This is a genomic window from Floridaenema aerugineum BLCC-F46 (genome assembly GCF_041929345.1).
Lineage (GTDB): Bacteria > Cyanobacteriota > Cyanobacteriia > Cyanobacteriales > Aerosakkonemataceae > Floridanema > Floridanema aerugineum.
In genome coordinates this window covers 1-57671 of sequence record NZ_JBHFNQ010000161.1, presented here as the reverse complement: position 1 = coordinate 57671, position 57671 = coordinate 1, and the positions used below count along the sequence as shown (strand labels likewise).

Annotated in this window: 48 protein-coding genes and 1 pseudogene; 19 read left to right on the top strand and 30 right to left on the bottom strand. The window is 41.0% G+C overall.

The annotated features are described in order from the left end of the window. Nucleotides 1-196 precede the first annotated feature (196 nt). A complete protein-coding gene (locus ACE1CC_RS20790) occupies nt 197-394 on the top strand; it encodes a hypothetical protein (protein ID WP_413272343.1) in 198 nt (65 codons plus the stop codon). 42 nt (nt 395-436) lie between these two features. Beyond that, nucleotides 437-898 (top strand): hypothetical protein, encoded by a 462-nt coding sequence (locus ACE1CC_RS20785; protein ID WP_413272342.1) that lies wholly within the window; start codon nt 437-439, stop codon nt 896-898. Here ACE1CC_RS20785 and ACE1CC_RS20780 read toward each other — a convergent pair. Next, nucleotides 832-2124 carry a cyanophycinase gene (locus ACE1CC_RS20780; protein ID WP_413272341.1) on the bottom strand — a complete coding sequence of 431 codons (1293 nt, stop codon included), beginning with the start codon at nt 2122-2124 and terminating at the stop codon, nt 832-834. The genes ACE1CC_RS20785 and ACE1CC_RS20780 overlap by 67 nt on opposite strands. A gap of 68 nt (nt 2125-2192) precedes the next feature. Here ACE1CC_RS20780 and ACE1CC_RS20775 point away from each other — a divergent pair, with 68 nt between their 5' ends. From ACE1CC_RS20775 to ACE1CC_RS20760, 4 genes are all read left to right on the top strand, one after another. Continuing rightward, nucleotides 2193-2855, top strand: coding sequence for a lysophospholipid acyltransferase family protein (locus ACE1CC_RS20775; protein ID WP_413272340.1), 663 nt, complete (start codon nt 2193-2195; stop codon nt 2853-2855). Between the two features lie 151 nt (nt 2856-3006). Continuing rightward, complete coding sequence (locus tag ACE1CC_RS20770; RefSeq protein ID WP_413272339.1) at nt 3007-5472, top strand: GAF domain-containing sensor histidine kinase; 2466 nt, start codon at nt 3007-3009, stop codon at nt 5470-5472. Further along, nucleotides 5469-5915: a response regulator gene (locus ACE1CC_RS20765; RefSeq protein ID WP_413272338.1), complete on the top strand. Its 447-nt coding sequence runs from the start codon at nt 5469-5471 to the stop codon at nt 5913-5915. The genes ACE1CC_RS20770 and ACE1CC_RS20765 overlap by 4 nt, the downstream gene beginning before the upstream one ends. Nucleotides 5916-6008: 93 nt before the next feature. Beyond that, on the top strand, nt 6009-7139 hold the full coding sequence (locus tag ACE1CC_RS20760) for a hybrid sensor histidine kinase/response regulator (protein ID WP_413272337.1): 1131 nt from the start codon (nt 6009-6011) through the stop codon (nt 7137-7139). 246 nt (nt 7140-7385) lie between these two features. Here ACE1CC_RS20760 and ACE1CC_RS20755 read toward each other — a convergent pair whose 3' ends face one another. Further along, on the bottom strand, nt 7386-8567 hold the full coding sequence (locus ACE1CC_RS20755; RefSeq protein WP_413272336.1) for a TRC40/GET3/ArsA family transport-energizing ATPase: 1182 nt from the start codon (nt 8565-8567) through the stop codon (nt 7386-7388). Between the two features lie 140 nt (nt 8568-8707). Then, entirely contained in the window at nt 8708-9097 is a 390-nt protein-coding gene (locus tag ACE1CC_RS20750) for a DUF2358 domain-containing protein (RefSeq protein ID WP_413272335.1), read from the bottom strand. Nucleotides 9098-9248: 151 nt separating this feature from the next. On the opposite strand from ACE1CC_RS20750, the gene ACE1CC_RS20745 reads away from it, so the two are divergent. Beyond that, a complete protein-coding gene (locus ACE1CC_RS20745) occupies nt 9249-10319 on the top strand; it encodes an adenosine deaminase (protein WP_413272334.1) in 1071 nt (356 codons plus the stop codon). Nucleotides 10320-10489: 170 nt separating this feature from the next. Here the strand turns inward: ACE1CC_RS20745 and psb27 are convergent, their stop codons facing one another. The 5 genes from psb27 to pstS form a co-directional block, all read right to left on the bottom strand. Beyond that, nucleotides 10490-10885 (bottom strand): photosystem II protein Psb27, encoded by a 396-nt coding sequence (gene psb27, locus ACE1CC_RS20740; protein WP_413272333.1) that lies wholly within the window; start codon nt 10883-10885, stop codon nt 10490-10492. A gap of 355 nt (nt 10886-11240) precedes the next feature. Beyond that, the gene (gene pstB / locus ACE1CC_RS20735; protein WP_413272332.1) at nt 11241-12059 is read right to left on the bottom strand and encodes a phosphate ABC transporter ATP-binding protein PstB; all 819 of its coding nucleotides are present in this window, start codon (nt 12057-12059) and stop codon (nt 11241-11243) included. A 328-nt stretch (nt 12060-12387) separates the two neighbouring features. Beyond that, the gene (gene pstA / locus ACE1CC_RS20730) at nt 12388-13305 is read right to left on the bottom strand and encodes a phosphate ABC transporter permease PstA (RefSeq protein ID WP_413272331.1); all 918 of its coding nucleotides are present in this window, start codon (nt 13303-13305) and stop codon (nt 12388-12390) included. Between the two features lie 38 nt (nt 13306-13343). Further along, on the bottom strand, nt 13344-14300 hold the full coding sequence (gene pstC / locus ACE1CC_RS20725) for a phosphate ABC transporter permease subunit PstC (protein ID WP_413272330.1): 957 nt from the start codon (nt 14298-14300) through the stop codon (nt 13344-13346). Between the two features lie 154 nt (nt 14301-14454). Then, nucleotides 14455-15768 carry a phosphate ABC transporter substrate-binding protein PstS gene (gene pstS / locus ACE1CC_RS20720; protein ID WP_413272329.1) on the bottom strand — a complete coding sequence of 438 codons (1314 nt, stop codon included), beginning with the start codon at nt 15766-15768 and terminating at the stop codon, nt 14455-14457. A gap of 224 nt (nt 15769-15992) precedes the next feature. Here pstS and bioB point away from each other — a divergent pair, with 224 nt between their 5' ends. The 4 genes from bioB to ACE1CC_RS20700 all read left to right on the top strand — a co-directional run bounded on the left by bioB (nt 15993) and on the right by ACE1CC_RS20700 (nt 21063). Further along, on the top strand, nt 15993-17045 hold the full coding sequence (bioB, locus tag ACE1CC_RS20715; RefSeq protein ID WP_413272356.1) for a biotin synthase BioB: 1053 nt from the start codon (nt 15993-15995) through the stop codon (nt 17043-17045). A 70-nt stretch (nt 17046-17115) separates the two neighbouring features. Further along, the gene (locus tag ACE1CC_RS20710) at nt 17116-17703 is read left to right on the top strand and encodes a biotin transporter BioY (RefSeq protein WP_413272328.1); all 588 of its coding nucleotides are present in this window, start codon (nt 17116-17118) and stop codon (nt 17701-17703) included. 167 nt (nt 17704-17870) lie between these two features. Next, nucleotides 17871-18377, top strand: coding sequence for a signal peptidase II (gene lspA / locus ACE1CC_RS20705; RefSeq protein ID WP_413272327.1), 507 nt, complete (start codon nt 17871-17873; stop codon nt 18375-18377). A 421-nt stretch (nt 18378-18798) separates the two neighbouring features. Further along, nucleotides 18799-21063 carry a transglycosylase domain-containing protein gene (locus ACE1CC_RS20700; protein ID WP_413272326.1) on the top strand — a complete coding sequence of 755 codons (2265 nt, stop codon included), beginning with the start codon at nt 18799-18801 and terminating at the stop codon, nt 21061-21063. 77 nt (nt 21064-21140) lie between these two features. On the opposite strand, the gene ACE1CC_RS20695 is transcribed toward ACE1CC_RS20700, so the two are convergent. The 3 genes from ACE1CC_RS20695 to ACE1CC_RS20685 form a co-directional block, all read right to left on the bottom strand. Beyond that, nucleotides 21141-22943, bottom strand: coding sequence for a sensor histidine kinase (locus ACE1CC_RS20695; protein ID WP_413272325.1), 1803 nt, complete (start codon nt 22941-22943; stop codon nt 21141-21143). Between the two features lie 100 nt (nt 22944-23043). Then, nucleotides 23044-24618 carry a DUF4335 domain-containing protein gene (locus ACE1CC_RS20690; protein WP_413272324.1) on the bottom strand — a complete coding sequence of 525 codons (1575 nt, stop codon included), beginning with the start codon at nt 24616-24618 and terminating at the stop codon, nt 23044-23046. Nucleotides 24619-24835: 217 nt separating this feature from the next. Next, entirely contained in the window at nt 24836-25441 is a 606-nt protein-coding gene (locus ACE1CC_RS20685; RefSeq protein ID WP_413272323.1) for a DUF3038 domain-containing protein, read from the bottom strand. A gap of 323 nt (nt 25442-25764) precedes the next feature. Here ACE1CC_RS20685 and ftsH point away from each other — a divergent pair, with 323 nt between their 5' ends. Beyond that, nucleotides 25765-27675 (top strand): ATP-dependent zinc metalloprotease FtsH, encoded by a 1911-nt coding sequence (gene ftsH / locus ACE1CC_RS20680; RefSeq protein WP_413272322.1) that lies wholly within the window; start codon nt 25765-25767, stop codon nt 27673-27675. A gap of 366 nt (nt 27676-28041) precedes the next feature. On the opposite strand, the gene ACE1CC_RS20675 is transcribed toward ftsH, so the two are convergent. The 14 genes from ACE1CC_RS20675 to ACE1CC_RS20610 form a co-directional block, all read right to left on the bottom strand. After that, on the bottom strand, nt 28042-28875 hold the full coding sequence (locus ACE1CC_RS20675) for a Uma2 family endonuclease (RefSeq protein ID WP_413272321.1): 834 nt from the start codon (nt 28873-28875) through the stop codon (nt 28042-28044). A gap of 41 nt (nt 28876-28916) precedes the next feature. Further along, the gene (locus ACE1CC_RS20670) at nt 28917-29909 is read right to left on the bottom strand and encodes a glycerophosphodiester phosphodiesterase (RefSeq protein ID WP_413272320.1); all 993 of its coding nucleotides are present in this window, start codon (nt 29907-29909) and stop codon (nt 28917-28919) included. Between the two features lie 6 nt (nt 29910-29915). After that, complete coding sequence (locus ACE1CC_RS20665) at nt 29916-31649, bottom strand: serine/threonine protein kinase (protein WP_413272319.1); 1734 nt, start codon at nt 31647-31649, stop codon at nt 29916-29918. Between the two features lie 242 nt (nt 31650-31891). Beyond that, a complete protein-coding gene (locus ACE1CC_RS20660; RefSeq protein ID WP_413272318.1) occupies nt 31892-33499 on the bottom strand; it encodes a peptide ligase PGM1-related protein in 1608 nt (535 codons plus the stop codon). A 281-nt stretch (nt 33500-33780) separates the two neighbouring features. Next, entirely contained in the window at nt 33781-34341 is a 561-nt protein-coding gene (locus ACE1CC_RS20655) for a DUF421 domain-containing protein (protein ID WP_413272317.1), read from the bottom strand. A gap of 34 nt (nt 34342-34375) precedes the next feature. After that, nucleotides 34376-35767, bottom strand: coding sequence for an RNA-guided endonuclease InsQ/TnpB family protein (locus ACE1CC_RS20650; RefSeq protein ID WP_413272355.1), 1392 nt, complete (start codon nt 35765-35767; stop codon nt 34376-34378). A gap of 142 nt (nt 35768-35909) precedes the next feature. Further along, nucleotides 35910-37199, bottom strand: coding sequence for an aminopeptidase P N-terminal domain-containing protein (locus ACE1CC_RS20645; RefSeq protein ID WP_413272316.1), 1290 nt, complete (start codon nt 37197-37199; stop codon nt 35910-35912). 136 nt (nt 37200-37335) lie between these two features. Next, nucleotides 37336-38151, bottom strand: a complete 816-nt coding sequence (locus ACE1CC_RS20640) for an MBL fold metallo-hydrolase (protein ID WP_413272315.1) — start codon at nt 38149-38151, stop codon at nt 37336-37338. A 189-nt stretch (nt 38152-38340) separates the two neighbouring features. Then, nucleotides 38341-38928 carry an anthranilate synthase component II gene (locus tag ACE1CC_RS20635; RefSeq protein WP_413272314.1) on the bottom strand — a complete coding sequence of 196 codons (588 nt, stop codon included), beginning with the start codon at nt 38926-38928 and terminating at the stop codon, nt 38341-38343. Nucleotides 38929-39050: 122 nt separating this feature from the next. Continuing rightward, on the bottom strand, nt 39051-39545 hold the full coding sequence (locus tag ACE1CC_RS20630; protein ID WP_459563889.1) for a diacylglycerol kinase: 495 nt from the start codon (nt 39543-39545) through the stop codon (nt 39051-39053). A 210-nt stretch (nt 39546-39755) separates the two neighbouring features. Continuing rightward, nucleotides 39756-40247, bottom strand: coding sequence for an rRNA maturation RNase YbeY (gene ybeY / locus ACE1CC_RS20625; RefSeq protein WP_413272313.1), 492 nt, complete (start codon nt 40245-40247; stop codon nt 39756-39758). A 45-nt stretch (nt 40248-40292) separates the two neighbouring features. After that, complete coding sequence (locus ACE1CC_RS20620; RefSeq protein ID WP_413272312.1) at nt 40293-40508, bottom strand: DUF3285 domain-containing protein; 216 nt, start codon at nt 40506-40508, stop codon at nt 40293-40295. 325 nt (nt 40509-40833) lie between these two features. Then, nucleotides 40834-41959, bottom strand: a protein-coding gene (gene prfB / locus ACE1CC_RS20615; RefSeq protein ID WP_413272311.1) for a peptide chain release factor 2 whose coding sequence is annotated in 2 segments (ribosomal slippage) — nt 40834-41883 and nt 41885-41959 — 1125 coding nt in all. Because the reading frame shifts where the segments join, the coding sequence is not laid out codon by codon here. Nucleotides 41960-42154: 195 nt separating this feature from the next. After that, nucleotides 42155-42883, bottom strand: coding sequence for a Bax inhibitor-1/YccA family protein (locus tag ACE1CC_RS20610; protein WP_413272310.1), 729 nt, complete (start codon nt 42881-42883; stop codon nt 42155-42157). A 333-nt stretch (nt 42884-43216) separates the two neighbouring features. On the opposite strand from ACE1CC_RS20610, the gene ACE1CC_RS20605 reads away from it, so the two are divergent. Beyond that, nucleotides 43217-44002 carry an RNA polymerase sigma factor SigF gene (locus ACE1CC_RS20605; RefSeq protein ID WP_413265213.1) on the top strand — a complete coding sequence of 262 codons (786 nt, stop codon included), beginning with the start codon at nt 43217-43219 and terminating at the stop codon, nt 44000-44002. A gap of 38 nt (nt 44003-44040) precedes the next feature. On the opposite strand, the gene ACE1CC_RS20600 is transcribed toward ACE1CC_RS20605, so the two are convergent. The 5 genes from ACE1CC_RS20600 to bchD form a co-directional block, all read right to left on the bottom strand. After that, the gene (locus ACE1CC_RS20600) at nt 44041-45126 is read right to left on the bottom strand and encodes a coiled-coil domain-containing protein (RefSeq protein ID WP_413272309.1); all 1086 of its coding nucleotides are present in this window, start codon (nt 45124-45126) and stop codon (nt 44041-44043) included. A gap of 103 nt (nt 45127-45229) precedes the next feature. Continuing rightward, entirely contained in the window at nt 45230-46228 is a 999-nt protein-coding gene (locus ACE1CC_RS20595) for a coiled-coil domain-containing protein (RefSeq protein WP_413272308.1), read from the bottom strand. A 249-nt stretch (nt 46229-46477) separates the two neighbouring features. Further along, nucleotides 46478-47503: a DNA cytosine methyltransferase gene (locus tag ACE1CC_RS20590; protein ID WP_413272307.1), complete on the bottom strand. Its 1026-nt coding sequence runs from the start codon at nt 47501-47503 to the stop codon at nt 46478-46480. Then, a complete protein-coding gene (locus tag ACE1CC_RS20585; protein WP_413272306.1) occupies nt 47478-47978 on the bottom strand; it encodes a GNAT family N-acetyltransferase in 501 nt (166 codons plus the stop codon). The genes ACE1CC_RS20590 and ACE1CC_RS20585 overlap by 26 nt, the downstream gene beginning before the upstream one ends. A gap of 61 nt (nt 47979-48039) precedes the next feature. Beyond that, the gene (gene bchD / locus ACE1CC_RS20580) at nt 48040-50019 is read right to left on the bottom strand and encodes a magnesium chelatase ATPase subunit D (protein ID WP_413272305.1); all 1980 of its coding nucleotides are present in this window, start codon (nt 50017-50019) and stop codon (nt 48040-48042) included. Between the two features lie 393 nt (nt 50020-50412). Between bchD and ACE1CC_RS20575 the strand changes: the two genes are divergently transcribed. The 6 genes and pseudogenes from ACE1CC_RS20575 (at nt 50413) to ACE1CC_RS20550 (ending at nt 57657) form a co-directional block, all read left to right on the top strand. Further along, nucleotides 50413-51840 (top strand): sensor histidine kinase, encoded by a 1428-nt coding sequence (locus ACE1CC_RS20575; RefSeq protein WP_413272304.1) that lies wholly within the window; start codon nt 50413-50415, stop codon nt 51838-51840. Between the two features lie 316 nt (nt 51841-52156). Further along, nucleotides 52157-52741 carry a Uma2 family endonuclease gene (locus ACE1CC_RS20570; protein WP_413272303.1) on the top strand — a complete coding sequence of 195 codons (585 nt, stop codon included), beginning with the start codon at nt 52157-52159 and terminating at the stop codon, nt 52739-52741. A gap of 81 nt (nt 52742-52822) precedes the next feature. Beyond that, a pseudogene (locus ACE1CC_RS20565) lies at nt 52823-53062 on the top strand (putative dsRNA-binding protein); the annotation flags it as partial. Between the two features lie 303 nt (nt 53063-53365). Then, the gene (locus ACE1CC_RS20560; protein ID WP_413272302.1) at nt 53366-54034 is read left to right on the top strand and encodes a response regulator transcription factor; all 669 of its coding nucleotides are present in this window, start codon (nt 53366-53368) and stop codon (nt 54032-54034) included. A gap of 771 nt (nt 54035-54805) precedes the next feature. Further along, a complete protein-coding gene (locus ACE1CC_RS20555; protein WP_413272301.1) occupies nt 54806-57529 on the top strand; it encodes a cation-translocating P-type ATPase in 2724 nt (907 codons plus the stop codon). Next, nucleotides 57529-57657 carry a hypothetical protein gene (locus ACE1CC_RS20550; protein WP_413272300.1) on the top strand — a complete coding sequence of 43 codons (129 nt, stop codon included), beginning with the start codon at nt 57529-57531 and terminating at the stop codon, nt 57655-57657. The genes ACE1CC_RS20555 and ACE1CC_RS20550 overlap by 1 nt, the downstream gene beginning before the upstream one ends. Nucleotides 57658-57671 lie beyond the last annotated feature (14 nt).

The window sequence follows — 57671 nt, the reverse complement described above, 5'->3', positions numbered from 1 at the left end:
AAGTACGTTGTTGCGCTGTCTTCGCTAAACAAAGGCGAGTCGAGCGCAACAACGTACCTAGAGGTTTTAACGGAAATGTCGCTATCCATCCCCCCTTTTAAGAAAGGGGGGATGGATAGCGACCAACTAAAAAATCGCGTAGCGTCCGCATAATTCTAAGATTTGTGCTAATATTTTAGGGTAATTGATAACAGTAATGATGGCAATTCGACGCGCCACATTTAGAATTCACCCAAACCAGACTCAAGAAAGAGCCTTATTTGGTGCGCGTCGATTGCATGGTTATTTGTACAATGCTTGCGTAGCGCATCGCCGCTATGAGTGGAGAGCGAACAAATACAATGTTTCTTATTTTGAGCAACAAAATTGTTTGCCAGCATTTAAGAAAGAATGAAAGGAGTTTGGCTATCTCCATTCGCAGTCGTTACAAGCGACAGTGAAGCGAGTTGACTTGGCTTACGGTGGGTTTTTTCAAGGAATAAGAAAACTCCCAAAATTCAAATCGATTCGGGATTATTCAGGTTGGTGTTATCCAGCCAAATCGGGGTGGAAAATCAACAGTAACGGTAAGCATGGAAGCTTGCTCCTTAACGACTTAGGAATTACTATCGATGTTCCTACTCCCGAATGTAAGTTTGGCTCCAATTCAGACCTAAAATATGAGTCAATAATTGCTTTCGATCTGGGAACAGAAACCGCATTGACTCTTTACGATGGTTCTGATTTTACCGAGCTAGAGAATCCCAGATTCACCAAGAAGGCTGAATCACAAATCAAACAAAAATCTAAAGCTTTGCTTGGTGTGCGTGCGCCAAATCGAACCAAAAAGATTCAAGCTTCTAGACGGATGTATTCGTACAATTTGTCAGTCATCCGAATTGGTGTTACATCCAAATAAATATTCATCACTGTGTAATCTTCACTGCCAAATGCACTGGTAAAATATCCCCTGGTATCTGCTCCTTTTCTAAATTTAAATTCAAAACCTAATTCGGGTTTTTCATCTTCGGGAACATTGGTAAATGCTAACCCAATTACTTCTTTTTGCTCGTTATCAACAAAGTTAGACATCAAATCTACTAAAGTTGAATTTGCCAAGATATCGGGATACAATTTCTGATGATTAAAATGAGGTTGATAACTGGGATTGTTCGGTTCTACTTTGGTTCCCGCTAATTTTAGCGGATGGACAATCACTTCTTTGGTTTGTAAATTAAATTTATCGCCCCGATCCAAATAGGTTAATTTAACATTTTTGATATTAAACTCTTTAATACTTGGGTTAGTAGTGGCGGCAGATAAATCCATGACTAAAGCACCTTTGTATCCGATGACTTCAGCAATGTTATTCTTCACTACTAACGCAGTATTTTCATCTACACCTATTCCTAAATTGTAGCCTTTCTTTTTCATGACTACTAAGGAACGGGCAAATCTTCCCCGAATAAAGAAATGCTGATCGATGAAAATATCCTTACCGATAAAACCTAATCCTTTATCTATTTCTTTACCTTCAGTTACCCCATTTTTCAAAACGCTTAATACATTGCTTGCGTCACGAAACATGGTATCACTCATAATTGCTGCACCTGCACTAGTTCCAGCAATTACACCGCCTTTTTTATAGATTTTCCAAATGGCATCTAATAGTGGTGTTTTTTCCCCGGTTTTGGTATAAAGCGCCTGAGTTATTCTTTCTTGGGAACCGCCAGTAAAGTAAACTCCTTTACAGGTTTCTACTTTTTTTATTAAGGTAGAATCGTTAACCGCTTCTTGGTAATCTACATCTATATTTTCTATAGCAACGGGGAAAAGAATTGGTTGGGCACCGTATTTTTTTAATGCTTCTACTGAATAGTTACCATTTTTTATGGGATTACCACTCGCTGTTGGTAAAACGGCAATTCTCGCGCCTTTTCCTCCAGCTAATTGGATGATTTTCTGGAAAACTTCGGCATTATCGTAACGGAGATTACCGCCGGCAATTACTAATGAAGGTGAAGGTAAGGGAGATGATTTCACAGTTGTTGCTGTTTCTTTATTGTTTGCTAAACTAAGAGGAATTACTCTAATGAGTACGGCGATCGCAAAAATAACTAATACCAACCATGACCGCTTATTCATTTTCCTTAATTTTTAATTTTTAAGTAGATTGATTGCTGAGTTTTGGGGAATTATACCATATCTTATTCATGATTTTACAAAGGAACTCTCAAATTACCTTATCGCCGCAAATATCTCCTTGGCTTTATTGGTCACTTTTCCCAATTCATCGAATTTTTCTTAGCTTGTACTTTGGCAAAATTCTTATTAAAGGCGAGGAATATTTACCAGAATTTGGCCCATTGGTGATGGCACCGAAACATTATAGCCGTTGGGACCCGTTGTTAATTGCTTTACTTAGCAGAGAACCGCTATTTTTCATGACTAATGCTAATCAATTTGCGGGGATGCAAGGCTGGTTTATTGAAAGGTTGGGAGCTTTCCCGGTAGACTTAAGTCATCCTAGCGTATCAAGTATGCGTAATGCAATTGAGTTGTTACAAGATGGGAAAAAATTGGTGTTATTTCCTGAAGGGGGTATTGTGCGCGATCGAATTTTGCGATCGCTCAAACCAGGATTAGCTAGATTAGTTTTACAAGCCGAAGCCAAATTACCTCAACCCGCCTCAATCCCGATCGTTCCCGTTACCTTAAAATATCAACCAAGTGCTAACTTCTTAGCCGATGTATTCATTAACATCCAACCGCCAATTTATAGCCGAGATTATCGTCAAGAAAACGACAAAAAAACTGCCATTGTCTTAACCGAAGTCTTAGAAAATTCTTTAATCGCCGGGTTAAAAAGGGGGTGAAAATTTCTCCCCCTTGATTCCGAAGAGAACTGGGCAAAGGTCTAAAATTAATTAAAGCAGAGCTTTGTTAACAACAGTTTAAGCTAAAGGTTCTGTTCCCTTTTCTGGCGTAATCTTCTAAGATGAAACCTTTTATTTTTGCTTTGTAATTGTGGATCATTTGCCAAACCAGTTACCGCCAAACCAACCTCAAGATCTGGAGCGCGATTTTCAGATAGTCAACCGGACATTGCGAGTTTTAAGTGCCTGTACACAGGCTGTGATTCGAGCAACGGATGAAATGACCTTGTTACAAACACTGTGCCAACTGATTACCGAAGAAGCGGCGTATCGGATGGCATGGGTGGGATATGTGTGTCACGATGAAGCGAAGTCGGTTCAACCAGTTGTTTGGGCAGGTTATGAAGCTGACTATTTGAAGAGTATAAACATTACTTGGGCAGATACGGAACGGGGACAGGGACCGACGGGGAGAGCGATTCGATCGCACCAACCCATTGCCTGCCAAAATATGCTAGAAGATCCAAAATTTGCGCCTTGGCGAGCAGCAGCACAGCAACGGGGCTACCAATCCTCACTGGTTTTACCCCTGTTGGATGGGGAAGAAGTTTTTGGCACGTTGAATATTTACTCGACGGAAGCCGAAGCCTTTAATCCACCAGAAGTCACCTTGTTGACAGAACTCGCCAATAGCCTGAGCTTTGGCATTTTGGCATTACGGGCAAAGCAAAAACATCAGGAGGCAGAAGCGGCACTGCAACTGTCACAAGATAAGTTTTCCAAAGCCTTTTATAGCAGTCCGATTGCCAACTGTATCATTACTCTGGGGGACGGATTTATTTTAGATGTGAATCACGGGTTTGAGTGGTTGTTTGGCTACGATCGCGAAGAAGCGATTGGACGGACAATGCTGGAATTGCAATTGTGGCAGAATGTTGCCCAGCAGCCAAAGATGCTTGAGCAATTGCGATCTCAAGGTAATCTGAGAAACTATGAAGTAAATTTCCAAAAACATAACGGGGAGCCAATTCTTTGTCGCATTTCTGCTGAACTATTCCATTTTGAAGCGCAGATTTGTCTGATGGCTGCGATTGAAGACATTACCGAACGCAGACAGGCAGAGTTGACAATTTTGCAGCTGAACGAAGAACTAGAACAGCGAGTTGAGGAACGCACTGCCGCCTTGCGTAAAAGCGAACGACGCTACCGTGCCCTGATGGATGGCGCTTGTGATGCGATTTTGGTGGCAGATACCCAAGGCAATCTTCTAGAAGCTAACCAGAAAGCCTTGGAAATGCTGGGTTACACAGAGGCGGAACTGCTGAAGCTTCATGCCTCGAAGTTGCATCCAGCCCCGGATATAGACAGGGCAATGCAGGCATTTGCTAGCATGGCACAACGGGAAACCGATCGCTGTTTAGACGTGCTGGTAGTTCGGAAAGACGGACGTTGCTTTCCTGCCGAGATTACAGGCACCTCGATCGATCTGGGAGATGAAACAGTCCTTTGGGGTAATTTTCGTGACATCACAGATCGCAAGCAAGCCCAAGCCGCTTTACAAAGAAGCCAAGAGTTTCTCCGCTTGATTACGGATTCTCTCCCCGTCTGCATTATCTATCTTGATATCGAGCAACGCTACCAATTTGTTAATCGGACTTATGAAGTTTGGTTTAAACAAAATCGGGAAGAGATTTTGGGTAAGCCAATGGGCGAAATTATAGATCCTCAGTTTTACAAAGTTATGCAGGGATATCTCGATCGCGTCCTCACAGGTGAAACCGTTACCTATGAACATCTGTTTGGGCAGGAGGGAAGAACGCAGCACTGCTTCCAGATCAGCATTTTACCGGATTGGAACCCTGATCGACAGGTGCAAGGTTGCTTTCTGATGATCTTAGATATTACTAATAAGAAACTGGTGGAGCAAGAGTTAAAGCGATCGAATCAGGAATTAGAACAGTTTGCTTATGTTGCTTCTCACGATTTACAGGAACCGCTGCGGGCAGTCACGGGCTATACTCAACTGTTGATGAGCGAGTATGGCGATCGCTTTGATGAAACTGCCCATTCTTATGCGGAGTTTATCATTGATGGGGCAAAACGAATGCAACTCCTGATTCAAGATTTGTTAGCATACTCGCGAGTCGGCACCCGGGGCAAAGAGTTTGCCATGACAGATTGCAATGCCGTAGTAAAAGAGGCGCTGCGAAATTTGCAGATTGCGATCGCACAAAGCAATGCCGAAATTATAGTTGAACCATTGCCCACAATCAACGCCGATCAAAGCCAACTGGTGCAACTATTTCAAAATTTAATTGGTAATGCAATTAAGTTTTGCCAACAGGATCGTCCCCGGATTAAAATTCGGGCAACTCAACGGGAAACCGACTTTCTTTTTCAGGTAGAGGATAATGGAATTGGCATTAAACCTCAATACCTGGAGCGAATTTTTGAAGTGTTTAAAAGACTGCACACGCGGCGTGAGTACCCCGGTACTGGTATTGGTTTAGCGATTTGCAAAAAAATTGTGTTGCGACATGGTGGGCAAATTTGGGCAGAATCTACTCCCAACCTTGGCACCACATTCTTCTTTACCATTCCTGATCAAACCTTATGAATAGCAGTGTCAGTTATCGTCCGATTGAAATCTTGCTCGTAGAAGATTCTCCGAGTGATGCTAATTTAACAATTCGTGAATTTAATAGAGCCAAAATTGCCAATAATTTACATTGGGTAGAAAATGGGGAAGACGCAATGGAGTATCTCCGTTGCCAAGGAGAATATACTAATGCTCCCCGCCCGGATTTAATTTTGCTCGATCTCAACTTACCCGGTATGGATGGGCGAGAAGTGTTAGCAGAGGTAAAAGCTGATGCTGACTTGAAGCGAATTCCGATCGTAATTTTAACCACTTCAAATGATGAGGAAGATGTGTTACGCTCCTATAATCTGAATGCCAATTGTTATGTGACAAAGCCTATTGATATTCATCAATTTATTCATCTCGTTCAATTGATTAATGAGTTTTGGTTGGCGGCTGTTAAATTACCAGGCGAGTAACCGAAAAACTTCTCAAACTTTAGCTTTAATGTTGGGAAAAGTTGTTGAGCGCTATGCACTGTAAATCTATCCTCAGAGAACTAGTGAATTCTTATGAATCAAGCCTCTCTTCATGTCTTGCTGGTAGAAGATAGTCCAACCGATGCTCAGTTATTTAAACATATATTTTTGCGAGCGGCAACCGGGGATTGGCAACTGGTTTGTGTGTCAAGGTTAAGTGAAGCGATCGCCTCTTGTCAAACTCAATTATATGATGTGGCATTACTAGATTTGGGCTTACCTGACTCTGAAGGTTTGGATACTATATCTCAATTTAATCAAGCGGTTCCTGATGTTCCAATTATTATTTTAACGATGGTAGATGATGAGGATTTAGCCTTACAAGCAATGGCACAGGGAGCACAGGATTATCTGGTAAAAGATCAGGTAACAACCCAACTTTTAAGAAGGAGTATTCGCTATGCCATTGAGCGATCGCAAATTCTCCAAAAACTCATAAATAGCGAAAGAGCGACCTTAGAAGCACTGAATAAAGAACGCGAATTAAATCAATTAAAATCTTATTTTGTTTCAATGGTTTCCCATGAATTTCGCAATCCTTTAACTGTATTACAAGGAATAGGTGAATTACTAATTCATTTTGAGGGCAAGCTAACAACGGAGAAGAAACAGCTTTATTCCCAACAATTGAAGACAACCATTAAGCAGATGTGTCAGCTTTTAGATGAAGTAATTCTCTTAGGAAAAGTTGAAACAATTAATTTTAAAATTGAATTATATAGTCTAAATTTGGAAGTATTTTGTTATGAATTAATTACCGCGCTTCAATTGGGCGATAATAATAACCATTCTATAGTTTTAAGTTATCAGTTAGCTTCAAAGTCGCTGGAAATGGATGCTAATCTTTTGCGGCATATTCTCATAAATTTGATTTCAAACGCACTCAAATATTCTGCTTCTGGCAGTGAAGTTTTAGTGGAAGTTAGCGAGCGCAATGGGATGCTGAGTTTCTGTATTAGCGATCGCGGAATCGGCATTCCTGAAGACGAACAATCTCGATTATTTCAAACTTTTAGCCGTTGTAGTAATGTGGGAAAAATTCAGGGAACTGGACTGGGATTGGCGATCGTTAAACGTTGCGTTAATTTGTATCAAGGAGAAATTTATATTGAAAGTAAAGTTGATATCGGTACCAAGGTTACAGTACTTTTACCAATCCAGTAATAATTAATTTGTTGATAGGCGATCGTTATTTTTTTTGAACCGCGTTCAAAAAAACCTCTTTCACAAATCAAATAGGATTTCTATCAGCAACTAAGCTGCATCCGCGAATTTAATTTTCAGATAGTTGTAGGGTGCGTCAGAAGCTCAAACGTTGATATTTCGATCGAATTTAGGTCTGACGCACCCTACTAATCGTGCCTTTTTTTTAACCCATGTTCACGAAACAAGTAGAACTTCTATAAGCAACTAAGCTGCATCCGCGAATTTAATTTTCAGATAATCCTCCTCCATTTTCGCCCCAGCAGGTTGCAAAGTTGCTAAAGCTTGAGGTAAAACTAAATTGCGACGATGATTACCAATGCGGATATTTAATTCATCTCCTGTTTTACTTAATTGAACTTGGTCTTTGGCAATTCCAGGCAAATACAATTCTAAAGTATATTGATTGCGGTCTTGAATAACTTTAACCGTTGTTTCCCGGTAATAAACCTGCGTTGGATCTTCATCTTTATACAAGGTATCTTTCAATCTTTCCAAAGCAGCTAAACCGCACATTTCCTCGGAAAATAGCGGCACTTCTTTCACAGGTAAAGGATGGAAATTTTCGTGGATTTCTTGACGATACTGCTGCTGATTGTCCTTCCACTTTTGGAAGAATGGATCTTGAATTTCCCCTGGAAGAATGCGATTAGCAACTATTAAATCTGTAGAAACATTGTACAAACTTAAGTAAGCATGGGCACGTAAGGATTCCTTAATCACCATTTTTTCGGGATTTGTGACTAAGCGTACAGAAGTTTGGCTATTATCAACTAAGATTTTTTCTAGTGCTTCGATTTGCTGATAAAACTCGTAGGGCGCGTCCATTACTTCCTTATCAGGCAAAGAAAAGCCTGCGATCGGGCGAAAAATTGGCTCAACCAAAGGTCTGAGTGCAACTGAAATCCCCTGCAACGGCTTGTAAAAACGGCGCATATACCAGCCGCTAACTTCCGGTAGGCTGAGTAACCGCAGCGCAGTTCCAGTGGGTGCAGAATCAATAATTAGAACGTCGTACTCTCCCTCGTCGTAGTGGCGTTTCATTCTCACCAAACCGAAAATTTCATCCATTCCCGGTAAAATCGCCAATTCTTCCGCCTGCACTCCCTCCAAACCCCGCGCTTGTAAAACGTGAGTGATGTAGCGCTTCACCGCACCCCAGTTTTGTTCCAACTCCACTAAAGCATCCAGTTCCGCACCCCATAAATTAGGACGCACTGCTTTGGGCTCATGTGCTAATTCCATATCAAAGCTATCTGCTAAGGAGTGCGCCGGATCGGTACTTAACACTAGAGTCCGATAGCCGAGTTCAGCACAACGCAGTCCAGTAGCAGCGGCGACGGAGGTTTTTCCCACGCCTCCCTTTCCAGTCATGAGAATTAAACGCATAATTTTCCTCTGTTGCCTGAGAATAGTTTACATTTATTTACTCTATCGGTTATTTTGCGGAAATAGTTGTAATTGTAGGGTGCGTCAGACCATAAATCTGATGGACAAAATCAGAGTTTTCGCTTCTGACGCACCCTACTTTATGGAGTACTCGGCGGAAATAGGTGCTGTTTGAGGACATCCAACCGCGAACAGTTCCAATAATCAATGTGAGAAACTATTAAACCATCAGAATTCAGCTTTAACTCACTCCACCCAGAAATGCTAATCCGAGGTTTCCAAGGTAATGGAGTATTCCAGCTTAACCTCCAACGAGTCTCGATCGCATCTCCCTTACGACTAATCTCATGTAAATCCAGTTGCGGGTGAATAAACCAAGTGCGGATAAAGCCAATCATTTGCTGATACCTCTGGATACCCCGAAATTTATTCATCGGATCTTGGAAGTAAACGTCTTCGGCGTAAATACTGTAGGTTTGGTCTAAGGGAAATTTTTGGTAGTCTTGGCGCAAAATTTCGATAATGTCCATTGCAGTGTAAAGTTTTTCTAGGTATTATTACTCGATTTTCTAATTAACCGTAAAAATACTGCTTATTCCCCGGTCAAATCCGAAATATTTGTTAATAATTGGAATAATAACTAGATTCTATGTCATCTATATTCGGAAAAAAGAGGTTCTTGTGGCTTTATATGCAGAATTACACCGTCACTTAGGCGGATCGGTCGTCCCCCGCGTTCTCTGGCGCTATTTCCACCGCAGCGATGCTGATTTAGCGAATCGCTTTCCTGAATATCCTGAATTTGAAGAGTTTTACACTAAACCTCGGAATACGTTGGATGAGTATTTGGAATTGCATACTCTGGTTGAAGGTGTACAAACTACCCAAACTTTACCATACTTTATTTATCGCCTGATTCGGGGCGCTTATGTTTTTGAAAATCTGGCTTATTTAGAGTTACGTTATACTCCTTTTTTGCGAACTTCTGACAAACTGGGCCAAACTCAAAGAATCGATCAAATGGCTGAAATTGTCGATATTGTAGGTATCGCCAGTCAGGTGAAGGAGTATCCGATCGTCACAAGTCAAATTTTGTGTATGCACTCGCGACTTCCTTATGAGGTGAATAAGGCGATCGTAGAATTAGCAGCACAAAAACGGCAATATGTTTGTGCGATCGATCTAGCAGGTGGCGATGCTCATTATGCCGATCGCTTAGACGAGTTTATCGAATTATACGCTTATGCGCGATCGCTCGGTTTAAACACCACTGGACACCTTTACGAAACAAAAGAAGGTTGTTATCCCGAACTTTTACCTTATTTAATGCGAATCGGACATGGAATTCAAATTCCCCTACAATATCCCGAACTTCTCGGTGAGTTAGCAAGTGCGGGTACTTGTTTGGAAGTTTGTCCCACTACTTACTTAAAAACTGGCAACTTAGAAGATATTCGTCAACTCAAAGTAGTTTTCGATCGCTGTTTCGCCGCCGGTGTAGACATCGCCATTTGTACCGATAACGCAGGTTTACATAATGTCCGTTTACCCTTTGAATATGAAAACTTGCTAACCTACGACATCATCGGTTTTGAGGAATTGCAAGCTTGTCAAAATGCCTCTTTCCGTCATGCCTTTGCTTGGCCTTACGAACAGCCACCAGCCCTATTATTAAACGGACTGTTTCAATCCGCAACCTCAGATTTGGCAGATGTGGATTTGAATGAATTGCAATTAATCAATAGAAACTAAAGCTAGGTAAAATTTTACCCGAAAAATAGAATTCAGAAACTCAGTTGGGGAGATTTCTCCAGCTAAGTTTCTAGAATTCTTTTTTTTGGAAAAATCTGTTCGTTGTGAGGACTTTAGTCCTTTGATTGAGGAATGCACGACTAAAGTCGCTACAACAAACAAAAGAGATTTTAGGCTCCTTGATTTATTGCTGTTTCGATTTGTTTAAACTCGACTTCTAAACGCTTTTTCAACTTTTCAGGAACCGGACGATTGGGGTATGATGCGTAGTGTGAACCCAAAGCGTTTAATGCAGTTCGCATTGTGGTAAAAGAGCGTAGACTTTTCAAAGAGCTATCCCGCCAGTAAAGTGCAGCAAAATCATTGATTTTTTTCCTTGCGTCAGTTTGCGCGGCTGCTTTTTCTGGTGCATCATTGGGTAGTTCGATCGCATTTCGCAAACTAGCCACTACATCCAAGGTATCTTGACTATATTTACCAGTTAAACCTGATGGTTTTGAACAACCTACCAAACCAATGGTAACAACTAAAAGTAGGGCGAACAGACGGGACAAATAACGCTTCATAAGCCTTTTTCAGATCTGATTAGCTATGTCCCATCCTATCCTGAAATGAGTACTTCGACTCAAAATTTTCCCACTTACCCAAGTACGTTGTTGGGCTTTAGCCCTCTTATTCCCAATAGGCATCTCCAAAAAACAATGTAGAGACGTTTCATGAAACGTCTCTACAAGGGTTCCAATACTGCTCGGGTTTTGAGTAGGGGCGAAGCATTCGGGGGAGAATTTATGACTCAAACCCTAGATTTTCTGCTCCGAATGCTTCGCCCCTACTAACGCACTTTTAATTTCTGGAGATGTCTAATGAATACGAGGGCTAAAGCCCAACAACGTACAAATTTTGTCTTCTGCTTGGAAAGAATTAACCGAAGCGTCCACTTACATACTCGCGAGTAGATTCTTCTTTGGGACTTTGGAAAATGGATTCGGTGTTGTCATACTCAACTAAATAACCTGTGCGTCCACCTTTTTCGGAAAGTTGCACATTAAAAAACGCAGTCCGATCGCTCACCCGTGATGCTTGCTGCATATTATGTGTAACAATAATGATCGTATATTGCTGTTTTAATTCATGGAGCAAATCTTCAACCCGTAGGGTAGAAATCGGGTCAAGCGCCGAGCAAGGTTCATCCATTAGAATAACTTCTGGTTGAACTGCGATCGCACGAGCAATACACAAGCGTTGTTGTTGACCACCAGATAAAGATAACCCACTTTGTCTGAGTTTATCTTTAACTTCATCCCACAAAGCGGCACCTCTGAGCGATCGTTCCACCAACTCATCCATATCACCTTTATATTTGTTCAAGCGAGGCCCAAAGGCAATATTGTCATAAATTGATTTCGGGAAAGGGTTAGCTTTTTGAAACACCATTCCAATCCGACGACGCACTTCTACAGGGTCAATATTTTTATCGTAAAGATTCCTGCCATTGTAACTAATAGCTCCTTCCAAGCGGAAACTATCAATTAAATCATTCAGTCGATTAAAACAGCGCAGCAAAGTACTTTTACCACAACCAGAAGGGCCAATAAAAGCCGTAATTTGATTCCTGGGAATATCCATCACGACATCCCGCACTGCTAAGAAGTTGCCATAGTAAATATTGGCATTACGCACCTGAAAAACACTGTCAGTAGATTTAACGATTTCGGGATTGGTTTTTGGATTAGGACGCATATACACCTATTTTGGTTTTTGAAATTTGTAAAATACTATTTTTTGCTGCTCTTTGGATTAATTCACTCTGCACTTTTTCTTTCCCCAGCAATGAATATTTATTTTTTAACTATGCCTCTTGTCTACTCGTCAGCAAAGAAGCTAAAACTATAACGCAGAGTGTTTTTGGGGAGTTTTTACTTGTCCTCACTTAACTGAGACTTTCTTCACCTACATCTTTTGGCAGATTACCGACACCTATCATTAATCTTACCCTTATAAGGGAACATTTTGTTTTGGCTCTGTTTCCTCCTAGCTGTCATTGCCTAGCCGATAAAATATATTTGTCTTAAGCTTTCCGACTGGTAACATAGCGAGTAATGATACTAGTAATTAACACCAACAGCACCAGAATTAAAGAAGCTGCCCAAGCCAACTGTTGTTGATTTTTGAATGGGACGATCGCAAAATTATATACTAACACCGCCAAAGAAGCAGTTGGTTGCAAGAAAGCATCTGGCGGCCACAATTGCGGCCAAAATTGCGAAAACAAAGCCGTAAACAGCAAAGGCGCAGTTTCTCCAGCCGCACGAGCTACAGCTAATGTAGTTCCTGTCACAATCGCCGGAACAGCTGCGGGTAAAACCACACCCCAAACAGTTTGAAATTTCGTTGCCCCCAAACCTACAGCAGCTTGGCGCACATCTTTTGGCACCAACTGCAACGCTTCATCTGTAGTTCTCACAATAATCGGCAACATCAACACCGACAAAGCAATACCACCTGCAATGGGAGAATAGGAACCCCAACCCAAAGCCGTAAAAGTCAAAACCACAGCAGCGTAAGCAAACACCCCAGCAATAATCGAAGGCACACCACTGAGAATGTTAGTCGCAAATCTCACCCAACGGGAAATTTTTCCGGTACTAAATTCCGTCAAATAAATTGATGCCATGACACCAAAAGGGACACTAATTAGCGCCCCAATTCCCACCATAGTAATTGTGCCCAGAATCGCATTCCCAAAACCTCCACCTTCCACCATTGGCGGCGGTGGCAATTCCACAAATACGCTAGGGCTAATACTACTTATACCTTGTACAGTCACATAAATAAGTACAGCAAACAAAGGTATAATTGCCATAGCCGCCAGCATAAATGCCACCCCAGTCATAATGTTATTAAACAAAGTCCGGGGAGAAAAGTTGGCACGTAATAAACCACTACTATCAAAAGAAGAATTTTGTTCTGGATAACTCCGGCTCATAATTTAAATCTCTCTCATTACTCAGCAATCAGCTTTCACTAAATTCGCTTGACTCTTTGGACAACTAAATCAGCTAAAATATTGACTATCAAAGTCAAAACAAACAGCACTAAAGCTGCATATAGTAAAGCTGAAACTTGCAAACCGCTGGCTTCCGCAAATTGACTAGCCAACAGAGAAGCAATAGTATTTCCTGGCGCTAACAAAGAAGTATTAATCGTATTAGCATTACCAATCAACATGGTGATTGCCATTGTTTCTCCCATAGCCCGACCTAACGCCAACATCACGCCCCCAACAATACCAGAAATTGCTGCCGGAATCAGCACTTGGAGAATAGTTTCCCATCTAGTAGCACCCAAACCCAAAGACGCTTGGCGTAAATCAGGAGGTAGAGAAGTTAAAGCATCACGAGAGATAGCAGTAATGATTGGTAAAATCATAATTGATAACACCAAAGACGCAGGTAAAATACCGGGACCTGCTAAAGGAGTGCTAAACAAAGGAAACCAACCAAACCAACTATTTAACCATGCTCCCAGAGTTTCTCGCAGCAAGGGAATTACCACAAAAATCCCCCAAATTCCATAAACTACGCTAGGAATTGCTGCTAGTAGTTCTACCAAAAATACCAAAATTGTACGAACTTTAAGTGGCAAAAAGTTCTCGCTCAAAATTACTGCTGTACCCACTCCAACTGGCACAGCTATCAGCAAAGCAATTAAAGAAGTAACTAGGGTTCCGTAAATTTGCGGTAATACCCCAAACTGATTTGTGACTGGGTTCCAAGCACTTTGAAAAATAAATCCCAATCCAAAAGCTTGAATTGCAGGGAAAGCATCTTTAGCAACCTGAAATGCTATCCATAGCAATAAAACTGCAATTCCTAAAGCAAATAAACGAGTTAACCAAACAAAGCCAGTATCTAACCTTTTATCCAACGCTGTAGGTGGTTGGAAAATACTAGAATTGTTCTTGGCATCAATACTACTCATGATTGCTCTAACGAAAGATTTATAAAGAACAGAGAAATGAGAGAACTAACTTAACTTGATTTCGCATTTTTGAGCAATGCTACTAACACCTATTTGATTGCCTTCAGCTTAAAAGGATTTTACTAGCAAAAGTGCTTGCTAGTAACTTTTGTAACTAAGGAGTAGTAGCTGGCGAGGGAGTTGTGGCACCAGGAGTAGTGGTAGTGTCTGGAGTTGTGGCACCGGGAGTGGTGGTAGTTGCGCCTGGAGTCGTTGCACCTGGACTAGCAGCGGTTGTATCAGGAGTTCCAGCTGGAGGAGCAACTGCAATGTTGTAATCTGGGCTAATTGCTTGAGCAACGGTAGCAACTCTAGAAGCAACTTTCGGTGGCAGGGGGATATAACCTAACTGCGGAGCAATTCTTTGTCCTTCAGTCAAGGCGTATTCTACTACTGCTTCCATAGTTTTAGCTTTGGCTGGATCTTGATATTTCGGATAAACTAGCAACCAGCTATAGCTGACAATGGGGTAAGATTCTGCTCCCTCTGGGTCAGCAATGAAAGCTCGTAAGTTCTCTGGTAGTTCTACTGCGTCTAAAGCGTTAGAAGCTGTTTGGTCGTTGTAAGTAACGAAATTGCCTGCTTTATTTTGTAAGGTGGCGAAGGGGATTTTATTTTGATTGGCGTAACCATATTCAATGTAACCAATTGAGCCTGGTGTCTGGGCTATTTGAGCAGTTACGCCTTCGTTTCCTTTAGCTCCAGTACCTACAGGCCAAGATACAGTCTTACCGTCACCGACTTTAGATTGCCAAGTTGGACTAACTGCACTTAAATGTTTGGTGAATACGCCTGTGGTGCCGCTACCATCTGCACGATAAACGACGTTGATGGGTGTGTTAGGTAAGTTTACGCCTGGGTTAGCTGCGGCAATTTTGGGGTCATTCCAAGTCTTGATATTCCCCAAAAAGATATCTACATAAACATCTCGTGGTAGTTTTAAGCCTGTTTGTACACCAGGTACGTTGTAAGCTAAGACGATGCCTCCTGCTGTTACTGGTAGCATGAGTACGCCATTTTTGGCTTTTTGCACTTCTTCGTCACTCATGGCGACATCGCTAGCGCCAAAGTCTACTGTACCGTTGATAAACTGTTGGACACCTGCACCGCTACCAACTGACTGGTAATTAATTCTAGCTTTAGGATTGGCTTTGTTGAAATCTGCAAACCAACGTTGATACAAGGGTGCGGGGAAAGATGCACCAGCACCAGATAATAGTACGTTTTGCTGTAAGTCCAGTCTGGATGGAGTCGTCGTAGTGGGTGTTCCCGGTGCTACCGCTGGACTAGCGCCAGGAGCAGCCGGAGTATCGGTAGCTGTAGGTGTGGTTTGTGAAGGGCCACAAGCACCTAAGCCAATGGTTAAGGCTACGCCAGAAAGGGCAGCAGCTATAGTTTTGGGGCTGGTGAGTGTAAGACGTAAAATCATTGGGGGTAATTTTTCAGCTTTTTTTGTTAAAAACCCTTAGCAGCATAGCTCTTTATGGTAAAGATAAGGTTAACGGAAAAAATTCCTCCGTTTGGGTGAGTAAAAAGTAAAACAGGTTGCTACTCACTAATTTATGAGATGATATTTGTGGGGTAAACTGACTTTTTAGTAATAGAGGGTTAAGTGTGATAGAAACGCCGTTATTAACTTCTAATAATTCTGTTGTGGATGAGGATGCTCTTAATGTTGAGCAACCGTTGAGCGAATGGTTACAAGGGCTAACAGAGGAAATTATAGCTGGGAAAAGGCTCAGTCGTCAGGAGGCGATCGCACTCACCAAAATAGAAGGTGAAGAAAACATTTTGTTATTGTGTGCCGCTGCTGACCAAGTGCGTCAAGCTTGCTGTGGTAATACAGTAGATTTATGCAGCATCGTTAACATTAAATCGGGCAATTGTTCGGAAAATTGTGGTTTTTGTTCCCAATCTGTTCATCATCCCGGTAATGATTCGCCTGTTTATGGTCTAAAGTCGAAAGAGGAAATTTTAGCCCAAGCAAAAGCAGCTGAAGCGGCAGGTGCTAAGAGATTTTGCTTAGTTAGTCAGGGAAGAGGTATTAAATATAACAGTCCCAAATCAACAGAGTTGGAAAACATTTTAGAAACAGTGCGGCAAATTATTGCCGAAACTAATATTAAACCTTGCTGTGCTTTGGGAGAAGTGACCGCAGAACAAGCCCAAGCACTGAAAGAAGCAGGTGTAAGTCGCTACAACCATAATTTAGAAGCGTCAGAAAACTTTTATTCGCAAATTGTCACTACTCACACTTGGCAAGACAGAGTAGAAACAGTGAAAAACCTGAAAGCTGCGGGAATTCAAGCTTGCACAGGTGGAATAATTGGCATGGGTGAAAGCTGGGAAGATAGAGTAGATTTGGCTTTAGCTTTGCGGGAATTACAGGTGGAGTCGGTGCCAATTAATTTGTTAAATCCGAGAGCGGGGACACCGTTAGGCGATCGCCCTAAACTAGATCCTATAGAAGCACTAAAGGCGATCGCGATCTTTCGCATGATTCTACCAGAACAAATTCTCCGCTACGCTGGGGGAAGAGAAGCCGTGATGGGAGAACTGCAAGCAATGGGATTAAAAGCCGGAATTAACGCCATGTTAATTGGACATTACTTAACCACAATCGGACAACCCCCAGAACAAGACCATGCCATGTTAGAAAAACTGGGACTACAAGGCGGCGAAGCACCAATTCCCCAAAATTCGTAGTTCCAAATTAACTCAACGAACTATTACCAACTACCAACTACCCATTACCCATTACCCATTACCAATAGTTGTGTTTTCTGCCACTGAATTTTTGTGGGCCTTCATTGGTTTACTGCTTACCATTGGTGGCACCTTTTTAGAAGCATCTGTAACTGCTTTGCCTTGGCACTGGAGTGAGTCAGGGATTCCCATTCACTCTTTAGGAGTCACTTATCAAATTGGTGCTGTACTATTAGTAGGTTGTCTAGGTGGTAAAAACGCAGGTGCACTTTCCCAAATAGCTTATTTAGCACTGGGTTTAACTTGGTTTCCAGTCTTTTCCCAAGGCGGGGGTTTTGCCTATCTGAAATTACCTAGTTTTGGATATCTGTTAGGATTTGTTCCTGGTGCTTGGATATGTGGTTATTTAGCATTTCGCCAACCACCGAAATTAGAATCTTTAGCTTTTAGCTGCCTTTGCGGTTTGCTAGTGATTCATTTAGTAGGTGTCGCTTATTTAGTTGGTACTCATTACATAGTTTTGGCGAGTACAGAAACTATTTCTCCCATAGTTCCAGATATTCAAAAGTACTCTTTAGACCCTATTCCTGGTCAATTAGCTTTGGTTTGTGCAGCTACGGTGTTAGCTTTTATCCTCAGACGTATCATGTTTTACTAGTCATTGGTCATTTGCCATTTGTCATTTGTCATTGGTCATTCGTCATTTGTCATTGGTCATTTGTATTTGGGCTAGTAAATAAGTAAAATTGACGAGTTTAAATGAGGCGATTGAAGATTAAATTACTCTCAAATAACGAATGACCAATGACTAATGACTATTAACCAATGATTAAAAATCGTTTTTTTTGGATTGTTGCCTTCATTTGTATTGTTATAGACCAAATTACTAAATATTGGGTGTGGCAAAACTTTGAATTAAATGAAAGTTGGCCTTTGTGGTCGGGGGTTTTTCATCTTACTTATGTAAGAAATACTGGTGCCGCTTTTAGCTTGTTTAGCGAGGATGGTAGCTGGTTACGTTGGCTATCTTTGCTGGTAAGTTTAGCTTTGATGGCTATGGCTTGGTTTGGGCCGCATTTACCTTTGTGGGATCAATTGGGCTATGGTTTTATTTTAGGGGGCGCTGTTGGTAATGGGATCGATCGATTTCTTTTAGGTTATGTGGTGGATTTTTTCGATTTTCGGTTAATTAGTTTCCCGGTTTTTAATGTGGCGGATGTATGTATTAATGTGGGAATTGCTTGCCTGTTTATTGCGATATTTCGTAAACCTCACGCTGAGAATGGGCAGAGGACTCCCGGGGCAGAGCGCTCCCGGGGCAGAGGGGAGTAATTTGTTAGTTTTGTATGGGGGTTTTGTTTGTTAATTTAATTGAAACTAAACTACAGGTAAAATACAGATAAACTTGATTACTGCAACTGCTTTTTTAATAACAAACTAAGACTAACTCAAGTTGCCAGTTACTAAGAAATAAGTATGTTGTTGCGCTTTAGCGCTTACATCTGGGTTGTAATAAGAGCGAAGACAGTGCCACAACGTACTTAATATTAATGTGAAATTTTCCCTCTGCATCCCTGCACTCCTGTAACCCTACTACCTAAACTTGGGTCATGATAAAAAGTAGGGGAAATGCTGAGTTATTCTCCCAATATAGTCAAACCCCTTTGTTGGTCTGAAAAAATTTTCTCTGTATCCCCCTTGTCCCAAGAGTCCCTAAGTCAGTTCTAATTAAGAGTGTTCCACTGAAGACGATATGACTCCTCCCCATCCCCAAAAACCACGTCAGACAATTATGGGTGCTATCACCCAAGCAGTGCAAACGGTACAAGCGAAGGTAAATTTTTCTAAGCTAGCATTGAAGCCCAATGCTAGAGTACCGGAATTGCGCGTTCAGGATGCTGATGCAGATCAAGCGGAGGTTTATCCGCTGTTGGGCGATCGCTATAAACTAGGTCGTAGTTCTAAATCTTGCGATATTGTGGTACGTAATCCAGTTGTTAGTCAAATTCACTTGTCTTTGACTCGCACTGGACGCAGACAGAAGACTTTTCTGATTAAAGATGAAAACTCGACGAATGGGATTTATCGTGGTCGAAAGAGGGTTTCATCAAGAAAATTGCGTCATGGTGATATCTTGACTTTAGGGCCAAGGGAATTAGCTGGTGGGGTGAGAATTCAATATTACGATCCGCCAACTTGGTATGAAAAAGCGATAAGTTGGGGCGTTTATGGCATTAGTGGGTTAACGGCACTTTTAGCAATTACAGTATTGTTGGAGTGGCAAAAATTCTCGGTTCATCCTTTACCTAATGCTACCAGAGGGCCAGTTGTTGTTTATGCCAGTGATGAAACGCCTTTGCGAACTCCGCGCAATAATGCTCATGTGGAATTTAGGAAATTAAGTGATTTTTCTCCTTATTTACCGAAGGCGGTAGTAGCTTCGGAAGATAAACGTTTTTACTGGCATTTGGGAGTCGATCCGATCGGGATTGCTAGAGCGAGTTTTATTATTAGTAAAGGTGGCGATCGTCAAGGTGGTAGTACAATTACCCAACAAGTAGCCCGCAGTTTATTCCGTGATTATGTAGGTTCGGCAGATTCTTTGGGGCGCAAGTTGCGAGAAGCAATTGTGGCTTTAAAATTAGAGTTCTTTTACAGTAAAGATGACATTTTATTAACTTACTTGAATCGGGTATTTTTGGGCGGGGATAGTTATGGTTTTGAAGATGCTTCTCAGTATTATTTTGCTAAGTCAGCGGGAAATTTAACTTTAGCAGAAGCGGCGACTTTGGTGAGTAATTTACCTGCACCAAATAACTTCAATCCTTGTGGTGATAGTCAGGCGCGGGAAAGAGCAATTACTTTGCGAAATGGGGTGATTGCTCGGATGTTGCAGCAAGGTAAAATTACTGTGGAGGAGGCGAATAAAGCTAGACGATCGCCCCTAGAAGTTACCCCGAAAGTTTGTCAGGAACAAGCTAATACAATTTCTCCCTATTTCTATAGTTATGTATTTCAGGAATTGGAGTTTTTGTTGGGAGAAGAACTAGCGAGAGAAGGAAATTTTATCATTGAAACTGATTTGAATTTGAGAATGCAAGCTAAAGCGGAAGCAGCTTTGCGAAGTGCTATTAATAATGCTGGTGCAAATAGTCGGTTTTCTCAGGGGGCGATCGTTACTCTTGATTCTAAAACAGGGGCAATTTTAACGATGGTGGGAGGATTAGATTACAAACAAAGTCAATTTAATCGTGTTACTCAAGCACACCGCCAAGCAGCATCAACTTTTAAAGTTTTTAGCTATGCAGCAGCATTGGATCGAGGGATTTCGCCTAATAGATCTTATTCTTGTGCGCCTTTAGTTTGGCGACAACGTTATCCAGGTTGCGAACGGACAGGAGGCGGTAGCTCCAATATGTACAATGGAATGGCGCAATCGGAAAATGTAATTGCTTTAAGGGTGGCGCAAGATGTGGGTTTAGATAATGTTGTGCAAATGGCACAAAGAATGGGAATTGAATCTAAACTTAATCCTGTACCTGGGTTAGCTTTAGGACAAAGTGAAGTTTATCCTTTAGAAATGACTGGTGCTTTTGGGGCGATCGCCAATAATGGTATATGGAATCGTCCTCATGCTATTGTTCGGATTCGTGATAGTAGTTTTTGTCGTGATATCAAAAATTTGAAAACTTGCCCGGAAATCTACTCTTTTGATCCTGATAAAAACGCCAATTCTCAAAGAGTTTTACGTCGCGAAGTTGCCGATCGAATGAATACTTTATTGCGCGGAGTGGTACAATTTGGTACGGGAAGAAATGCCTCTTTAGGTTTAGGAGAAGAAGCAGGGAAAACAGGTACTAACAGCGATAACCGCGATTTGTGGTTTGTGGGATATGTTCCCAGTCAAAGGTTAGTTACTGGCGTTTGGTTGGGAAATGATAATAATTCGCCAACTAGAGGAAGTAGTGCTCAAGCTGCTTTACTTTGGGGAAATTATATGCGAGAAATTATCCGGTAAGTTCGTAGTTCTTAGTGACGACTTTAGTTGTTCAGTTTGTAGTGACGACTTTAGTCGTGCTTTTCAACATCAAAGGACTAAAGTCCTGACAACGAACTAACGGAGGCTTTTTCTGGGGAAGGAGTAGTGGGAAGTACGATCGCAAATTCCGTACCTTTACCAACTTCAGAAGTACAAGTAATTTTACCCCCATGTTTTTCTTCTACAATTTGCCGAGTAATTGCTAACCCTAAACCTGTACCAATACCTCTGGGTTTTGTGGTAAAAAATGTATCAAAAATTTTCTCCATATTTTCAGGACAAACACCGCAACCGTTGTCAGCAATTCGCACCATTACCCAGTTATGATCTAAGCGTTCGGTAGTAATTAAAAGTTCCTTATCTTGAGTGTTTTCTGTAGTTTTGCTTTCTTCTAAAGCATCGATCGCATTACTAATCAAATTCATGAATACCTGATAAAGAAAACCTGTATAACCTGTAACTTTGGGAATATCGCCATAGTTAAGCACTACTTTAATTCCCTTCTTGATGCGATTATGCAAAATTAATAAAGTGCTGTTAATACAAGCGTGTAAATCAACTAATTGAGCTTCTGCTTCATCCAAGCGAGAAAAGTCTTTTAAACTCAGCACAATTTGGCGAATTCTTTCTGCACCCACCGTCATTGATTGCAAAGTTTTTGGTAAATCTTCCTGCAAGAATTCTAAATCGATTTCTTCAGCTTTTTCCTGTAAAGCTAAAGATGGTTGAGTAAGTTCTTGTTCGTAAGCTGCTAAAATATCTAAAAGGTCGGTAACATATTCGCTAGCATGGACAAGGTTGCCATAAATAAAGTTTACCGGATTATTAATTTCATGAGCTATTCCAGCAACCATGCGCCCTAAACTAGACATTTTTTCACTTTGAAGCAACTGCACTTTTTGTAACTCTTCTTGTCGAATTGCTGCGGATTTTTGTTCTTCTAATAAATGTTTTACCCGACTAATCAATTGATTTAAAGATATAGTTAAAACGCCTACTTCGTCGCTGGTAGTTACAGGTGCTTGTAAGTCGAAATTATCATCTTGAGTAACTTTTTGGGCTATTTCAGTTGTAGCTTTTAAAGGGCGTGCGATCGCTCTACTAGTATAGATTGCTAAGAATATCGCTAGGATCACTGATACGAACATACTAGAGATTGTGATTCCCATTTGTAATTCTTCACCCAGTTCTACATTATTTTCTGCTATGCTTTCTTCCCGAAAAGCCTGACTAGCAATTACCGCTAATTTAGTGGAATAATCATCAAATTTAAGTACTGGTTCACTGATAGTTAAATTTAATAGCGATTGCTGTAATTGGGTAATTTCTTTTGGGTTTAAACTGGATTTTTTGATTTCTTTAATTACACTTTCTGTCTGTAGTAAATAATCTTCTATTACTTGCTCATAAGTTGTAAAAAAAGCATTAGCTCCCGTAATTTGTTGAGTTTTTAAAGAATTTTTGGCTTTTTGAAGTAGTAATTTAACATTAAGAATCTGTTCAATAAAATCGGAATGTTCATTTTGAAAATCTTGTGGTTTTTCCAGTAAAGCGACCAATTGTTGTTGATGCAATCGCGCTTGCAAAACAGCTATTTGTAAATCATTAAGCAGCACGCCCGTTTCATGCCACTTTTCAGCTTCATTCCGAAAAGCTTCTTCATAATAATTACCCAGCCCCATACCTATAATTGTGCCTAAAACCGCAATACTCAGAGCCAGCGCATAGCCACATCTAATTTTAGTGCTAATGCTCAGGCGACTGACGGCATTTTTCCCCAAGTTGAATTTATTAGTCCAAAATTTCCGGGAATGAGGGGCTATTTTCTGATGCCCCGGAATGGGAGAATTGGAGTTCATATTCATCAGTTGCAATAGAAAAAAGAATAATAAATATTTTCTATCCTAACTGATGAAATACATTAATGGTCAGGGAACAATCCGGGATTTTCTAGTAGCTTTACTGATAACCTCGCCAAGGACTGACTTGCAAAACACCTTTGGGAGTAAACACAACCTTAAAATAGGCAACTGGTTGTTCATTTACGCTAGTAGAATCAGTGGGAATATTAGCAACACCCAAGTTAGGGAGGGGAGTTTGGTTTAAATATTCTTGTGCAGGTTGGTTACGAGGTTCATACTTTACCACTGTTCCATCTGGGCGCATAGCAACCCGATAAACTAATTGTTCAGGAAACTTAGTAATTTCTGTCCTACGTTGTTTAATTTGGTTGTAAAGATTACGATTCAAAACTCTTAGAGAAGGGGCATCAACAATTTCATTATTTCTCCCTAAAGTTGCTCCTGAAGTTGTAGGAATTTGCCCACCTAAAGTAGAAGGGGTAGTCGGAGGTAAAGTAGTTGCCGGAGTTTGTTCCCCTAAAGTAGAAGGAGTAGTCGGAGGTAAAGTAGTTGCCGGAGTTTGCCAGCCTAAAGTTGACTCATTTGGTGGTGGAATAGTTGGTACAGCGACAGGAGTTTGCACTACTGAATTAGGTGCAGTTGTGGGTGCAGTTGGTGCAACTGGTACGGGAGTTGGCTGTAGTGCAACGGAAGAATCTATTGGGGGTGTAGTTGGTGCAACTGGTGCGGGAGTTGGCTGTAGTGCAACGGAAGAATCTATTGGGGGTAAAGTTGGGGCGGTGACTGGTGCGGGAGTAGCGACTGCGTTCGTTTGTTCTCCGAAGTTGGAAGTAGTGGGTGGAGCTTGTGCGGCTATTGGTGTTGCGGGAGAATTGGCAGGAACTTCGGTGGTAGAGGAAGTTAGAGGCGTGGTAGTTTCTTTGCCTAAATTAGATTGAGGAGTGGTTGTTGGGGGAGGTAAGGGAGGATCGGTGGTGGCAGGTTGTCCGGGAATAGTAGAATTCGGGGAGACAACACCAGAATTATTTTCTGGTAAAGGATCTCTAGGTCTTTGTACTTCAGGAATGGGGGCGAAAAAGAGTGCGATCGCAGCCAATGCTAAACTAGACAAACCCAAAGCAGCTGGTGCAGCTTGTTTCACCAAATCTTCATCCGACTTAGCAAAGCGTTTTTCCGCTGGCGCTAACTTCAACCCTAAACTAGGCAAAGTTTGGCTATCAGCAAAAAACTGATCTACAGCTTCCACTAAATCAAACAGTTGCACCGTAGATAAATCAACTTCAATGGGATTTGTCGGAGTTGTAGGTGAAGTAACACCATTAGAGAAAGCATTTAAATTTTGTGGTTGGACAATTAACCGATGTGAATTTTGCCCATTGCGGCGCAACTGCACCAATGGTACATGACCATTTTCTGAATGTTGATGTTGATGGGGGAAACCACTTAAAATTTCTTGAGCATAGCTGCTAACTGCTGTCACCAAACTTTCAAAAAAGTCTCTTCCGCCACTTAAAGATGGCCCTGTATAACCTGCCAAACGACATTCGGCATTGACTAAAATTGTTAAGACTGGGCGCATCTCTGTTTGAATGATACCGCCTGTGGTTTCACTCAACCCTTCTAGGATCAGGGTGCAATTAGGCAAGCTGTACTGTCGTTGGATCGTCGTCATGGGATTTTAGATTTTAGATTTTAGATTTCAGATTTTAGGTTAACTCCAGTGGGGGGTTTGTATTCGTTTTTAGGGTTAGTTATTTCCGGGTTGTTCGTTTGTGTTAATCGGCTATCAATATCAGCTAAGACAAGGTTAGGCGAAATATTTGTTCCTTGTTTTCTGTTCCCTGTTCCCTTCCTCTGGAAAATGTCATGCTTGATTACCGTGAGCCGTTTTAAATTTCCCCATCAAACAGACTAGTCCAAAAGCGTTGCATTCCAGAAGTACCTGTACAAAAGAGCAACTGTCCTAATAGAGCGATCGCTAACTCATTCAACTTTTCGTCTGAACTATAGGCTACCACTCCAGAGCGTCGGGGATTCATCCGGCTGCGAAAATGTTTGCGGAAGCGCTCCAAAAAGTAAGATAGTCGAAAATGATGTTCTACTGACAATTGTTTTTCGGACAATTGTTGATATGCCAGTAACAACTGTCGAATCAGAACTGTCATCCGCCTTGCTAAATTGCAGGCGATCAAAACCAATGCCTTGGCTTCGACTACACTCAGAGAATGACGTTGACTGTAACGACGCATGGGGTTAGTACAGCGCAATCGCCACAATGTTACCCGATTTTTAATAATTCCTTCCAATTCTAGTTCCCTAGCCGCACTGAGGATCGCTTCCGAACCACCAATATCTAAGGCTTCAATTACCAGTAAAATCAAGTCTATTTGCTGCCGAGAGCGTTTGGGGAACTCGCGATCGTCAAAATTAGCTGGAACGGGTAAACTTTCCAATATTAAAGGCACGGGTTGAGCAGTAGGAGTATCTAAATACATTAGGCTTTCTTGAATTTTGATTCTAACTGGCTTTGTGAGAGCGGTTACTTATAGCAAACCTATTCTAGAGAAGATCGCACACTATTGTAGAAAGTTTTAAGTTTTAAGTTTTGAGTGTTGAGTTAGGAAGATAGGAAGAGTTTTAAGTTTTAAATTCTCCCCTGCACCCCTGCCCCTCTGCTCCTCTGCCCCTCTGCCCCTCTGCCCCTCTGCCCCCCTGCTCCCCTGCTCCTCTTTAGCTACACTGGATCAATAAGAGTGTCTTTTCTTAAATTACCCTTGGGTAATCTGGGTAATCACAGCAGCAAAAGGGCTAACGCATTATGAAAAATTCCTGGATGAAAAAGTCGAGCAGACAGCACCCTAAGAAAAATGTGTTTTTGACGGGAGCGATTACAGCTAGTTGGTTATTGTTACAGAGTGCGTTGCCTGGAGTTCCCCCTGTTCTAGCTTCTTCTGACCAGCAGGAAACGATGAGTTACAATGAGTTGCTCAAGAAAATAGATGCGGGTAAAGTTACTAAGGTTGATATCGATCCGACGCAGCGTGTAGCTAGGGTGGAATTGCAGGGTGCTGATAAGACGGATTCGCCAGCAACGGTGAATTTGTTTGAGGATAATCGAGAGTTAATTGAAAAGCTGCGATCGAAGCGAGTCCAATTTGCTGTCCAACCAACAACTGATAATAGCGCCGCTTTAGGCTTTGTCATCAATTTACTGTTGGTGATTCTGTTAATTTCTGGGTTGTTGATGATTGTACGCCGATCGGCTAATGCTTCTAACCAAGCAATGAATTTTGGTAAGTCTCGTGCTCGTTTTCAAATGGAAGCGAAAACCGGAATTAAGTTTGAAGATGTAGCGGGTATTGAGGAAGCAAAAGAAGAATTACAAGAAGTTGTAACTTTCTTAAAACAGCCAGAACGGTTTACGGCTGTGGGTGCGAAAATTCCTAAAGGTGTATTGTTAATTGGCCCTCCGGGAACTGGAAAAACTTTGTTAGCTAAGGCTATTGCTGGAGAAGCTGGTGTTCCTTTCTTTAGTATTTCTGGTTCAGAGTTTGTGGAAATGTTTGTCGGTGTGGGTGCTTCCCGCGTCCGCGATTTGTTTAAAAAAGCGAAGGAAAATGCTCCCTGTTTAGTATTTATCGATGAAATTGATGCCGTTGGGAGAATGCGGGGAACTGGGATTGGTGGCGGAAATGATGAAAGGGAGCAAACTTTAAACCAGTTACTCACGGAAATGGATGGGTTTGAAGGTAATTCGGGAATTATTATTATTGCTGCTACTAACCGTCCTGATGTTCTCGATGCTGCTTTGTTGCGTCCGGGACGCTTTGACAGACAAGTGATCGTAGATGCACCAGATATGAAGGGACGTTTGGAAATCCTCAAGGTTCATGCGCGGAATAAGAAGGTGTCGGAGGAGGTGTCGCTGGAAACGATCGCTCGCAGAACTCCCGGTTTTACTGGTGCAGATTTAGCCAATTTGCTGAATGAAGCGGCAATTTTGACCGCTAGACGGCGCAAAGAAGCAATTACCATGCTGGAAGTTAATGATGCTGTCGATCGGGTGGTTGCGGGAATGGAAGGTACGCCTTTGGTTGATAGCAAGAAGAAGCGGTTAATTGCTTATCATGAAGTTGGTCATGCGATCGTCGGGACTTTGATGAAAGGTCACGATCCAGTAGAAAAGGTAACTTTGATTCCTCGCGGTCAAGCGTTGGGATTAACTTGGTTTACTCCTAATGAAGAACGGGGTTTAATTTCTAAGTCGCAGTTAATTGGGATGATTTGCGATGCTTTGGGTGGACGCGCTGCGGAAGAGGTGATTTTCGGTGATGCGGAAATTACGACGGGTGCAGGTGGCGATTTGCAACAAGTGAGTAATTTAGCAAGGCAAATGGTGACTCGTTTCGGAATGTCGGAGTTGGGTCTGTTAGCTTTAGAAACTCAGAGTAATGAGGTGTTTTTAGGTCGAGATTTTGCCAATCGTGCGGAATATTCGGAAGCGATCGCGGCTCATATCGATGAACAGGTAAGATTGATTGTGTCAAAATGCTATGACGATGCGAAAGGCATTATTAGCGAAAATCGCACTTTGATCGATCGCTTAGTCGATTTATTGATTGACAAGGAAACAATTGATGGTGAAGAGTTACGAAAAATTGTTTCTGAATATACTCAGTTACCTGAATCTCAATTCAAGCAAGATTGGTCAGTTGCAAGTAGTTCCTAACTCAATCATTGCTCAGTTGAAGGGTGCGTTACGCTAAGGATAGGGCGGGCAGGATGCCCACCCCACAAGAAAGCTATAACTCTTGTGGGGTGGGCATCCTGCCCGCCTTAATTGTCACTTGATTTATACATACCTACTTAGGGCTTGCTGAATAAAAGTAAAAAGTAAGATAGGCAATGGTGAAAGCGCCTTTTTTGCATATACAAGTGCAAGTTTTTCAGACCTTTTGGCGCAAAATTCAATACTCCTTTCGAGGAAATTGTAGGGACAAGGCATGAAAGAGATAACGTAAGAGTGGCAAATATTAATGATGCCGTGTCCCTACCCCCACCAATAGACTTATTCAGCAAGCCCTACTTAGTTCTACTATTCCAAATCCTCAAGACTAATTCCTAAAGCTGCTAATTGTTCGGCAGAAAGCGACTTTAACTTTTCTGCTAATTGAATTCGTTTTTGTCGTTCTCGTTCCGCTTCTGTTTGTAACCAATTTCCCTCCTGATCACACCAGCGCAACCAAGAACGATTAATTCCCTCAAATTCTCCTTGCCAAATTCCCAATCCCAATTTTAGTTCGGGAATCAAAAACAGAGGTTTTTCAGGATCTATACTTTGTTCTCGATAGCGTCCACCATTGAGTTTAAATCCGCGTAGGCGATCGCTATACCGACTAAATACAACATAATAAGGTACTCGTAAAATTCGCTCATAAACGTCCCATTTTCTCGGCGGTATTTCTCTCTTCGGTTGTCCGTTAATTTCCGTAGAATCTACTTCCGAAATCTCGTCATCTTCTAACAGCGCCAGTTCTCCCAAATCTTCTTTTTCTGTTCCCGGCGAAAGCAGTTCCACAACTAAAAATGAATTCACTCCTTCTTGCCAAACAACGTAACTAGAACGCAAATCTGTTCCTTCATACAAGCGCGGTACATCTAAAACGAGAAACCAATCAGGACGCTTGTGCCACAAAGGATTTTTCACATCGTAGTACAAGTTTAAATCGGTGCCAACAAAGAGGCGTGAAGGCGGATAATCTGTTAATTGCAAGGTGCGAGTAAGCAACTGCGGTTGCCAAATGTGAAACTCATCAGGCAAACCAGGTTCCTCCGGGTTTTCGCTAGGCAAATCGTACATTGTCGGCAGAGTTTCCTTTGCCGGAAGGGGAGGTTCTGTCTGAGGAATGACAGTCCGCTGTTGTGACATGACGATATGATTAGGAATGGTAATTTCTCGTTATTAATACTTTACCATATTCGCTGAATTACTGTTAATGCCGTATTAGTAAAATCAGTAAATACGCCATCTACACCTAAGTTAAAAAATTGCTCATATTCTGTTTCTGGATTATCGTTATAATCGCGTGCTAAATATTGCTTTTCGTTACGGAAAGTGTAAGGATGAACTAGTAATCCTACAGCATGAGCATCGGCAATTAAAGATGTAGGATTTAGTAATTTGCCATCACTATCTACAGGGATAATCATTTGTTTATTTGGGCCGATTCCGGCGGCGTATTCGGCAATTTTTGCTAATTCTTGGGGTGCGGTTAAGTCTTGGTAGGTGCGCGAATCGCCATTCATCACCAAGTCAAAAGGTTGCCCAAAATTTTCTAGTAATTGAATCAATGGTAAATCAGTTAATTTTCTCAACTTTTGCAAATTTCCAGTTTCAAAAGATTGGATAAAAATCGGATCTGTAGCAGATTTATATCCGTTATTATGAAGAATTTCAATTAATGGTTCTTCTAAAGGTAAACCAATGGAAGCAAAATAAGTTGGGTGTTTAGTTTCTGGGTAAATTCCGATCGATCGACCAATTTCCCCACTTTTCACCTTGACCAAATCAATAATTTCCTGAAAAGTCGGAATTGAGAATTGATTGTTAAAACTTTGATCTCGAAAAGGCAATCTTTCTTTAGCTTTCAGGGTTTTAATCTCTTCTAATGTAAAGTCCTCAGTAAACCAACCAGTGATTGATTTACCATCAATTAATTTAGTAGTTTGACGATTAGCAAATTCGAGGCATTCAGCTACATTAGTAGTAGTAGAAATTTCATTTTCATGACGTGCAATTAATACACCATCTTTTGTACAAACTAAATCCGGTTCAATATAATCAGCACCTAAACTAATAGCTAATTCATAAGATGCTAAAGTATGTTCTGGACGGAAACCGCTTGCGCCTCGATGGGCAATAATTATAGGTGGTGATGAATTAAACTGTAAATAATTTCGCATTTTTACTTAACGCCAACCCAACATTTTTAGAACGGGTACAACAAAAAAGTGAGTTACACTTAACCAGAAAGCAATTATGATTCCCATACTACTAAAAAATACCATATTAAAAACAGGATTTGCCCAGTTAAAGCTGCTGATAAAATTATTATGTATGCCGAATATGCCAAGTATGATTACAACAATATTCATCACTAATTGTAATAAACCTAACAAGGCAAAAGATGTACCTACACTACTAATCAAAGCATAAACTATTTTATGGCTTGGTAAACCTAAACCCCAAATTAATATAAAAGTTGCTACTCCTATCATTAATATAGAATCTTGTGGTAACATGGCGCTTGATGGTACTTTTTGCATAACAAGATAACCTAATCCATAACTTACTATTCCCAGAATTGTTGCAGTTAAATAACGCCGTTTCTGCCCTAAATTTCCGGCTAACATTAAGCCCCAAGCAGTCACTAAACCAACGCAACTAAATAAAACAATTCCTGAAGTAGGGAAGATAGTAAGATTAGTTAATAGAGGCAAATTTTCGGAAATCAAGTAATCTAATTTTTTAGCAAAAGCTGTTTGATAAGCTAATAAATGACCCACTATCGCCCCAGAAAAGCCACCAATTCCACCTAAAGTTATTAGCCATAAAGTACTCAGAAAGGCTTTGGTTAAATGTGCGATCGCTTTCCAAAATAAAACTATTGTTTTTGTAATTGATTGACCAAATAATGCTAAAATAGCTAATGACAGTTTAAATAAATCAGCGGGTAACTTGCTAATAACTTGAAATATTGCTTTAGCAACAGTTGATGTAATTGTTTGAGAAGATATTTTTCTAATTCTAGCTAATAATTCATTAGCATTCGCTGGTCTTTTTTCAATATTTGGCTGGATCATATCATCCAGCAAATTAGCCAAACCTGGGCTAACATTAGTAAAATTTTCCCAATGTAAATCTCCGGTTTTAGGATCTTCCAAATCTAAGGGATATTTACCTGTAAGTAAGTGAATGCAGGTCATTCCTAAAGCATAAAAATCAGCATTAGGCCCAACTACCGCCCCGGCAATTTGCTCTGGGGGACTGTATCCCGGAGAAAATAACCTTGTTGAACTTGCCTGATAATTAGCTTGTTTAGCACCTATTTGTTTTGCCCCACCAAAGTCAATTAATACTATTTGTTCTGTGCCTTCTCTTAACATTAAATTGGCGGGTTTAATATCACGATGAATAATTTTACGTTGGTGTAATTCTCGTAAAATATATACAGCTTGTTTGAGCCAATTTTGCACCCATGCTTCCGGCAAACCTTGATATTGATGATATTCTAAAATATCTTCTAAAGTTTTACCGGAAATTTTTTCCATTACTAAACAGGGCAAAACAACTTCTGGAGACTTTCCGAAAGTAACCTGAAAAAAACTATCAGGTTCTACTTTTGGTACTCCGGGATGGCGTAAACTTGCTAAAACTGTGGCTTCTTGTTCAAATAATGCTAAAGCTTTGGGAGAAGTTTCTAGTAGAACTTTTAACACTCGCTCTTTTTTAGTTTTTTCATCCCAAACTGTATAAATCGCAGCAAATCCTCCAACTCCTAATTTTTTGAGTGGTATATAACGGTTGAAAATTCGCAATGGTGCGCCACAAACACTACAAAAATTATTGCTCCTCGTTTGGGGATAAGGGCGTGGACAATGAGGATTAATGCAATGGGCAGCTGTGGCAACAGTTTGAGTCACTTGATTTTCCTTTATCTTCACTTTAATAGAAGTTCATGATTGTTTGCTGCCAAACAGGATCAAATTATAGCATAAGGAATCCTTGTTACTATCTCCCAATTAATCTCTGAATAAACTCTGAAGCAGTGAATAAAATAAATTCCAATATCTAGGTTTTTTTACCACAGATAAACACAGATGTAAGCCTAGTCTTCTTGTTGGGTAGATGATGTAAAATAAATGTCTATTTTTGCCAAACTATATTACTCATGCCAAGTCATTGGTAAACAATGAGATGATAAAGCATAAGCGTCAATAGCTGTTTCTTTGGTTTCTTCATCTAAAACTTTAACTACTTTGTGGTAAATATCTTTAGCTTGTTGGGGAGAATTACCAATGCAAGTTAATCCTAATTTACCAAATTCTGAGAGACAACCCATTAAATGAAATACTGTTCCTGTCTCGGTACTCGTATCAAAATGTAAGCGATGATCGGCGATAATATCCATCAAATCATTTGGTAACAAACCGCGATAACGTTCTTTTTGTAAGTTATCAGTAGCCATATAATATTTGGCGCTACCTTGCTGACTATAAAATACGCCAGTTGCCATATCATAACGCCCAGTTGTTAAGAATTTCAGAGTCATAAACGGGTGAGTAGTACCACCTTTTCTCAGGTTAATTTCAATTGCTTGTAAATCCCATTGCGCTTTACCTGATACATCAGGTTGACGTACAGCAATAAAGTCAACGCCAAACCTTTCTAATGCACCTTTTTCGGCGAGATTTTTTCCTACTCTTAATCCTAATTCTTGCAACTTTAAGCGATAAGATTCTTGGGCGGGGAAATAGCAACCTAAGTAAATTTGACCGTCAGAACCGCCTAAAATTTGGTCATGAGTTGAGAGAATTTCTACTTCACCTTCGGGGGTTATTCTACCTTGAACGCTAGGACTGTGCTTTTTTTCTCCTTCTATAAAAGCTTCGACAATTGCGCCTAGTTCAGGAATGCGACTAGAGAAGTTTTCCCATGTTTCATTTTTAGCTTGGAAACTCATGGAAGTAAAGCGATCGCTAATCGCCCCCACTCTTTCTCGATGGGAAACAGTACCAGGTGCCATATTAGCTATTTCTCTCAAGTCCAAAACGGCATTTCCTTCGCCTGAAAAACCTTCATTTAGCTTAACTACCATCCTTAGTAAATGTGGTTGACGTTCCCAAAGTTCCGCAGCTGCTTCTGCTAAATCATCAGCATTATTTACCAGTTCGCTTCCATCAGGATAAGGTACGCCACTCTCAGCAAAAATTTGCCGACTTCCGCTTTTACTTCCCCAGTAAAGTAAGTCTGGATCTGCGGCTAATAAAGGTACTTCTAACTGTAAGGATAAATCTTTTTCTAATTGAGTAGCGTTATAACAAATCATAAAAGATTTATCTGGTCTTAATGCTTGACGAATCCGCTGCATTAAACGAGGACGTTCTAATATTTTTTGGGTTAAAGGTTTGGCAGAAGAATCATAAGTGGAAAATAACATTAAGCGATCGCGTGCATGAGAAAATGGAATTCCTGGCAGCAATTGTAAGTAATAATCAATTACTATTGGTGGCAAAGGTTGTGAAGTTACGTAAATTACTCTGGTTCGCGGATTTCGCAACCGTATTAACGAAAAAAGTAATCGTTCTTCGTAATTCAAAAATCCTTCCACTTTCTGTAGTTCCCGCTGATCTAAACTTACAGAAGGAATCACTAAAATATCATAATCTCCCAGATTAACACCTTCGATACTCTGCCAGCGATCGCGCAATTGACCTTGCAGAAAGCGAAACTTTTCCCCTTGAGAATCTACAGAAAAATCTACAACTTGCATTGCTCCAGCCCCAACCTATTTTCACTAACAGTAATTTACTTAATTTTCCGTCCGTTGCAAACTATTTTCCCGAAACAGTAAAAAAAATTATTATCTCTAGCCATATCAGCGAGTAACCGCAGTAACAATAGTTAATTTTATGACCTTATCTAACTTTTCTGCATCTCTCTAGCAGCAAGTAAATTAATAACTTAGCAGAGTAATTAAGTACTTTTACTCAACTTACCCTGCTTCAGTAGCAACCCAAAAAGCCTAGTTGCTGAAAATTCTCGGACATCAAATTATTTATTCTGTGGCATAAGTTCAGATTCATCCTGTGATACTTCTTTAGAAATAGTAGATTTTGCTGAGTTAGTAATCACACTAATGTTGCCATCCGACTCCATAAATGCTAATTTTACTTCACTCATTTTTTGCACTCCCTGTTTCCGCAGCATACTCATTAATTCATCTTGACTAATTAATTGTTGTTCCAAATTTTGTCGCATCATTCTGCCATTAACTACCAATGGTGTTGGCGGCGGATTTAAAAAGCGCTGAAACCTCCGAAATTTGAAACCCAACCAATTTAAGGTGTAACTCCAGAAAATAATTGTACTTACTAAAATTACACCATCAGAAATCGCCGTATAGTTGCTTGCCATTGCATTTTGGGCAGCTTCAGCAAACAACACTACTACTAGCAAATCGGAAATTCCCACCGTACCAATTTGACGGTTAGGAAGAAAGCGCAGAATCGCAAATAACATCAAATAAACTAGCGTTCCGCGCACAAAAAGTTCGGCAATTGAGGTACTGGGAACCAATACCTTATACCAATCAATCTTAAACAGTAAATCCATCTTGACATCTCCCCTTTTTGAAACAAAGGGGATTCTAAAAGGATGTTGCGTAGCGATCTAAAGATACGCTACGCAACGTCTTTTTACGATATGATTTATCCAACCTATTGAACAAATCAATTCGTTGTGGCATTGTCAAAGATGCCCTACCCACCTCGGCTAGGCAAACGCCTAGCTGTGTGGCTACCTTCTTGATAATGTTCGCGGCTGCGTTCGCATCAGCGTTGACTAAACAACCCAACTTCGTGCGATACAAACCACGCCTAATTCTTGTACCAGATGCCTTCCACGTTTCGGGTTTTTCACCGTGTTTTGGTAGAGAGTCACCATCAAGAAATGAAGCGACAGAAGTATTGGCTTCCTCGGTAATCGTAAGTTGAATTCCGTACTCAGAACAAAGTTGTTTGAGTCTTTCGATTAACCGTCCCGTAGGGATAACAACAAAATTTTGATTGTTGCGTTTTCCCATATCAGGGCGGTTTTTCTGTGATTCATTCCAGCCGATCACCAAATTCCCAATCCGGTCATTTAAGCATTGATTGATAATAAATCTAGCAGCCTTATTAATCGCATCGCGCATTTGATTGTTACGTTTACGCTGAATTCTGTCCAGGTTTTCATCCCAATAAAATTCGGATTTCCCTTGTTTGTATTTAGCTACCAAACGACAGTAACCTTGATTCATTGATTTCAGTTTTTTACCATCAATAATCAGGCTTTTTCCGTGAGTAGAAACACCAGTTAACCAATTAGTTCCACCATGATCGAATCCCCACGCTTGAGTGTAATCCAGGTTAGGGTTGATATTAATTGGCTTTTTTCCGTCGTCAATTATCCAGTCGATCCAGAATTCTCCTAAATTAGGGCGAATTCTCACTTCTCTCACCCAATCAGCATCGATAAATTCTGGCAAAAGAAGTGAAATTTCTGTAATCAATTCAGGTTTTGTTTCCCTACTCACAGACGGATAAAAGCACCCATTTTTGTAAATGAGTGCTTGTTTTGGGAAGGTAATTGCTGCTAGTCCGCCCTTCTTTCGATATTTAGGTAATGATGGCCTGTCAACTTCTCCTTGGTAGTAGAGATTTACCAATTTGTTGTAACTATTAATTGATTCACCAACCGTTTGCAAAGTTTGTTGTGCGGCTTGTGCTGCCAATGCTTTGTAGTGGGGATTGTCTTTGTGCACTTTGTCTAACTGTGGATAAGTTGTGTGACACCTATATGTCTTCCATCCCGACCGCAGTTCATCGCCAACCCAATAAGTTGTGAAGGAATTATCCATATTTGACAGCCTATCGTAGTAGACTTGACGAGTATGGTAAATGGCGCAATTTATTAAGCTATTTGAATTTTTACCTTGGTCAACCCAAAAAACTTTTTCTTCTTCGGTAAACTTAGCTTTAATTGGAACAGTCTTAAACAGAGTTATCACCTCCTTTTATGTTTTTAGTATATCTTAAATTGAGCGAAGAAACACGGGGATTAATCCCCGTGCGTTGCGTTTCATCCCCTACTTAAAAGCTAGGGGTTCTCACGCTCCCATCATTCCTTGATAGAAAGCGGTTTTATTTGGGTACACCAGCAGTCAAAATTTCATTTCCTGACTCGGTGACTAACACATCATCTTCTATACGAACTCCAATACCGCGCCATCTGTCATCTATCTCAGGTTGTCCTTCTGCTGGTTGGTAATCAGGTGAAATATAAATTCCTGGTTCTACAGTTAAAATTTGTCCCGGTTGTAAAGTTTGCCAAGCATCTTCACCATATTTATAAATACCTGCATCATGCACATCTAAACCTAACCAATGTCCGGTTTTGTGCATATAAAATGCCTTGTATTTCTCCTCTTTAATTATTTCTTCGATGTCACCTTGTAACAGTCCCAACTCAACTAACCCTTCCGTCAAAATTCGCACTGCGGTATCATGTCCTAAGTTCCAAGGATTTCCCGGTTTTACTTGGTCGATCGCAGCTAATTGTGCAGTCAAAACTAAATCGTAAATAATCTTTTGTTCCGGTGTAAATTTGCCATTTACGGGAAATGTCCGGGTAATATCGCCGTTATAATATTGATAGCAACAACCTGCATCAATTAACAGCAAATCATTTTCTTGTAATTGCCGATCGTTCTCAATATAATGTAAAATGCAAGCATTCGCGCCCGAAGCTACAATCGAAGGATAAGCTGGCCCCATGCCACCCCGCAAGCGAAAAATATGTTCCATTTCTGCTTGAATTTCGTATTCGTAACGTCCTGGTTTAGCGAATTCTCTGGCGTGATTATGTGCTTCTACAGAAATTGCGATCGCCTTTCTCATCAATTCTAATTCCGCCTCACTTTTAATCAAGCGCATCGGATGAAGTATAAAATTAGAATCTTCAATAGCGATCGGACCTGTACCCCGTTTAGAATAAGTAGCAATTAACCTTTGCCAATGGGAAAGGATAGTTTCATTAAATTTGCGATCGCGTCCCAAATGATAATAAATTCTATCAGCTTTCTCCAAATACTGTGGCAACTTTTCATCTAATTCAGTAATCAGATAAGCCTCATCAGCACCATACTTTTCCTTCGCCGCATCCACCCCTACTCGATATCCCGTCCAAACTTCCTTTTCTTTATCTTTTGGTTGCACAAACAAAATAAACCGATGTTCCGCATGATGAGGTGCTAAAACTGCTACCGCATCCGCCTCATTAAACCCCGTCAAATAATAAAAATCGCTATCTTGTCGGTAAGCATACTCCACATCATTGTGCATCACCGCCACAGGCGCACTGCGAAAAATAGCAACACCATTGCCAATTTTCGCCATTAACTCTTCCCGACGCTTTTTGTACTCTGTTTGCATAAGTGCTGACTATCTAAAAACTATTATGATATTCTAACTTTAGTTAATTAGCGCGAAATAACTTTGTAACCTTGTAAGTTTGTAGTAGCGACTTCAGTCGTTCCCTTACTACAAACTTTAAGAATTGATAAAACCTTTAACTACTCCGTCTTGGCTCAACAGGAACAGAATTAAACTGATAACTCAAAATCTTAACAGTAGAACCACTAGCAGGCAAATCAGCAGCATTAATAGTTACAGAATCACTATTAATATTGCGAATAGGCATACCACTACCATCCGTCAACTTCAAAAACTCCTCCACACCCACAATATCGCAACTATTAGCATCAGCAGCCTGAGTCCGGTAATGAGTAGGAATTACCAACTTTGGATTCAGAGATTTAATTGCTTCCATTGCTTGATTTGGATTATAAGCTTTCGCACCACCACCCACAGGAACCAGCAACAAATCTGGTTTTCCCATGAGAATTCTTTGCTCAATTTCAATTGGTGCAGCCGCCCCTCCTAAATGCAAAATATTAATCCCACCTTGAGTCCAACGCCAAGCAACATTCGTCCCAAACCTGCGTCCACCCAGCGTATCATGATAAGTACGAATACCTTGATACTGAATACCGTTAAACTGATAAACACCCGGTTCATAAAGTATTTTAGGATTACCAGGCAATCCTTCCACCGCACCTTCATCAAACAATTGACTACTAATTAACACCAAATCTGCCTGTACATTTGGCAAACGATAACCAGCAGTACAACCAATTCTGCGAAAAGGATTCACTAAAACACGCTGATTACCACTAGTAAACAAAAAGCAAGTGTGCCCCAGCCATCTAATTGACAGCGAATTACCCGTTTGGGCTTGCGTTGCTTGCCATCCTGAAGCAATAGCAGTACCAAAAGCTGTAAGCAAACTCGCCCCCGTATAACGTAGCAACTTTCGCCGTTTCATGATTCCCTATTTTTTACACAACCATAGAGATTCTACCCTTTAAAAGGGGACTGGGGACTGGGGACTGGGGCGGGGTTAGGGGTTAGGGGTTAGGGAGGTAGGGAGGTAGGGAGGTAGGGAGGTAGGGAGGTAGTTAAATAAATTATCCCCCCATCCCCCCATCTCCCCATCTCCCCATCTCCCCTGCACCTACAGGGACTTGAGAAAGTTCCGCAGCAGTTGTTTTCCCGAATTGGTGAGAATACTTTCTGGGTGAAACTGAACTCCTTGGATATGGGGATAATCTCGGTGACGCACACCCATAATTGTGCCATCTTCCACCCAAGCAGTAATTTCCAAAACTTCTGGGCAAGTTTCTTTCTCAATAACTAAACTGTGATAACGAGTAGCAGTCATTGGAGTTTCCACATCTTGAAAAACTCCCACGCCTTTGTGATAAACCGGAGAAGTCTTACCGTGCATTAATTCAGGGGCAGAAACGATTTTACCGCCAAACACTAGACCCATTGCCTGATGTCCCAAACAAACGCCGAGAATTGGTAAAGTTGCACCCAAATCTCGAATCAAATCTGGAGAAATCCCTGCATCTTCAGGTCTTCCGGGCCCCGGAGAAATTACCACTCCATCTGGTTTGAGTTCGCGAATTTGCTCTAAAGTAATTTGGTCATTGCGGTAAACCTGAATATCAGCAGCTAGAGGGAATTCAGAAGCTAACTCTCCCAAATACTGCACCAGATTGTAAGTAAAGCTATCGTAATTATCAATTACTAGAATCAAATTTTTATACTCCTTTAGCCAAACAATTTCCGATTTCTGATTCTCAATTTTAGATTGACCCGATCGCTAAAGCCAAGGGTCGAGAAAACAGAGACAATTTTAAATTTTACTCTCTAAAATTGCTAATCAAAAATCGAAAACAGATTTGATTGCACCATTAGCGCAAACAGAGGCGGCAACAACAACGAACCTGCCACTAAAATAGCTGCCAGAGCGGAAACTAGCACAGCACCCGCTGCACAATCTTTAGCAATCTTAGCTAGTTCATGGTAAGTTTGCTTCACAGTTAAGTCAACTACTGACTCAATTGCCGTGTTAATTAACTCCATTGCCAGGACTAATCCGATCGTAATTCCTATCAGAGACATTTCCACTGGACTCAGATGGAGAAAAATGCCTAGTGAAATTGCGAGAATTCCGATCGCAACATGAATGCGAAAATTACGTTGGGTACCAAAACCATATCTCAGTCCCGCCCAAGCATACTTAAAACTTACCAGTAAATTAGAAGCAACCTGCCAAGCCAGGTCACGCTTTGGCTGTCCTACCTGTTCCGTTTGATTATTGTTTGATGGCGAAACCTCACCTGAGACAGAAACGGAATTTGATGGCGAAATCTCATCAGACACAGAAACGGAATTTGATGGCGAAACCTCACCAGACACAGAAGCGGAAGTAGTAGCTACGATATGGCGATTTGAGGACTTAGAATTTTTTGATGGCATCAGTTGTTGATTCAGTTTCATGTCTAGCACACACAGAGAAAAGAATAAATTAAAATCAACCCGTTCTACTGCCTGCACAGACATAAGAAATACTTATTTTGTCTAAATAGCAAGGCCAATAGTTTCCAACAAGCTAGTCTGTTGATGCAGCATCCGCCTCAAACTCTCATCATCAGGATGATCCCATCCTAAAAGATGAAGTAAGCCATGAGCAGCTAACCAAGCTAACTCTATTTGCAAAGAGTGACCTTGTTGTATTGCCTGCCTTTGAGCAGTATCAACAGAAATTACAATATCACCCAGGTAGAGCGGCAAAGACTCTAGCATTTCATCTGGCTGAGGAATATCAACTTCTAAAGCCGCAAATGCTAAAACATCTGTTGGCTTATCTTGCTGACGATACTGAGCGTTAAGTGAGTGAATTTCCGCATCGTCAGTGAGGCGGAGGCTAAGTTCATAGCTTTTTGCTGAGGAATTGTTGGGTTGCAAAGTTTCTAGCCAAGCGTAGAACCAGTTCTGCCAGGTTTCCTCATCAACCCCAGTAGTTAGGGATGACTCCGAAAAATAATCCTGTACATTCAGTTCTACTTCCACGCCAAATCCTCCGATTCCGAATTCCCATCCAAATTTTTCTATTTATCAACGAGTTAGATAAGAAAGACCTATCAGAACCCCTAACAAGCTAATAGTCGTCAGAAAAAAGTGTTTCAGAGAAGTACCCCGCTTACGTACCATATTACGCATTGCCAGTTTCACATAACTAGGCCGTGGTTCACCAGTAGTTCCTACAGGTGGCGTGGTAGTTTCACAGGGAGAAACTTCCGGTGGTTGGGTGGGTGAAGTTGGGTTACTCATAACGATTTTTAATTCTACAGAATATACTAGCTACTATTTTTCCATTTCAATGTAACAAGTTTGATTAGTCCCTTCACAGCATAGTATTACCGATCCTCAGAATTTGTTTAAGACAATCAATACGGAGGCTCTTGGGACAAGGTGACAAGGTGACAAGGTGACTGGAGACTCTGAGAGTTTTCACTCTCCAGGGCGGGTGAGAGCAGATAAATCTTTACTCACAACAGAAGAGTCAAATACAAAACCCGCCCTGGAGAGAGTTTTGAGTTAAGGAGTTTTTTGCCCCTCTGCGCCTGGAGCCCCTCTGCCCCTGGAGCCCCTCTGCCTAAGCAGAATTACTTTCCACCAATTGATTTTCTTGGCGTAGGTAAGCTTGAATAAATGGATCGAGTTCGCCGTTCATGACATCCGTAATTGCAGTAGTTTCTACACTGGTACGGACATCCTTTACCATTTGATAGGGATGGAAAACGTAATTACGGATTTGGTTGCCCCAAGCAGCTTCTACTATGTCTCCGCGAATTTCGGCGATTTCTTGGGCGCGTTGTTCTTGGGCTATTACTAGTAGTTTTGCTTTGAGTCTAGCTAAGGCTTTCTCCTTGTTTTGTAGCTGAGAGCGTTCTTCAGTACAGCGGACAGCAATACCAGTGGGGATGTGCTTAATTTGTACCGCTGTTTCTACTTTGTTAACGTTTTGCCCGCCTTTTCCGCCAGAACGAGAGGTGGTAATTTCTAAGTCTTTGTCTGGGATGTCCAATTCTACGGAGTGGTCTAGAATTGGCATGACTTCTACGCCTGCAAAGCTGGTTTGTCTTTTACCGTTAGCATTAAAGGGCGAAATTCTGACTAGGCGGTGAGTGCCTTTTTCAGCTTTTAAGTAACCGTAAGCGTAACGCCCTTCAATTTCCAAGGTAGCAGATTTAATTCCTGCTTCATCCCCTTGGGAAATTTCTGCTAAATGCACTTTGTAACCTTGGCTTTCTGCCCAACGTCTGTACATTCGCAGTAACATTTCTGCCCAGTCTTGTGCGTCTGTACCTCCGGCACCTGCATTAATTGTTAAAACTGCGCCTTGATCATCATAAGGGCCGGATAATAACTGTTGTAATTCCCAGCGTTCTAGTTCTCGGTTGAGGTTACTTAGGTTAGTTTGGGCTTCGGTTAATAATGCAGTGTCGGCTTCTAACTCTAGCAATTCTACGATCGCTCTAGTATCTTCCAAGCTACTTTTCCAGTCATAGAACTGCTGTAAGTGCGATTTCAAATCATTCAGTTCTTGCAGAGTTTGTTGAGCCGAGTCTTGATCGTTCCAAAATTCTGGTTGCGAGGCTATCTGCTCTAAGTCTTGAATTTTAGCAGTCAGAGCAGGTATGTCAAAGATAGTCCTGGGTTTTACCCAGGCGATGAGATAAACTTTCGATTTCGCGTTTGATGTCTACTAATTCGAGCATAATGTTTGGCGTAGCGATCGACTATTTTTATCTTAACTATAAAAGGTCTCAGGAAAGAAGAAGTGGGTAGTTAATATAGACATCTCCAGAAATTAAAGGTGCGTTACCACCGAAAGATTGTAGAGACGTTGTATACAACGTCTCTACAATCGAGGAAAGGAGATGTCTAATATTTTCCCCATCTCCCCTGCTTAATTAGTCGCGACTGTTGATAGCGATAATTAACCGCAGGATGAAGACGAACAAGTTAATGTAGGTTAGGTACATTGACAGTGCTGCGGGTAAATACTGATCGTCGCGATAGCTGCGAGGTAAAACGTAGAAGTCTACCACAGCACAACCGACAAACAGAAATACACCGATACCGGAAATAGCGATTTCTAACCAAGTGGGTGTGAACACACCAAAAATGGCAAACAGGAATTGGGCAAGGCAAACTACAACTAAGGCAATGATGCCTAGTCTGACTGTTTTCGCCAAAGCCATGCCGTCAGGATCGGATAAATTAGAACCAATTTGACGGGCGGCAATAAAGGTAACGCCACAACCAAGGGCAGCAATGCCAATGCCTTGAATACCTACATTTTGCGTTCTGAGCGCCACAAAAACTAATCCACTTAGAGTGTAGCCAGACAGCAGGCTGTAGAGAGCCAGCAGGGGCAGCGCCACACTATTTTTGCCTCTTTCAGCAACGCCCTGAGCTACAAAAAAAAGAATTAGCTCCAGGATAACTGCGCCGATAAAAGTTGGGAAGAATAAGTTTGGGAAGGTTTTGATCACTCCCAAACCGCCATAAGTGCCTAATGCGGTTAAAACCAAACCAGCGCCAACATAAGGGAGGGCGTTAGCGATCACATTAGGGCCAACAAGTGCTTGGCTTTTAGATTGGCGAATTGCTTCGCGGAAGTTGCTAGTGTTGCTCATAGGGCAAGTTTTATGTTTCTTGATTAGTCAGCCATAAGTACCACTTAATTCCATTTTTACCCAGATTTTCCTTAAACAACTAGGAGGGGCATCGCGGGTGGTTTAGCTTTGGATAAAAATAAATTGGATTTTAGCGCGTCTTTAGCGCTAACGCATACGTATTTCTGCGGAATCTTGGGATCAACTCTGCACAGAATTCAGTGGAAGAACGATGGTTAATCTTAGCGAAACTGAAGACAATAAATTCAGATAGGGTTAATACTCAAATTCTTGCCCTACGAGATCTTGCCTAAGAACTGTACTTAAACAAAGGATTTTCCGCAGAGGATTATTATGACAGCAACTCAAATCGATCTTAGTTCTTATGGAATCGAACTTTTAATTTCCTACTACAATAATCCCTCAGTTAGCAAAAGAAATAAATTAGTACAAATTCATGCTGGATTAGTGCGTAAGGTAGCCCATAGATTTAGACATCAATGTGCTGAACCTTATGAAGATCTCGTACAGATTGGGTATCTCGGTTTAATTCGGGCGATCGAACGTTTTAATCCCAATCAAGGTTGTGCTTTTAGCTCTTTTGCTATTCCTTATATTCGCGGGGAAATGCTCCACTTTTTACGTGATAAAAGTAGTGTGGTAAAAGTGCCTCGTCGCTGGCAAGAATTGTATAGTGACGGAGAAAAATTTCAAAAGGAATATACAACTAAGTTTGGGCGATCGGCAAGTGATGCAGAAATCGCCAAAGCACTTGATGTTCCTCTACAAGAATGGCAACAAAGCAAATTAGCTGCCCAAAATCGTCAGCCTTTGAGTTTAGATGCTACCGTTGGTAATCAAGTAGATGTTCCTATTAGTTTAGGAGATACTTTAGCTGATGCTCACTACCAAAATTTACAATATTTGGAAGAAGATCGTCAGCAATTACAAGGTGCAATGAGTCAATTAGAAGAAAAAACTAGAGCCGCTATTGAGTGTGTATTTCTCCGGGAGTTACCCCGCAAAGAAGCTGCTAAAACAATTGGCGTTAGCCCAATGACAGTAAGCAGACATTTACAAAAAGGACTAGATCAATTAGTTTCTATGTTACATCCTCAAACTGCTGGTTTAGCAAGCTAAATCCGGTGGGTGTTACCCCACCTTAAGTTGAGAAAATTTTACTTATTGTTAGTTTTGGTTTTAGCTTGTTCTAAGGCAATTTCTTTAACAGCTTGGAATGAAGAGATGTTAGAAGAACCTTCGATCGCTTTCACCGCTAAATCTTGCACTTGTTTCAACGCAGAATCAAGCTGTTTCGCCAAATTATTAATCCGTGCTTCTTGATTTTGAATTGTTTCTTCTAAAGACTGAATCCGCAATTCATAAACTCGTCTTTCCCCTTCTACTTCTTTGGCACGCAAATCTGCTTTTACCTTAGTTTGATAATGCCCTAATCCTCTACCATTTTCTTGAGATTTTTTCACCGCAGCTTCTAATTCTTTAGGGAATGCTTCTACTTTAGTTTTGTATTCTGCAAATTGTTTTTCCCGTTCCGAAATCGTTTTTTCTCGTTCCGCCCATTGTTTTTCTTGAGTTTGTTGTAATTCTTCCAACTCTTTATACAAAGTTTTCTGAGCTTGTTCGTATTCATCAGTATTTAACTTGCGCTGCAATTCTAATTCATATTTGTACTCACTTGCATCTCGTAGCCGAGTTTTTGTTTGTGTCTCGTTGCGTTCTTTAATCGTCCGTTGTTGCTGTTCTTGTTCTTTTGTCCAAGCTTTATTTGCTGCCAGAATTTCTTGTTCTAAAGTTTCTCGGCGTTGGTTAAATTCCTCTGCAAATGCTTTAGCACTTTGTTGATATTGGGTAATTAATTCATCAAGAGTATCATCATCAATTGCTTCTAAATTATGTAATTCTTGCAGTTCTTGGATTTCTGTAGAGACTAACTGCTGAATTTCTTGTAATTTAGCAGCTTCTAAGGTTAGTTTTTCGGATAAATCACTAACTGCACTACCAAAGCTTAATTGCAGATTAGCGAGAATATCAATTGTTTGCTGAATTTTCTGTTTCCCGGCATTATTTAATGTGGAATTCATAGATTTTGTCTCTGTCGCTGGCTTAACTTCAATTACTTGTTTTGGCTCTTTGGCTAATTGTGCCAGTTGGGATTCGATCGCTTTTTTCTCCTCCAACAATTGATTAAAAGCTGTCAAAATCTCCGCTTTGGTATTTTTTTCGTTAGGTTTTCTGACTGCCATTATTCAACTCCAAAAATTGCAAATATGAACCCTCTTTATTATTGAACCGCAGAGGCACAGAGAACGCAGAGGAAAGAGGGAGATAATTAACCCGGAATTGGTATTACTGAGCTTTGTTGGTTTTAGCAGCAGAACTTTCAAAAGCTCTCATTGCCAAGTCTTGAGCTTGTCTCAAAGCATTTTGTAGCTGACTAGTAAGCTCAGTAATTTGTTCAGTTTGGCGCTGAATTTTCTGTTCCAAAGCTTGAATTTTTAACTCATAAGATTGTTTGCTTGCTTCCCATTCTTTCTCAAACAAATCGGATTTGACTTTCGCTTCTTGGTTAACTTCCGAAATACCTTCGCCGTAAGCTTTCTTAGTCGCTTCGTCCATTTCTGCGGGAAAAGCTTCGACTTTTTTCCGGTATTCTTCAAATAATGCTTGATTAGCGGTTAAAATTCTTTCTCTTTCTGTCCAATCTTTCTCTTTTTCTTGATTAGATTGTTGTAATTCTCGCTCTAATTTGCGGCGAAACTCTTCATATTCATCGGTTTTAATTTTGCGATTTCGCTCTAATTCATATTGATAATCTGCCTCTTGACGCTGCCTTTCTGCGGTTAATAATTCGGTTTGTTCTCTGATTGTTGCAGTAAATTCTTCTTGTTCTTTCTGCCAACTTTTGCGAGTTTCGCTGATTTCTTTATCTAAACTTTCTCGTTGATTGGTGGCATTTTCTTCGATCGATCTGAGTTGTTCTTGATGTTCTTGAGTTAAAATGTGCAGTGCATCAGCTACAACTCGCACTTGCTGAAGTTCTTGTAAATGCTGATTTTCAATTACAATTGCTTTTTTAAGTTCGTCGAGTTTGGTAGTTTCTGCGGTTAATTTGCTGGAAAGTCCGGTAATAATGCTGCCAAATTCTAATTGTAGATCTGCTAAACCTTTGACAATGCTATCAACTGTATATGTAGAAGCGACTTCGAGAGTTTTTTTGTTCTTTTCCTTCTCCGCTTCCTCTTCTTTGGTAGCTACTTTGGAATCAATTTTTTGCTTTTCTGCAAGGAGGCGTTGAAATGCTTCTAAAATTTTGGTTTTGCTGTCTTTTACGGCAACATTATTCATGCTGGTTGTCCTTTTTTTTAGGTTAACAAGCTGAGACTGGGCACTGCTTTTGATTAGAATGCCCATTTTTATTTGATTGGGAACACAAATACTGAACAGGGGATGAGCTTTTAAGAGAGAATTGTCTAGCTCGATCGAATCTGGATATATTATAGTACATTTGTCCTACTTTGTCAGCGGTATGTAAAAAAAATGTCACATACCGCCCAGGTACGTTGTTGCGCTTTAGCGCTAAAGCGCAACAACGTACTAAAAAATATATTGAGTAGGTCGAAAAACTTCTGTTGATAATGTTGTTTGACTATTATCTAAATAAGCTTTTACAGAAAGAGCTAGAGCCTTTGCTAAAATTGGAGGAACAGCATTACCAATTTGGTTAAATTGACTATTTTCCGAACCTTGAAATTTAAATCGATCGGGAAAACTTTGCAACCGCGCACCTTCACGAACTGTCAATCTTCTTCTGCGTCCATCGGGTAATTTTACCCTCAACATATCACCTGTTGCACCGCTTAAATTGCGACAAGTAACAGTTCTAGAAGGTGCATCTAAATGTAAATCTCTTGGTCTAATACATTTAGATGCCAACTCATATTTTTTAACATATTCATCCATGCTAGGAGTGAGAAATTTTGAGTTATTGGGGACAGAAAATGCTAATTCTCCTAACGCATCTCCAGCAGTATAAGGTGAGTGAAGATGAGTTTTTTTAGGCCATTCCCAACCGCCTTGATGTATTACACAAAAAAGACGTTCTCTTTTTTGGGGTACGCCATAATGGGCGGCATTTAAAAGTTGCCATTCTACAATATAATTAAGTGACTCTAAAGCATAAACAATTTCTTCAAAGTAGGCTTTATTGCGAAAAAGCATTCCTCGAACATTTTCAAATAAAGCAAGTTTTGGGCGGTAACGTTTCACCGCAGAAATGAAAGTTGGGAAACCATCACGACTATCTTTTAATCCTAGTTGATTTCCGCCAACACTAAAAGGTTGACATGGTGGCCCACCAATAATTACTTCTGCTCCTTCAATTAAATCAGAGGATGGTGTAAGATTAATTTTATGACATGGATTTTGTAAATTTAACTGATAAGTCGCACAAGCATCTTCGAGAATTTCATAACCAACTGTTTGAAAACCTGCCGCTTCAAAACCTAGCGCCATTCCTCCACATCCAGCAAATAAGTCAATGACTAAAGGTTTATTTTGCTGATTTGAAGAAAGTCTAAGTTCTTGTTCAATAAAATCAAGATAAGGGAGTTTGTTTTTCATCTGTCGGCGTTTCAACTCCACGATACTGCATAACTTTCAAAGACATAATAGGAACTATTTTCGTAGCAAATTGAGTAATCCGAAATTTCTCTTTCAACGGTGATGGAACTTCTCGCCAAGAGATAGATACAAAACCAAACTGAGTATAAAATTGTTCTAACCAACTAGCACATTCTAAATACAGAGGTTGACTCGCTTGCTGAATTAAATGTTTTACTAAATAACTTCCTAAACCTTGATTTCGCCAAGCAGGTAACACTACCAAACTACTTAATTCTTGCGCCCCAGAAAAAGAACGCAATTGCCCACAAGCAACAATTTTCTTATCACATTCAATCACCGAAAATTGTTGCCAGCGTAACTGAGTCGGATCTAACTTAGCACTAAAAACCAACTTCCGAATTTCCCAAATATCGCTGGCGTTAGCTGGGCGGAGAATACATCCGGTTGGTAAAGCAAAGCTGATTTCATCCATCAATTTAATTGGGATAATGGTGCGTTACGTTAACACGCTTCGCACCCTACGGATTGCAAAGCTAACGAGATTTTAGATCTGCGATCGCACTTTTCGCCACTCCAGCAATTGCCTGATCCGTCGCCTTCGGTAAATGATAATACTTTCCACCAGCATTCTTTGCCAACTCCTTAGCAAAACCAGTAGAAATAAACTTATTTTCCGTATCAATTACCAACAGCTGAATTCCCAAACCGCGAATTCTTGCCGCAATTTCCAACAATTCCGCCTTAATATCCGGTTTTTCCCCTTCCTCTATTGGTTCTCCCAAAGAACGTGCCAGCGGGATATTGCCACGACCGTCAGTTATCGCTACAATAACTACCTGACCAATATCTCCCGACATCTGGGCATTTATTCCCACTCTTACCGCTTGAGTTAAACCATGAGCTAAGGGTGAACCACCGCCACAAGGCAAAAGTTCCAAGCGCCGCTTTGCTAAAGCAATGGAACGAGTTGGCGGTAACAGCACATCGGCGTGTTCTCCTCTAAAAGGAATTAACGCCACTTGGTCGCGGTTTTGGTAAGCTTCGGTCAGTAGCGACATTACCGCGCCCTTTGCTGATTGCATTCTATTTAATGCCATTGAACCAGAGGCATCTACGACAAACACTACCAAAGATCCGGCTTTGCGTACCAAACGTTTAGAACGAATATCTCCCTGTTCAACAATTACTTTTCTGTCAGGTTGGCGTTCGCGCCTAGCTTTTTGGTAAGGTGCAGCTGCGCGTAAGGTGGCATCTACTGCTATGCGGCGCACGCGACCTTTGGGTAACATGGGTTTAACGTAACGACCGCGATCGTCAGAAAAGATTTTGCTGCGAGTTCCTGACTTTCCGCGACGTTGCGCCATTTGTGCGAAATACAGCACAGTGGGATCGAGAATTATGCCTTCGGGATCGAAAAGGAATTCTTCAGGAACGTTCATTTCCTGTTCTTGAGGTTCTTCCGGTTCTTCTTTTTCCTCTTCGTCTTCTTCTTGTTCTTGTTCAGATTGATCTTCCGGGGGTGGTGGGGGTGGGGGAGGTGGTGGGGGTGGTTGTTGTTCTGGGGGAGTTTGAACGACTGTGGCGCGAGGAACAATTACCAATTCTACGGCGCGGCGCAAGTCTTCTGAGTTGACGGTGTTTCGTCCATCGAATGCTGCTGCTGCTTTGGCGACTCTGACGGCGAAGAGTTCGGCGCGATGTCCTTCTACTCCGGCGCGTATTGCTTCTTCTACTAAATAGGTGATTTGCTCTTTGCTGATGGTAACTTCTTTAAGCCATTCTCGCGCTAGGATGATTTGGGTTTTTAGGTTGTCGATGTCTTCGGTGTATTGGGAGAGGAATTGTTGGGGGGAACGAGAGAATTCTAATGCTTGTTCGACTGCTTGTACACGATCGTCCAACCCTAAAACCCCATCAGCTGATAAAGTGATGGCGATGCGATCGAGCAAATGTTCCCGCAATGGCCCTTCTTCTGGATTATAAGTGGCAATAAATAAAGGTTGGCAAGGATGCTCGAAACTAATTCCTTCCCGTTCTATGATGTTGCGTCCTTCGGATAATACTGATAAAAGTTGGTTGGAAATTTGGTCATCTAGGAGGTTAATTTCATCGACGTAGAGAACTCCTCGGTGTGCGGAAGCGAGTAACCCTGGTTGAAAGACGGTATCTCCTTGTTTAACAGATTTTTCCACCTCTACGGAACCGAGCAATCTGTCTTCGGTAGTTCCCAAGGGAATTTGCACGAAAGGCGCAGGGATGATTTGGGTTTCTTGAGACTCTGTTATTGAAGGTGCTTCGTTACAGAAAGAACCTTTAATCACTTCAATAGGTGGTAAAAGCGAGTGTAAAGCACGCGCCATGACTGATTTGGCGGTTCCTCTGCGACCTGCGATCGCTACTCCTCCCAATGTCGGATCGATCGCTGCCAACAGCAATGCTAACTTGATTGCTTCTTGTCCGACAACAGCAGCTAAGGGAAAAGCGGTAATTTGGGGGAGAGTTGACGCAGGCATTTTTTCCGAGTTTGCACATCCAGATCTTTTAGCATAGCAGGAAATAAGAACTTCTTCCCTTGTAATTAGTCAGCTTGGGGGGTTACTTTGGTTGCAGCAACTAAACTAGGACTTACACAACTGGGACAATTAGTAAGGTGCGTCAGAAGCTAAAACCCTGATGTTGTCGCTTAGATTTATGATCTGACGCACCCTACAACTACAACTTTGGTTGCAGCAACTAAACTAGGACTTACACAACTGGGACAATTAGTAAGGTGCGTCAGAAGCTAAAACCCTGATGTTGTCGCTTAGATTTATGATCTGACGCACCCTACAACTTCCGACTTCCAACCTACCAATTTTAGATTTGGCTGAAAAATCTAAAATCTAAAATCTAAAATCTAAAATCCGATGACTAACACTCAAAATTTTGCGGGATGGCGGCGAGTTTTTTACGGACTCCGTACCCGGATCATTATGTGGTACGTGCTGTTAATGACTTGCTCTACAACTTTAACTGTTTTTGCGGTGCGTCAGGTGCTTTCTGTCCGGTTAGAAGAACGCAGCAAACAAATTTTGGTGCAAGAGGTCACAGAGTTTCGGCAATTATTTGCCGGATATCGCGAATTGGATTGTTGTGAAATCAATGATTTATTTGATGATTTTTTGTCGCGAAATATTCCGGTTGACGGACAATTTATGGTGACTTTTATTAACGGTAAATTTTATAAAGCTAGTCCTACAGCTTTACCGGAAACCCTGGCGCGGGATAAAAACTTACTCAAACGTTGGTCTAGAATTACTAAACCGCAAAAGGGGGAAAAGATTACTCCTAAAGATAATATTAGATATTTTGCTATACCAGTTAATATTGATGGGGAAAACCCAGGTGTCTTTGTTGTTATGCACTCGACAGAGAGCGAGTTGAAAAAGCTGAATGAAGTTACAGTTGTGATGGTTTTAGTAACATTAATGATCTTAGTGATTGCTGCTGTAGTAATTTGGGCGGTAGGGGGAAGGGTGTTAAGACCTTTGCGTTTGTTAACTGCCACAGCGCATTCAATTAGTGGTTCTAATGTGGGCGAAAGAATAGCGGTTGAAGGTTCAGATGATATTGCTGAATTAACGATGACTTTTAATGCGATGTTGGATAGATTGGAGGCAGCTTTTACTAGTCAACGCAATTTTATTAATGATGCAGGTCATGAATTAAGAACGCCGATTACAATTATTCGCGGTCATTTAGAATTGTTAGGGGACGATCCTGAAGAACAAAAGGAAACTTTGGCGATCGTTACTGATGAATTGGACAGAATGAGTCGGTTAGTGAATGATTTATTGTTATTAGCAAAGGCGGAAAGACCAGATTTTTTGAATTTAGAAACTGTTGATGTTGAGGTGTTTACGGAGGAATTGTTTGCTAAGGCGAAAGCTTTGGGCGATCGCCATTGGCAGATCGAATCTCAAGCTTTTTGTCTAATTTTAGCCGATCGCCAAAGACTAACTCAAGCAATGATGAATTTAGCCCAGAATGCTGTACAACATACCAAGCGAGAAGATGCAATTTTTTTAGGTTCTGCGGTTAAAAATAACGAAGTTTATTTCTGGGTACGCGATACTGGGGAAGGCATTCCCCCAACAGAACAAAAGCGAATTTTTGAAAGGTTTGCTAGGGTAGCGAATAGTCGCAGACGTTCCGAAGGTTACGGTTTAGGTTTGGCAATTGTTAAGGCAATTGTCGAGGCTCATGAAGGAAGAGTAGAATTAGAAAGTGAGTTGGGTAAAGGTGCAACTTTTCTGTTGATTTTACCGATCGAAGTTGCCTCTAATATTAAATAATAATAGTAACTTTTGCGAGTCACAACTTCGATCCCCCCTAACCCCCCTTAATAAGGGGGGGACATGATTTAGCATTCTTCTTATTAAGGGGGGACATGATTCATCCTTTTTATTAAGGGGGGACATGATTCATCCTTCTGATTAAGGGGGGACATGATTCATCCTTCTGATTAAGGGGGGGACATGATTCATCCTTCTTATTAAGGGGGAAAATTCTTTCAAAGTCCCCCTTGGTAAGGGGGATTTAGGGGGATCTAAAACCTATAAAGTCATAAATAGCATTACATTAGTAGTAAGGTGAACTAAGGGAAAAGTTATGAAGATTGCTCAAGCTAAACGCTTCACTTTAGAAGAATATCACAAACTCACAGAGATTGGCTTTTTTCATGAGGACGATCGCATAGAATTAATCAGGGGAGAAATTATCGAAATGGCGGCAAAAGGTACGGCTCACGAAACTTGTATTTCTAAATTGCTTCGAGAATTAGTTAGACTCTTAGGAGATGCAGCAACTCTTCGTTGTCAATCTCCCATCTTACTACTAAATAACAGCGAACCTGAACCAGATTTGGCGATCGTAAAAAACAAGCCTGATGACTATTTATCTGCTCACCCTATACCAAATGATGTGTTACTGATTATAGAAATTTCCGATTCTACTTTGAATTACGATCGAGAAGTGAAGTTATCTCTCTATGCGGAAGCAGGAATCTCTGACTATTGGATATTTAATTTATTCGATAATCAGTTAGAAGCTCACAGTGAACCTTTTCAGAATAGTCAAGGAAATTTTGGTTATCAGAATCGACGAATTGTTTTACCAAATCAGGCGATCGCATTACCTCCTTTTCCTGATTTATCTTTAGATTTAAGTAGGGTCTTTCCGCCAAAACAGAAGTAGGAAATGCGGCAAAGAAACTAAAGAAACCCGGTTTCTTGGAGAAACCGGGTTTCTGGGAACACAGAGTTAGTAGTGACTTGATCGAATGTAGATACTAAAAATCAGTTTCAGCAATGGGTAATGGCTAATCTTGGCACAACGTTATTGCCTAAATATGTTACAGTTCAAGCAGGTGGGGAGTCTCATGCTCCAGAATTCCTTTCCAAAGTGTATGTAGGTGAGGAAAAGTATGGAGAAGGCAAGGGACGCAGCAAAAAAGATGCCGAAAAGTGTGCTGCTGAAGATGCCTTAGTGAAGTTGAAAAAACGAGGCATGATCTAAATATTTGATTCTCTTTGTTATGAATCGCGAATACTGCACTAACATCCTCACCCGCAAGGGATTAAATTTCCTTGCTGATAGCGAAAGTGCTCTGAATCGGACTAAATATTGTTTTTGGTTTCCCTGGCGAGGACTTCAGCTTAACTCAAATTTCGCCGCCTGGGAGGTAGAACCTCTTAGATCTCGTTCCCTGGTTGAACCTGGGAACGAAAAAATAGAGGCTCTGCCTCAAGCGTGCAAGATCTCAGTTAAGCTGTGGGAATTAATTACTTTGCGGGTAATGGCGTTGAGGTAAGAGATAAAATGAATAGAATTCTCATTGCTGAAGACGAACCGCGAATTGCATCTTTTTTAGAGAAAGGTTTAAAGGCTAATGGCTTTACTACTGTAATAGTAGATGATGGGCAAGCCGCAGCAAGGATGGCTGATAGTAAAGATTTTGATTTGTTAATTCTGGATTTGGGTTTACCGGGGAAAGATGGTTTAGAAGTTTTGGAAGAGTTGCGGGGAAGGGGGGAAACGCTTCCGGTAATTATTCTGACGGCGCGTGATGATGTGGCGGATAAGGTGGCGGGGTTGGAAGGTGGCGCGGATGATTATGTGACTAAACCTTTCCGGTTTGAGGAGTTGTTGGCGCGAGTGCGGGTTAGGTTGCGCGATCGCACCTCTTTTGCTAAAAAAGATGATTTAATATTACAAGTTGGGGAAATTCTATTAGATTTGCGATCGCGTAAGGTTTCTGTAGGCGATCGTTACGTTGAATTATCCGCCCGTGAATTTATCTTAGCCGAAACTTTCTTACGTCATCCCGGACAAGTTTTAAGTCGAGAACAACTCTTAAGTAGCGTTTGGGGTTACGACTATGACCCAAATTCTAATATTGTCGATGTTTATGTTGGCTATCTTCGCAAAAAATTAGGTAGCGACAAAATTGAAACCGTTCGGGGGATGGGGTATCGTTTCTGTACTTGAATTTTTAGGAGCTAGTACAATCTAAAGGTGCGTCAGCACGATAATCTTTAAATTAAGGGCTATTTTGGCTTTTCTGACGCACCCTACAAAGTTATCTCTGGCAAAAGTTGGGTTGGTTTGGTGATAACTTTCATGAGAACTTTCTCATGTACTTCTCATAGATATCTTAAAAACCAGTAGCACAATTAAAGATGATAGCCAATCAGAGAGGGCTACTCTGAGAGATAAAGCTATCAACCTAAAAAAATATCAGCTTTGCTGATGGCACGGCTATAAAAAAATATCGAACTGCAAAGGCGGAATTCGGTGTTGCTTATGAAATCTTAAGTTTGACCATGAAAAAATGCAAGCGTACATGGACAAATCACTAGTTTAACTAGCACTCCACCAAAAACGTTTTCAGCCGTTGACAATGAACAGGGTTAGAGCCCTGTTTTTTTGTTGTTTAGAGTCTGGTTTGTTGTGAGGACTTTAAGTAGGTAGATATAAATAAATTGAAAACTAAGGCGGGCAGGATGCCCGCCCCACAAGAGTTACAGTTTTCTTGTGGGGTGGGCATCTTGCCCGCCCCACAAGAGTTACAGTTTTCTTGTGGGGTGGGCATCCTGCCCGCCCCATCCTCATATAACTATTACCACTTTATTTACATCTACTTAGTCCTTTTGTACGACCCAAGTCGCTACTACGAACAATTAGAAGTTTCTCATTTCTGTTTCATCTAAGTTTTATTGCCAGATTTGAAGCTATTAATATAGCTTTGGAGAGGGCAGTATGTTGGCGATCGATAAACAGGAGTTACTAGAACAACAGTGGCACAGTTTACCGGAAGATAAAATTTGTTATTTATTAAATACAGACTTAGAAAATGGTTTAAGTAACGAAGAAGTAGTTCAGCGACAAGCGGAATATGGGCTCAACCAACTAACTGCTAAAAAAGGAAAACCTGCTTGGTTAAAGTTTATTTTGCAGTTTAATCAACCCCTGTTAATTATTTTATTAAGTGCCGGGGCAATTAAAGCAATTCTTGGTGAATGGGTAAATGCGGGGGTAATTTGGGGGGTTACGACTACTAACGCGATAATTAGCTTTGTGCAAGAGTCTAAAGCTGAGGGTGCGATCGCCGCATTAGCTTCCGCTGTAAAAACCGAAGCTTCTGTAATTCGCAATGGCAAAAAACTCCGCATTTCTTCAGAAGAATTAGTTCCAGGTGACATTGTTTTACTTACATCTGGTGATAAAGTTCCGGCTGATTTGCGCTTACTGAAAATCAGGGATTTACAAATAGATGAATCTGCCTTAACTGGGGAATCTGTAGCCGTAGAAAAAGATATTTCCGAAATACTTTTACAACCGGAAACGCCTTTAGCTGAACGGGATAACATGGCTTATGCTGGCGGTTTTGTTACCTTTGGGCAAGGTACTGGTGTAGTTATCGCTACCGGAAATAACACCGAAACTGGCAAGATTTCCCAATTATTAGATCAACGAGTTCACCTGACTACACCTTTAACTCGCAAGTTCAATCAATTTAGCCAAAATTGGTTGTTTTTCGTGCTATTTATGGCAACCTTAACTTTTGCGATCGGGTTAGGGCAAAGAACTTTTAATGATGCGGTAGAAGCAGCCGTTGCGTTAATTGTCGGCGCAATTCCTGAAGGTTTACCAGCAGTAATTACCGTGACTTTAGCTGTTGGCGTAAACAGAATGGCGAGTCGTCATGCCATTGTCAGGAAAATGCCAGCAGTGGAAACATTGGGCGGCGCAACTGTCATTTGTTCGGATAAAACGGGAACTTTAACCGAAAATCAAATGACAGTGCAAGGTATTTTAGCAGGGGGTTTACCTTACACTGTTTCGGGAAGAGGTTACAATCCAGAGGGGAAAATTATCTTGAATCAACAACCAGTTGATTTAAAGCAAAATCCCACTTTGGAAGAATGTTTGAAAGCTGGTTTGTTGTGTAATGACTCACATTTAGAACAAAAAAATGGTAATTGGGTAGTAGTTGGCGATCCAACTGAAGGGGCGTTAATTAGTGCGGCGGCGAAAGCAGGAATGATTCAGCAAGCGATCGATAAACTATATCCTCGCTTAGATTCTATTCCCTTTGAATCACAGTTTCAATATATGGCAACGCTGCACAAAAACCGCACCGGAAATGTGATTTTTATTAAAGGTTCAGTAGAGTCGATTCTCAAGCGTTGTACTTCGGCGTTAGATGCAGAAGGAAATGCCACTTATGTGAATCACGAAGTTATTGAACAGCGAGTGAATGAGTTAGCAAAAAATGGGTTGCGGGTACTAGCTTTTGCTAAGAAACTGGTGCCACCAACTCAAGAATCTGTGGATCATCCAGATATTGAAACCGGGTTAATTTTTATTGGTTTGCAAGGGATGATCGATCCGCCCCGCCCGGAAGCGATCGCAGCTGTTCACGCTTGTCAAGGTGCCGGAATTCAAGTAAAAATGATTACTGGCGATCACATTACAACCGCCCAAGCGATCGCCCGCCGTATGGGATTTCGCAAGAATAAAAAAGTGATTGCTTACACGGGTGCTCAACTTGCAGAAATGAGTAATTCGGAACTAGCAAATGCGGTAGAAGAAGGCAGTGTATTCGCCCGTGTTGCACCCGAACAAAAGCTGCGAATTGTTGAAGCTTTGCAATCCAAAGGTGAGATTGTCGCTATGACAGGAGATGGGGTAAATGATGCCCCCGCCTTGAAGCAAGCAGACATCGGGATTGCGATGGGAAGTGGTACGGAAGTGGCAAAAGAAGCATCAGATATGATATTAACTGATGATAACTTTGCTTCGATTGAATCTGCGGTTGAGGAAGGGCGATCGGTTTATAAAAACCTCCTGAAAGCAATTTGCTTTATCCTACCTGTGAATGGTGGGGAATCAATGACAATTTTAATTAGTACTTTGTTGGGCAGAGAATTGCCAATTTTATCTCTACAAATTCTCTGGCTAAATATGCTCAACTCCATCACAATGACTGTGCCTTTATCCTTTGAACCGAAGTCAGCAGGAGTGATGAAAAGCCCACCACGTCCGGTTAATGAGCCTTTCTTGACGGTGAATCGACTTAAGCGAATTTTGGCAATTTCTCTCTACAACTGGACGCTGATTTTCGGAATGTTTGAATGGGTACGTCAAGCGCCTTGGGGTAGTATAGAATTAGCTCGGACTATGGCAATTCAAGCGTTAGTAATGGGGCGAATATTTTATTTGCTCAGTATCAGCCAATTAGTTCCTTCTTTGATAGCGAAGTTCAATGGATCGAAGGAAAAAGTTAATGGCGCACCTGCTTTAGCTGCCGGGATTATCGTGGCTGTAATTCTGCAAATTATCTTTGCTAATTCTGAGTTTATTAACAGTGTATTTAAGACTGCACCAATGAATTTAGATCAATGGTTGATTTGTTTGGGTGTGAGTTTACCGATGATTGCGATCGCTGCCTTTGTCAACCGCTTCGATCCACCAAACTAATGAGTACGTTGTTGGGGGGTTTGGGGGGTAAAGCGTTGGTTATATTAGAAAAAAAGAAACAACAAAAAATAAAAATTTTAAAAAAAAAAAAAAAACAAAAGAAAAAAAAAAAAAAAAAAAAAATTTAAAAAAAAAAACAATA

Excerpts from the sequence above, each read along its gene's own strand:
- lspA (WP_413272327.1), top strand. The coding sequence starts at position 17,871 with ATGATTAAAAATCGTTTTTTTTGGATTGTTGCCTTCATTTGTATTGTT.
- ACE1CC_RS20690 (WP_413272324.1), bottom strand. The coding sequence starts at position 24,618 with ATGACGACGATCCAACGACAGTACAGCTTGCCTAATTGCACCCTGATC.
- bchD (WP_413272305.1), bottom strand. The coding sequence starts at position 50,019 with ATGCCTGCGTCAACTCTCCCCCAAATTACCGCTTTTCCCTTAGCTGCT.
- ACE1CC_RS20550 (WP_413272300.1), top strand. The coding sequence starts at position 57,529 with ATGAGTACGTTGTTGGGGGGTTTGGGGGGTAAAGCGTTGGTTATATTA.
- ACE1CC_RS20605 (WP_413265213.1), top strand. The coding sequence starts at position 43,217 with ATGACAGCAACTCAAATCGATCTTAGTTCTTATGGAATCGAACTTTTA.
- ACE1CC_RS20695 (WP_413272325.1), bottom strand. The coding sequence starts at position 22,943 with ATGAACTCCAATTCTCCCATTCCGGGGCATCAGAAAATAGCCCCTCAT.
- ACE1CC_RS20610 (WP_413272310.1), bottom strand. The coding sequence starts at position 42,883 with ATGAGCAACACTAGCAACTTCCGCGAAGCAATTCGCCAATCTAAAAGC.
- ACE1CC_RS20700 (WP_413272326.1), top strand. The coding sequence starts at position 18,799 with ATGACTCCTCCCCATCCCCAAAAACCACGTCAGACAATTATGGGTGCT.
- ACE1CC_RS20760 (WP_413272337.1), top strand. The coding sequence starts at position 6,009 with ATGAATCAAGCCTCTCTTCATGTCTTGCTGGTAGAAGATAGTCCAACC.
- pstC (WP_413272330.1), bottom strand. The coding sequence starts at position 14,300 with ATGAGTAGTATTGATGCCAAGAACAATTCTAGTATTTTCCAACCACCT.
- ACE1CC_RS20590 (WP_413272307.1), bottom strand. The coding sequence starts at position 47,503 with ATGAAAAACAAACTCCCTTATCTTGATTTTATTGAACAAGAACTTAGA.
- ACE1CC_RS20595 (WP_413272308.1), bottom strand. The coding sequence starts at position 46,228 with ATGAATAATGTTGCCGTAAAAGACAGCAAAACCAAAATTTTAGAAGCA.
- psb27 (WP_413272333.1), bottom strand. The coding sequence starts at position 10,885 with ATGAAGCGTTATTTGTCCCGTCTGTTCGCCCTACTTTTAGTTGTTACC.
- ACE1CC_RS20765 (WP_413272338.1), top strand. The coding sequence starts at position 5,469 with ATGAATAGCAGTGTCAGTTATCGTCCGATTGAAATCTTGCTCGTAGAA.
- ACE1CC_RS20645 (WP_413272316.1), bottom strand. The coding sequence starts at position 37,199 with ATGCAAACAGAGTACAAAAAGCGTCGGGAAGAGTTAATGGCGAAAATT.
- pstB (WP_413272332.1), bottom strand. The coding sequence starts at position 12,059 with ATGCGTCCTAATCCAAAAACCAATCCCGAAATCGTTAAATCTACTGAC.
- ACE1CC_RS20620 (WP_413272312.1), bottom strand. The coding sequence starts at position 40,508 with ATGAGTAACCCAACTTCACCCACCCAACCACCGGAAGTTTCTCCCTGT.
- ACE1CC_RS20675 (WP_413272321.1), bottom strand. The coding sequence starts at position 28,875 with ATGTCACAACAGCGGACTGTCATTCCTCAGACAGAACCTCCCCTTCCG.
- ACE1CC_RS20750 (WP_413272335.1), bottom strand. The coding sequence starts at position 9,097 with ATGGACATTATCGAAATTTTGCGCCAAGACTACCAAAAATTTCCCTTA.
- ACE1CC_RS20670 (WP_413272320.1), bottom strand. The coding sequence starts at position 29,909 with ATGCGAAATTATTTACAGTTTAATTCATCACCACCTATAATTATTGCC.
- ACE1CC_RS20600 (WP_413272309.1), bottom strand. The coding sequence starts at position 45,126 with ATGGCAGTCAGAAAACCTAACGAAAAAAATACCAAAGCGGAGATTTTG.
- ACE1CC_RS20790 (WP_413272343.1), top strand. The coding sequence starts at position 197 with ATGATGGCAATTCGACGCGCCACATTTAGAATTCACCCAAACCAGACT.
- ACE1CC_RS20655 (WP_413272317.1), bottom strand. The coding sequence starts at position 34,341 with ATGGATTTACTGTTTAAGATTGATTGGTATAAGGTATTGGTTCCCAGT.
- ACE1CC_RS20570 (WP_413272303.1), top strand. The coding sequence starts at position 52,157 with ATGAAGATTGCTCAAGCTAAACGCTTCACTTTAGAAGAATATCACAAA.
- ACE1CC_RS20560 (WP_413272302.1), top strand. The coding sequence starts at position 53,366 with ATGAATAGAATTCTCATTGCTGAAGACGAACCGCGAATTGCATCTTTT.
- ACE1CC_RS20775 (WP_413272340.1), top strand. The coding sequence starts at position 2,193 with ATGATTTTACAAAGGAACTCTCAAATTACCTTATCGCCGCAAATATCT.
- ACE1CC_RS20640 (WP_413272315.1), bottom strand. The coding sequence starts at position 38,151 with ATGAAACGGCGAAAGTTGCTACGTTATACGGGGGCGAGTTTGCTTACA.
- pstS (WP_413272329.1), bottom strand. The coding sequence starts at position 15,768 with ATGATTTTACGTCTTACACTCACCAGCCCCAAAACTATAGCTGCTGCC.
- ACE1CC_RS20660 (WP_413272318.1), bottom strand. The coding sequence starts at position 33,499 with ATGCAAGTTGTAGATTTTTCTGTAGATTCTCAAGGGGAAAAGTTTCGC.
- ACE1CC_RS20575 (WP_413272304.1), top strand. The coding sequence starts at position 50,413 with ATGACTAACACTCAAAATTTTGCGGGATGGCGGCGAGTTTTTTACGGA.
- ACE1CC_RS20685 (WP_413272323.1), bottom strand. The coding sequence starts at position 25,441 with ATGTATTTAGATACTCCTACTGCTCAACCCGTGCCTTTAATATTGGAA.
- pstA (WP_413272331.1), bottom strand. The coding sequence starts at position 13,305 with ATGAGCCGGAGTTATCCAGAACAAAATTCTTCTTTTGATAGTAGTGGT.
- ACE1CC_RS20755 (WP_413272336.1), bottom strand. The coding sequence starts at position 8,567 with ATGCGTTTAATTCTCATGACTGGAAAGGGAGGCGTGGGAAAAACCTCC.
- ACE1CC_RS20555 (WP_413272301.1), top strand. The coding sequence starts at position 54,806 with ATGTTGGCGATCGATAAACAGGAGTTACTAGAACAACAGTGGCACAGT.
- ftsH (WP_413272322.1), top strand. The coding sequence starts at position 25,765 with ATGAAAAATTCCTGGATGAAAAAGTCGAGCAGACAGCACCCTAAGAAA.
- ACE1CC_RS20780 (WP_413272341.1), bottom strand. The coding sequence starts at position 2,124 with ATGAATAAGCGGTCATGGTTGGTATTAGTTATTTTTGCGATCGCCGTA.
- ACE1CC_RS20585 (WP_413272306.1), bottom strand. The coding sequence starts at position 47,978 with ATGGATGAAATCAGCTTTGCTTTACCAACCGGATGTATTCTCCGCCCA.